The 56,390-nt window shown below is 48.9% G+C and carries 61 protein-coding genes and 1 riboswitch (1 of these 62 running past the window's edge); of the genes, 46 read left to right on the top strand and 15 right to left on the bottom strand.

Annotated elements, in window-relative coordinates; all coding sequences use genetic code 11:
• The 5 genes from sdhB to nagZ all read left to right on the top strand — a co-directional run.
• Nucleotides 1-679, top strand: the 3' portion of a protein-coding gene (gene sdhB, locus BN1360_RS00380) for a succinate dehydrogenase iron-sulfur subunit (protein ID WP_068777987.1). It extends 86 nt beyond the left edge of the window; 679 of the gene's 765 nt are visible here — the last part of the coding sequence; its start codon lies beyond the left edge, outside the window; the stop codon is at nucleotides 677-679.
• A gap of 243 nt (nucleotides 680-922) precedes the next feature.
• Entirely contained in the window at nucleotides 923-1,321 is a 399-nt protein-coding gene (locus tag BN1360_RS00375) for a YbaN family protein (RefSeq protein WP_229520732.1), read from the top strand.
• Between the two features lie 88 nt (nucleotides 1,322-1,409).
• The gene (selD, locus tag BN1360_RS00370) at nucleotides 1,410-2,459 is read left to right on the top strand and encodes a selenide, water dikinase SelD (RefSeq protein WP_068777935.1); all 1,050 of its coding nucleotides are present in this window, start codon (nucleotides 1,410-1,412) and stop codon (nucleotides 2,457-2,459) included.
• Between the two features lie 616 nt (nucleotides 2,460-3,075).
• Entirely contained in the window at nucleotides 3,076-4,110 is a 1,035-nt protein-coding gene (mnmH, locus tag BN1360_RS00365; RefSeq protein WP_068777934.1) for a tRNA 2-selenouridine(34) synthase MnmH, read from the top strand.
• 156 nt (nucleotides 4,111-4,266) lie between these two features.
• Nucleotides 4,267-5,571, top strand: a complete 1,305-nt coding sequence (gene nagZ, locus BN1360_RS00360) for a beta-N-acetylhexosaminidase (protein ID WP_068777933.1) — start codon at nucleotides 4,267-4,269, stop codon at nucleotides 5,569-5,571.
• Here the strand turns inward: nagZ and BN1360_RS00355 are convergent.
• Complete coding sequence (locus BN1360_RS00355; protein ID WP_068777932.1) at nucleotides 5,566-5,916, bottom strand: MGMT family protein; 351 nt, start codon at nucleotides 5,914-5,916, stop codon at nucleotides 5,566-5,568. The two genes, nagZ and BN1360_RS00355, sit on opposite strands and share 6 nt — an antisense overlap.
• 69 nt (nucleotides 5,917-5,985) lie before the next feature.
• On the opposite strand from BN1360_RS00355, the gene BN1360_RS00350 reads away from it, so the two are divergent.
• From BN1360_RS00350 to BN1360_RS00340, 3 genes are all read left to right on the top strand, one after another.
• Nucleotides 5,986-6,543: a GNAT family N-acetyltransferase gene (locus tag BN1360_RS00350; RefSeq protein ID WP_068777931.1), complete on the top strand. Its 558-nt coding sequence runs from the start codon at nucleotides 5,986-5,988 to the stop codon at nucleotides 6,541-6,543.
• A 134-nt stretch (nucleotides 6,544-6,677) separates the two neighbouring features.
• Complete coding sequence (locus tag BN1360_RS00345; protein ID WP_069188256.1) at nucleotides 6,678-7,517, top strand: DUF1361 domain-containing protein; 840 nt, start codon at nucleotides 6,678-6,680, stop codon at nucleotides 7,515-7,517.
• Entirely contained in the window at nucleotides 7,420-7,989 is a 570-nt protein-coding gene (locus BN1360_RS00340) for a GNAT family N-acetyltransferase (protein WP_082789879.1), read from the top strand. Before BN1360_RS00345 ends, BN1360_RS00340 begins: the two co-directional genes overlap by 98 nt.
• A 269-nt stretch (nucleotides 7,990-8,258) precedes the next feature.
• On the opposite strand, the gene BN1360_RS00335 is transcribed toward BN1360_RS00340, so the two are convergent.
• Nucleotides 8,259-9,068 (bottom strand): histidinol-phosphatase, encoded by an 810-nt coding sequence (locus tag BN1360_RS00335; protein WP_068777929.1) that lies wholly within the window; start codon nucleotides 9,066-9,068, stop codon nucleotides 8,259-8,261.
• 38 nt (nucleotides 9,069-9,106) lie between these two features.
• On the bottom strand, nucleotides 9,107-10,009 hold the full coding sequence (locus BN1360_RS00330) for a LysR family transcriptional regulator (RefSeq protein ID WP_068777928.1): 903 nt from the start codon (nucleotides 10,007-10,009) through the stop codon (nucleotides 9,107-9,109).
• Nucleotides 10,010-10,274: 265 nt separating this feature from the next.
• Here BN1360_RS00330 and BN1360_RS00325 point away from each other — a divergent pair, with 265 nt between their 5' ends.
• The 5 genes from BN1360_RS00325 to BN1360_RS00305 all read left to right on the top strand — a co-directional run bounded on the left by BN1360_RS00325 (nucleotide 10,275) and on the right by BN1360_RS00305 (nucleotide 15,107).
• Complete coding sequence (locus BN1360_RS00325) at nucleotides 10,275-10,730, top strand: chemotaxis protein CheX (RefSeq protein ID WP_068777927.1); 456 nt, start codon at nucleotides 10,275-10,277, stop codon at nucleotides 10,728-10,730.
• A gap of 44 nt (nucleotides 10,731-10,774) precedes the next feature.
• Entirely contained in the window at nucleotides 10,775-11,551 is a 777-nt protein-coding gene (locus BN1360_RS00320; protein ID WP_068777926.1) for an SDR family NAD(P)-dependent oxidoreductase, read from the top strand.
• A gap of 176 nt (nucleotides 11,552-11,727) precedes the next feature.
• Nucleotides 11,728-13,113 carry a DEAD/DEAH box helicase gene (locus tag BN1360_RS00315; RefSeq protein WP_068777925.1) on the top strand — a complete coding sequence of 462 codons (1,386 nt, stop codon included), beginning with the start codon at nucleotides 11,728-11,730 and terminating at the stop codon, nucleotides 13,111-13,113.
• A gap of 29 nt (nucleotides 13,114-13,142) precedes the next feature.
• The gene (locus tag BN1360_RS00310; RefSeq protein WP_068777924.1) at nucleotides 13,143-13,889 is read left to right on the top strand and encodes an ABC transporter ATP-binding protein; all 747 of its coding nucleotides are present in this window, start codon (nucleotides 13,143-13,145) and stop codon (nucleotides 13,887-13,889) included.
• A 3-nt stretch (nucleotides 13,890-13,892) separates the two neighbouring features.
• Nucleotides 13,893-15,107, top strand: coding sequence for an ABC transporter permease (locus tag BN1360_RS00305; protein ID WP_068777923.1), 1,215 nt, complete (start codon nucleotides 13,893-13,895; stop codon nucleotides 15,105-15,107).
• Nucleotides 15,108-15,197: 90 nt separating this feature from the next.
• On the opposite strand, the gene BN1360_RS25795 is transcribed toward BN1360_RS00305, so the two are convergent.
• Together BN1360_RS25795 and BN1360_RS00300 are read right to left on the bottom strand one after the other, a co-directional pair.
• The gene (locus BN1360_RS25795) at nucleotides 15,198-15,311 is read right to left on the bottom strand and encodes a sporulation protein YjcZ (protein WP_218652976.1); all 114 of its coding nucleotides are present in this window, start codon (nucleotides 15,309-15,311) and stop codon (nucleotides 15,198-15,200) included.
• Nucleotides 15,312-15,417: 106 nt separating this feature from the next.
• Entirely contained in the window at nucleotides 15,418-16,707 is a 1,290-nt protein-coding gene (locus BN1360_RS00300) for an aminotransferase class I/II-fold pyridoxal phosphate-dependent enzyme (protein WP_068777986.1), read from the bottom strand.
• A 404-nt stretch (nucleotides 16,708-17,111) separates the two neighbouring features.
• Between BN1360_RS00300 and BN1360_RS00295 the strand changes: the two genes are divergently transcribed.
• Nucleotides 17,112-17,897: a helix-turn-helix domain-containing protein gene (locus tag BN1360_RS00295; protein ID WP_068777922.1), complete on the top strand. Its 786-nt coding sequence runs from the start codon at nucleotides 17,112-17,114 to the stop codon at nucleotides 17,895-17,897.
• A gap of 75 nt (nucleotides 17,898-17,972) precedes the next feature.
• On the opposite strand, the gene asd is transcribed toward BN1360_RS00295, so the two are convergent.
• On the bottom strand, nucleotides 17,973-18,770 hold the full coding sequence (gene asd, locus BN1360_RS00290; RefSeq protein ID WP_148466486.1) for an archaetidylserine decarboxylase: 798 nt from the start codon (nucleotides 18,768-18,770) through the stop codon (nucleotides 17,973-17,975).
• 153 nt (nucleotides 18,771-18,923) lie between these two features.
• Nucleotides 18,924-19,035, top strand: a riboswitch (TPP riboswitch).
• Between the two features lie 129 nt (nucleotides 19,036-19,164).
• Here asd and BN1360_RS00285 point away from each other — a divergent pair.
• From BN1360_RS00285 to BN1360_RS00275, 3 genes are read left to right on the top strand one after another with little or no spacing between them, the layout of a single operon-like run.
• Nucleotides 19,165-19,770: an ECF transporter S component gene (locus tag BN1360_RS00285; protein ID WP_229520730.1), complete on the top strand. Its 606-nt coding sequence runs from the start codon at nucleotides 19,165-19,167 to the stop codon at nucleotides 19,768-19,770.
• The gene (locus tag BN1360_RS00280; RefSeq protein WP_068777921.1) at nucleotides 19,770-21,365 is read left to right on the top strand and encodes an ABC transporter ATP-binding protein; all 1,596 of its coding nucleotides are present in this window, start codon (nucleotides 19,770-19,772) and stop codon (nucleotides 21,363-21,365) included. Before BN1360_RS00285 ends, BN1360_RS00280 begins: the two co-directional genes overlap by 1 nt.
• A complete protein-coding gene (locus tag BN1360_RS00275; RefSeq protein WP_068777920.1) occupies nucleotides 21,358-22,161 on the top strand; it encodes an energy-coupling factor transporter transmembrane component T family protein in 804 nt (267 codons plus the stop codon). The genes BN1360_RS00280 and BN1360_RS00275 overlap by 8 nt, the downstream gene beginning before the upstream one ends.
• A gap of 105 nt (nucleotides 22,162-22,266) precedes the next feature.
• Here BN1360_RS00275 and BN1360_RS00270 read toward each other — a convergent pair whose 3' ends face one another.
• Nucleotides 22,267-23,394: a YheC/YheD family endospore coat-associated protein gene (locus BN1360_RS00270; protein ID WP_068777919.1), complete on the bottom strand. Its 1,128-nt coding sequence runs from the start codon at nucleotides 23,392-23,394 to the stop codon at nucleotides 22,267-22,269.
• Between the two features lie 178 nt (nucleotides 23,395-23,572).
• Here BN1360_RS00270 and BN1360_RS00265 point away from each other — a divergent pair, with 178 nt between their 5' ends.
• The 23 genes from BN1360_RS00265 (at nucleotide 23,573) to BN1360_RS00155 (ending at nucleotide 43,260) form a co-directional block, all read left to right on the top strand.
• Entirely contained in the window at nucleotides 23,573-24,763 is a 1,191-nt protein-coding gene (locus BN1360_RS00265; protein ID WP_229520721.1) for a glycosyltransferase family 4 protein, read from the top strand.
• 140 nt (nucleotides 24,764-24,903) lie between these two features.
• Nucleotides 24,904-25,719: a glycosyltransferase family 2 protein gene (locus tag BN1360_RS00260; protein ID WP_068777918.1), complete on the top strand. Its 816-nt coding sequence runs from the start codon at nucleotides 24,904-24,906 to the stop codon at nucleotides 25,717-25,719.
• Nucleotides 25,720-25,723: 4 nt separating this feature from the next.
• A complete protein-coding gene (locus tag BN1360_RS00255) occupies nucleotides 25,724-26,848 on the top strand; it encodes a glycosyltransferase family 2 protein (protein WP_229520719.1) in 1,125 nt (374 codons plus the stop codon).
• The gene (locus BN1360_RS00250) at nucleotides 26,845-27,591 is read left to right on the top strand and encodes a glycosyltransferase family 2 protein (RefSeq protein WP_068777917.1); all 747 of its coding nucleotides are present in this window, start codon (nucleotides 26,845-26,847) and stop codon (nucleotides 27,589-27,591) included. The genes BN1360_RS00255 and BN1360_RS00250 overlap by 4 nt, the downstream gene beginning before the upstream one ends.
• 26 nt (nucleotides 27,592-27,617) lie before the next feature.
• Complete coding sequence (locus BN1360_RS00245) at nucleotides 27,618-28,346, top strand: sugar phosphate nucleotidyltransferase (RefSeq protein WP_068777916.1); 729 nt, start codon at nucleotides 27,618-27,620, stop codon at nucleotides 28,344-28,346.
• A gap of 167 nt (nucleotides 28,347-28,513) precedes the next feature.
• Nucleotides 28,514-28,672 carry a hypothetical protein gene (locus BN1360_RS00240; protein ID WP_157259329.1) on the top strand — a complete coding sequence of 53 codons (159 nt, stop codon included), beginning with the start codon at nucleotides 28,514-28,516 and terminating at the stop codon, nucleotides 28,670-28,672.
• The gene (locus BN1360_RS00235; RefSeq protein WP_229520717.1) at nucleotides 28,669-29,664 is read left to right on the top strand and encodes a GT-D fold domain-containing protein; all 996 of its coding nucleotides are present in this window, start codon (nucleotides 28,669-28,671) and stop codon (nucleotides 29,662-29,664) included. Before BN1360_RS00240 ends, BN1360_RS00235 begins: the two co-directional genes overlap by 4 nt.
• Before the next feature lie 16 nt (nucleotides 29,665-29,680).
• A complete protein-coding gene (locus BN1360_RS00230; protein WP_068777915.1) occupies nucleotides 29,681-30,979 on the top strand; it encodes a glycosyltransferase family 2 protein in 1,299 nt (432 codons plus the stop codon).
• Nucleotides 30,980-31,096: 117 nt separating this feature from the next.
• Complete coding sequence (locus tag BN1360_RS00225; protein ID WP_068777914.1) at nucleotides 31,097-31,384, top strand: nucleoside-diphosphate sugar epimerase; 288 nt, start codon at nucleotides 31,097-31,099, stop codon at nucleotides 31,382-31,384.
• A 22-nt stretch (nucleotides 31,385-31,406) separates the two neighbouring features.
• Complete coding sequence (locus BN1360_RS00220; RefSeq protein ID WP_068777980.1) at nucleotides 31,407-31,754, top strand: alpha-helical endospore appendage domain-containing protein; 348 nt, start codon at nucleotides 31,407-31,409, stop codon at nucleotides 31,752-31,754.
• Nucleotides 31,751-32,062: a hypothetical protein gene (locus BN1360_RS00215; protein ID WP_068777913.1), complete on the top strand. Its 312-nt coding sequence runs from the start codon at nucleotides 31,751-31,753 to the stop codon at nucleotides 32,060-32,062. Before BN1360_RS00220 ends, BN1360_RS00215 begins: the two co-directional genes overlap by 4 nt.
• Nucleotides 32,056-32,406, top strand: coding sequence for a hypothetical protein (locus tag BN1360_RS00210; RefSeq protein WP_068777912.1), 351 nt, complete (start codon nucleotides 32,056-32,058; stop codon nucleotides 32,404-32,406). The genes BN1360_RS00215 and BN1360_RS00210 overlap by 7 nt, the downstream gene beginning before the upstream one ends.
• Nucleotides 32,407-32,601: 195 nt before the next feature.
• A complete protein-coding gene (locus tag BN1360_RS00205) occupies nucleotides 32,602-33,690 on the top strand; it encodes a CgeB family protein (protein WP_068777911.1) in 1,089 nt (362 codons plus the stop codon).
• Nucleotides 33,691-33,733: 43 nt separating this feature from the next.
• Complete coding sequence (locus BN1360_RS00200) at nucleotides 33,734-34,852, top strand: CgeB family protein (RefSeq protein ID WP_068777979.1); 1,119 nt, start codon at nucleotides 33,734-33,736, stop codon at nucleotides 34,850-34,852.
• Nucleotides 34,853-34,938: 86 nt separating this feature from the next.
• Nucleotides 34,939-36,390 carry a glycosyltransferase family 4 protein gene (locus tag BN1360_RS00195; RefSeq protein WP_068777910.1) on the top strand — a complete coding sequence of 484 codons (1,452 nt, stop codon included), beginning with the start codon at nucleotides 34,939-34,941 and terminating at the stop codon, nucleotides 36,388-36,390.
• Nucleotides 36,391-36,450: 60 nt separating this feature from the next.
• Nucleotides 36,451-37,542 carry a non-hydrolyzing UDP-N-acetylglucosamine 2-epimerase gene (gene wecB, locus BN1360_RS00190; protein ID WP_068777909.1) on the top strand — a complete coding sequence of 364 codons (1,092 nt, stop codon included), beginning with the start codon at nucleotides 36,451-36,453 and terminating at the stop codon, nucleotides 37,540-37,542.
• Nucleotides 37,535-38,521: a polysaccharide biosynthesis protein gene (locus BN1360_RS00185; RefSeq protein WP_068777908.1), complete on the top strand. Its 987-nt coding sequence runs from the start codon at nucleotides 37,535-37,537 to the stop codon at nucleotides 38,519-38,521. Before wecB ends, BN1360_RS00185 begins: the two co-directional genes overlap by 8 nt.
• Nucleotides 38,518-39,360, top strand: coding sequence for a dTDP-4-dehydrorhamnose reductase family protein (locus BN1360_RS00180; RefSeq protein ID WP_068777907.1), 843 nt, complete (start codon nucleotides 38,518-38,520; stop codon nucleotides 39,358-39,360). The genes BN1360_RS00185 and BN1360_RS00180 overlap by 4 nt, the downstream gene beginning before the upstream one ends.
• Nucleotides 39,327-40,259 (top strand): NAD-dependent epimerase/dehydratase family protein, encoded by a 933-nt coding sequence (locus tag BN1360_RS00175; RefSeq protein WP_068777906.1) that lies wholly within the window; start codon nucleotides 39,327-39,329, stop codon nucleotides 40,257-40,259. The genes BN1360_RS00180 and BN1360_RS00175 overlap by 34 nt, the downstream gene beginning before the upstream one ends.
• On the top strand, nucleotides 40,256-40,984 hold the full coding sequence (locus BN1360_RS00170) for a glycosyltransferase family 2 protein (protein ID WP_068777905.1): 729 nt from the start codon (nucleotides 40,256-40,258) through the stop codon (nucleotides 40,982-40,984). The genes BN1360_RS00175 and BN1360_RS00170 overlap by 4 nt, the downstream gene beginning before the upstream one ends.
• A gap of 157 nt (nucleotides 40,985-41,141) precedes the next feature.
• Nucleotides 41,142-41,558: a hypothetical protein gene (locus BN1360_RS00165; RefSeq protein WP_195714209.1), complete on the top strand. Its 417-nt coding sequence runs from the start codon at nucleotides 41,142-41,144 to the stop codon at nucleotides 41,556-41,558.
• A gap of 195 nt (nucleotides 41,559-41,753) precedes the next feature.
• Entirely contained in the window at nucleotides 41,754-43,058 is a 1,305-nt protein-coding gene (locus tag BN1360_RS00160) for a glycosyltransferase family 4 protein (RefSeq protein ID WP_229520696.1), read from the top strand.
• Nucleotides 43,059-43,071: 13 nt separating this feature from the next.
• Complete coding sequence (locus tag BN1360_RS00155) at nucleotides 43,072-43,260, top strand: hypothetical protein (protein WP_069188254.1); 189 nt, start codon at nucleotides 43,072-43,074, stop codon at nucleotides 43,258-43,260.
• 56 nt (nucleotides 43,261-43,316) lie between these two features.
• On the opposite strand, the gene BN1360_RS00150 is transcribed toward BN1360_RS00155, so the two are convergent.
• Complete coding sequence (locus BN1360_RS00150) at nucleotides 43,317-43,943, bottom strand: DUF1796 family putative cysteine peptidase (RefSeq protein WP_068777902.1); 627 nt, start codon at nucleotides 43,941-43,943, stop codon at nucleotides 43,317-43,319.
• Between the two features lie 176 nt (nucleotides 43,944-44,119).
• On the opposite strand from BN1360_RS00150, the gene BN1360_RS00145 reads away from it, so the two are divergent.
• From BN1360_RS00145 to BN1360_RS00135, 3 genes are read left to right on the top strand one after another with little or no spacing between them, the layout of a single operon-like run.
• A complete protein-coding gene (locus BN1360_RS00145) occupies nucleotides 44,120-44,455 on the top strand; it encodes a hypothetical protein (RefSeq protein ID WP_069188257.1) in 336 nt (111 codons plus the stop codon).
• A 58-nt stretch (nucleotides 44,456-44,513) separates the two neighbouring features.
• On the top strand, nucleotides 44,514-45,536 hold the full coding sequence (locus BN1360_RS00140; RefSeq protein ID WP_324254215.1) for a glycosyltransferase family 4 protein: 1,023 nt from the start codon (nucleotides 44,514-44,516) through the stop codon (nucleotides 45,534-45,536).
• 18 nt (nucleotides 45,537-45,554) lie between these two features.
• Nucleotides 45,555-45,917 (top strand): hypothetical protein, encoded by a 363-nt coding sequence (locus BN1360_RS00135; RefSeq protein WP_068777900.1) that lies wholly within the window; start codon nucleotides 45,555-45,557, stop codon nucleotides 45,915-45,917.
• Nucleotides 45,918-45,974: 57 nt separating this feature from the next.
• On the opposite strand, the gene BN1360_RS00130 is transcribed toward BN1360_RS00135, so the two are convergent.
• On the bottom strand, nucleotides 45,975-46,922 hold the full coding sequence (locus tag BN1360_RS00130) for an NAD-dependent epimerase/dehydratase family protein (RefSeq protein ID WP_229520695.1): 948 nt from the start codon (nucleotides 46,920-46,922) through the stop codon (nucleotides 45,975-45,977).
• Between the two features lie 164 nt (nucleotides 46,923-47,086).
• Here BN1360_RS00130 and BN1360_RS00125 point away from each other — a divergent pair, with 164 nt between their 5' ends.
• Entirely contained in the window at nucleotides 47,087-48,133 is a 1,047-nt protein-coding gene (locus BN1360_RS00125; protein ID WP_068777898.1) for a YhcN/YlaJ family sporulation lipoprotein, read from the top strand.
• Between the two features lie 64 nt (nucleotides 48,134-48,197).
• Here BN1360_RS00125 and nagA read toward each other — a convergent pair whose 3' ends face one another.
• From nagA to BN1360_RS00110, 3 genes are read right to left on the bottom strand one after another with little or no spacing between them, the layout of a single operon-like run.
• Entirely contained in the window at nucleotides 48,198-49,373 is a 1,176-nt protein-coding gene (gene nagA, locus BN1360_RS00120; RefSeq protein WP_068777897.1) for an N-acetylglucosamine-6-phosphate deacetylase, read from the bottom strand.
• Nucleotides 49,373-50,101 (bottom strand): glucosamine-6-phosphate deaminase, encoded by a 729-nt coding sequence (nagB, locus tag BN1360_RS00115; RefSeq protein ID WP_148466485.1) that lies wholly within the window; start codon nucleotides 50,099-50,101, stop codon nucleotides 49,373-49,375. Before nagB ends, nagA begins: the two co-directional genes overlap by 1 nt.
• A 2-nt stretch (nucleotides 50,102-50,103) precedes the next feature.
• A complete protein-coding gene (locus tag BN1360_RS00110; protein ID WP_068777896.1) occupies nucleotides 50,104-50,967 on the bottom strand; it encodes a MurR/RpiR family transcriptional regulator in 864 nt (287 codons plus the stop codon).
• Between the two features lie 218 nt (nucleotides 50,968-51,185).
• Between BN1360_RS00110 and BN1360_RS00105 the strand changes: the two genes are divergently transcribed.
• A complete protein-coding gene (locus tag BN1360_RS00105; protein WP_229520685.1) occupies nucleotides 51,186-51,644 on the top strand; it encodes a MarR family winged helix-turn-helix transcriptional regulator in 459 nt (152 codons plus the stop codon).
• A 64-nt stretch (nucleotides 51,645-51,708) separates the two neighbouring features.
• On the opposite strand, the gene BN1360_RS00100 is transcribed toward BN1360_RS00105, so the two are convergent.
• Genes BN1360_RS00100 through efeO form a run of 3 tightly spaced genes read right to left on the bottom strand, consistent with a single transcriptional unit; the run spans nucleotide 51,709 to nucleotide 55,831 of the window.
• A complete protein-coding gene (locus BN1360_RS00100) occupies nucleotides 51,709-53,544 on the bottom strand; it encodes an FTR1 family iron permease (RefSeq protein WP_068777895.1) in 1,836 nt (611 codons plus the stop codon).
• Nucleotides 53,545-53,595: 51 nt separating this feature from the next.
• Nucleotides 53,596-54,939, bottom strand: coding sequence for an iron uptake transporter deferrochelatase/peroxidase subunit (gene efeB / locus BN1360_RS00095; RefSeq protein ID WP_082789875.1), 1,344 nt, complete (start codon nucleotides 54,937-54,939; stop codon nucleotides 53,596-53,598).
• A 4-nt stretch (nucleotides 54,940-54,943) separates the two neighbouring features.
• A complete protein-coding gene (efeO, locus tag BN1360_RS00090; protein WP_068777973.1) occupies nucleotides 54,944-55,831 on the bottom strand; it encodes an iron uptake system protein EfeO in 888 nt (295 codons plus the stop codon).
• Between the two features lie 283 nt (nucleotides 55,832-56,114).
• On the opposite strand from efeO, the gene BN1360_RS00085 reads away from it, so the two are divergent.
• Nucleotides 56,115-56,291 (top strand): helix-turn-helix domain-containing protein, encoded by a 177-nt coding sequence (locus BN1360_RS00085; RefSeq protein WP_082789874.1) that lies wholly within the window; start codon nucleotides 56,115-56,117, stop codon nucleotides 56,289-56,291.
• Nucleotides 56,292-56,390 lie beyond the last annotated feature (99 nt).

Here is a 56,390-nt window from a genome sequence, read left to right as displayed (position 1 = left end):
ATTTGAACTTGATTATCGTCCTGGTATGAATGTAATCAGTTCCCTGATGGAAATTCAGCGCAACCCGGTGAATATGAAGGGTGAGCATATTGCTCCAGTATGCTGGGAATCGAACTGCCTGGAGGAAGTATGCGGAGCCTGCTCCATGGTGATTAACGGTAAACCACGTCAGGCTTGCGCTGCTCTGATTGATAATTTGGAACAGCCGATTCGTATCGAGCCGATGCGCACCTTCCCTGTAGTACGGGACCTGATTATCGACCGCAGCCGGATGTTTAATGCTCTGAAGAAGGTCAAAGCCTGGATTCCGATCGATGGTACGTATGATCTCGGTCCTGGACCGCGGATGCCGGAGAAGAAGCGGCAATGGGCATACGAGCTTTCGAAATGTATGACTTGCGGCGTCTGTCTGGAGGCTTGTCCGAATGTGAATGAGAAGACAGACTTTATGGGCCCGGCTCCGATCTCACAGGTGCGTCTGTTTAATGCTCATCCGACCGGTGAAATGAACGCCGAGGAGAGACTTGAGGCATTGATGGAAGCTGGAGGCATCGAAGGCTGCGGCAATTCGCAGAACTGCGTACGGGCATGTCCAAAAGGCATTCCGTTAACGACCTCGATTGCCGAGATGAATAAAGCGACAACCAAGCATATGTTCAAGCGCTGGTTGGGCGTGTAATACCTAGCGTAGAATGGATTCCTATATCCCATGAATAGAATGGGGTATAGGAATTTTTTTGTCTCCCAAACAAAAGTAATAGGCTGGAGAATAGTCCATTGATCGTTCTGATTGACGATCTCTGCCGCCACATGCTAAGGTTAGCGAAGCTGGGATGGTATTGGCTCGTTGTTATTCACGTGAACCATTTCACTTTTAATTGGAATAGTTAAATTGACCTTTTACTTTCATTTAAGGAGGCCAATGATGAAATATCTTTATTTAACATTAGGTTTTTTATTTCTGGGTTTGGGGGCGATTGGCGTATTTCTTCCCGTGCTGCCTACGACCCCGTTCCTGCTGCTCGCCTCGTTCTTCTTTTCCAAAGGTTCTGACCGGTTTCACCGTTGGTTCCGCGGTACGAAGCTGTACAGGGAACATTTGGAGGAGTTCATTCATTCGCGATCTATGACGCTTCGCGGCAAGCTCGGGATACTTGCACTAGCTACTTCTATGTTGGCCATAGCCTTTATTGTAATGAATAGTTGGATCGGCAGAGGTTGTATCCTGCTTCTTATCTCGTTTATGTACTACTATTTTATTTTTCGTATCAAAACGGTGAGAGGATCGGAGACGACTGCCTCTGTTGAAGAGATTAAATGATAGTTGCCATACATTACGGCATAGGAGTACGATTAATATATAAAATTTATGGCAAGCAATAAATGATAGGAAGGAAAGTGAATTTGCTATGGAAGCTTCCAATACAGTGAAATTAACCACTTTAACAACCAAGGGAGGATGTGGCTGCAAGATCGGTCCGGCCGATCTTATGCAGGTCATCCGTAGTCTGCCGCCAACAGAGCCTAATCCTGATTTATTGGTGGGTTTGGATACAAGCGATGATGCAGGGGTATATAAAATCAGCGAGGATCTGGCTCTGGTGCAGACGCTGGATTTCTTTACGCCAATTGTTGATGATCCGTATTCCTTCGGACAGATCGCAGCGGCTAACGCGATTAGCGATATATATGCGATGGGCGGTAAGCCTTTGACAGTGATGAACATCGTAGCTTTTCCAATTTCGACGTTGGACAAGAGCATTCTGGCTGACATTTTGCGCGGAGCTGCGGACAAGGTGCGGGAAGCCGGAGCTACCTTGGTCGGCGGTCATTCGATCGATGATAAGGAGCCGAAGTTCGGTCTCGCAGTTACCGGCTTGGTGCATCCGGACAAGGTAAGGACCAATGCCGGCGCGAAGGCTGGCGATAAGCTGATCCTGACGAAGCCAATCGGTGTGGGCATTATGACGACTTCGATCAAGAAGGGACAGCTAACTGCTGAAGAGACAGAGCGGGTTACCCGTGTCATGGCGACACTGAACAGAAAAGCGGCAGAAATGATGGAGCCGTATGATGTTCATGCGTGTACGGATGTGACTGGATTTGGGTTGATGGGACATGCTCTGGAAATGGCAAAAGGCAGCGGAACGGGAATCCTTATTAAACAGGATCAGGTTCCTGTATTGCCGCGCGTGCGCGAGCTGGCAGAGAGCGGGTTCATCCCCGGCGGAACGAAGAATAACTTCGCTCATGTGGAGGGGGATATTTCGTTCCCGGAAATGATGGATCAAACCGACCGCTGGATTTTGTGCGATGCAGTGACCTCCGGTGGTTTGTTGATCGCCGTTGCAGCTGATGAGGCGAATTCCTTGCTGGACGAGCTGGTTAAAGCAGGGGTTGAAGCGAGCCTGATCGGTGAAGTGACAGACCAGCATCCAAGCCGCATCGTTGTTAAATAATAAGCGCGTGATCCGAGCTTTTAGAACAACCTCCGTAAAAGCAAGTTCAAAAAGAACGGTTTTCAGCACCGAGAAGGTTGAATGAAGCTAGGGCGTGAGGAGCGGAGCGTACGTAGTGGGTACGTGAGCACCGGAAGGCCCGGCTGAATTCAGGATTCGATGTCGAATCTGCCTTCAGTGATGGCTTCGTGATCAAAAGTGAGCTTTTTGAACAACCTCCATAAAAGCAAGTTCAAAAAGTACGGTTTTCAGCACCGAGAAGGTTGAATGAAGCTAGGGCGTGAGGAGCGGAGCGTACGTAGTGGGTACGTGAGCACCGGAAGGCCCGGCTGAATTCAGGATTCGATGTCGAATCTGCTTTCAGTGGTGGCTTCGTGATCAAAAGTGAGCTTTTAGAACAACCTCCGTAAAAGCAAGTTCAAAAAGAACGGTTTTCAGCACCGAGAAGGTTGAATGAAGCTAGGGCGTGAGGAGCGGAGCGTACGTAGTGGGTACGTGAGCACCGGAAGGCCCGGCTGAATTCAGGATTCGATGTCGAATCTGCTTTCAGTGATGGCTTCGTGATCAAAAGTGAGCTTTTTGAACAACCTCTATAAGCAGGAAGGGAAAGAGATTAATGTTTCAGGATCTAAGCATCAACGACTGGCTAGAAAAAAAAGACAAGGGCATGACGATGATCGATGTACGTTCCCCTTCAGAATATGCCGATTCATCGATTCCAGGCAGTATCAATATACCTCTGTTCGATGATCAGGAACGGGCCGAGGTAGGTACGTTATATACACGAGTAAACGTTGAAGCCGCCAAAGAGCGGGGGCTGGAGCTTGTATCTGCCAAGCTGCCCCGGTTTATCCGCCAATTTGCCGATATAGAAGGCCCTAAGACGGTGTTCTGCTGGCGTGGGGGGATGCGAAGTAAGACGACGGCCACCTTATTGTCTTTGATGGATATCCACGTCTATCGACTGGCCGGAGGGTACCGTGACTATAGAAAATGGGTCGTATCGACTTTAGAGAGTATGGATTTCACACCGAGTGCGCTCGTTATCCATGGAAATACAGGGAATGGAAAGACTGCGATTTTACGTAATTTGCATGCGAAGGGTTATCCGGTTGTTGATTTGGAAGGAATGGCCGGACATCGCGGTTCGGCCTTCGGACATATTGGATTGAAATCCAACAACCAGAGGATGTTTGATTCTCTGCTATTGGAAGATCTGCTGCGTTTGCAGCAGAGCGAATACATTATGCTAGAGGCAGAGAGCAAAAGAATCGGTAAAATTTGCGTGCCTGATTTCATCCTGTCCAAGAAGGATCAGGGAAGGCATATTAAGCTGGAGCTGCCGCTGGAAGTACGCGTGCAGAATATTTTGGATGACTATGAGCCTTGGAAATATCCGCAGGATTGCATGCTTGATTTTCAGAAGATACGTTCCAAGATTCATGTGCCGATCGCTGCCGAGATCGCAGAATGTCTGGAGCAGGGAAGATATGCACCGGCCGTGGAATTGCTGTTGCTTCATTATTACGACAAGCGGTATGCTTATTCGGAGAAAAATTATGCGGAGAGTGATTTCATCACGATTACCGCCAATACCATGGAAGAAGCGGAGCAACGATTAGAGCAGCTTCTACAAGAGAGTTATCATTAAGAGGATTATATGGCGCATAAAGGGGGACGTCGTTCAGGAACGATGTCCCTCTTCTATTTGAGTCAAACTGGAAAAATAAAGGAAATAAAGCTACAATAAAAAAGATTAGCTGTTTGGAAGGGTCAAACAAGACATCACTTACTGGAGGCATCAGGTATGAAGAAAAGAATGATTTTTCGATATGTATGTGTTCCCTTGTTTGCAGTTGTCCTATTCGTTGCCGGCTGCGGTGGTGGGGGCGGCGGGACGGACTCCAGCCGTAACCATCAAGGTGGAAATACATCGTCCGGAACCGAAGGAAATCTGAATGGAAATCAGACTGGCGAAGATAATCAACCGCCTTCCTCGATGCCCGAACCAACGGATCCGGTGCAAGTGAAGTTGGATTCGCTAAGCACGGCCGAGAAGATTGGTCAATTGTTCATCGTTGGCATGGATGGAACTGCGAGCAATGACAACATCCGGGAGCTGCTGCAGCAGCAGCATGTTGGAGGAGTTATTTTCTATAAGAATAATATAGAGAACACGAAACAAGCTTTATCCCTGTTCAATCAGCTTAAGGAGGAGAATAGGGATAATCCTGTACCGTTAATCCTTAGTGTTGATGAAGAGGGAGGACGGGTCTCGCGAATGCCGGCTGATTATACAAAACTGCCGGCAGCGGCGAAAGTCGGCGCGGTAGGGGATGCCAAGGCAGCGGAGGAGTTAGGAGACATTATTGGCACGGAGTTGGCGGGCTTTGGCCTAAATATGGACTTCGCCCCTGTGCTTGATGTCAATAGCAACCCTGATAATCCGGTGATTGGCGATCGCTCGTACAGCTCCTCGGCCTCGACTGTTAGTGAGATGGGGCTTGCTGAAATCAAGGGGCTAAGCGGGCAGGGGGTTATTCCGGTTGTCAAGCATTTCCCTGGACATGGCGATACGTCGGTTGACTCTCACTTGGGGCTTCCGGTCGTTAAGCACGATCTGGAGCGGCTGCGCAAGCTTGAGCTTGTTCCCTTTCAGGCCGCAATTGAGGCTGACGCTGATGCCGTTATGGTTGCTCACCTGCTAATGCCCAAGCTGGACCCGGATCATCCTGCTTCCTTCTCCAAGGCGGTTATTCAAGATCTGTTGCGCGGTGAGCTTGGCTTCGGCGGGGTCGTTATCTCGGACGATATGACAATGGGAGCTATTTCCGAACACTATAAAATAGAGGATGCTGCGGTCCAGTTCATTCTGGCGGGCGGCAATATCGTATTGATCGGACATGAACTCGAAAAAGAGCAGGCGGCCATTCAAGCGATTACCGATGCTGTAGAACAGGGAACAATCCCGATGAATGTACTTGATGATCGCGTGTATAAGGTGCTTGATTTGAAGGAGAAATATAAGTTGAACGATGACCCGGCGAAAGGGCCGGATACCAAGCAGGTCAACAAACGAATCCAACAATTTTTGAGTGAGTTTAAATTATAATAGATCTTGTTCAGGACTGTCTTGCTCGGATGAGGGGGCGGGTTGATGCAGGTACTGCTGCAGGTCGATCCCTCCTCCAAGCCCGATGTATACGCCCTCTGCCTCCAGCAGCATTCTCTGGAGCGAAGCGCCCTCGTCATCCTGATGAAGGGCAATTTCTCCTCGCGAGTTCACCACTCTATGCCAGGGAAGCTGATATTTGCGGCTCATGGAATGGAGGATACGTACGACCTGTCTGGCCGCGCGAGGGCTTCCGGCCTCTTTGGCGATCTGACCGTAGGTCATCACCTTTCCTTCCGGAATGGATGATATAATGTGGATTACCTGGGTAGTAAACGGCTGCATAGGTGAGCACTCCTTTATCGTTACAAAATTCATTAATGGATAAGCTGATATGAAAATGTGAGGAGAACTATGAAATCAATACTTTATACGGATCGTCTAACCTTGAGAATGCTGGATGACCAGGACAGTGGTGCTGTAGTCCGGTATCTGCAGGATAACCGCAGTTCCCTGGCTGAATGGGAGCCGCTTCGATCGGAAGATTACTATTCAGAATTGTATCAAAAAGAGCAGCTTAGACAAAGCATAATGATGAGCTATCGAGGAGAAATGTGCAAGTGGTGGATAGCCCGCACTGATGAGCCGGAACGGATTATCGGGTCGATCTCGCTTAGTAACATCACAAGAGGAGCGTTTCAGTCCTGTCATTTAGGGTATGGTCTGGCCGGGCGGGAGCGGAATCAGGGCTTCATGACAGAGGCGCTGCAGGCCGTTATTGAATACGCCTTTGCAGAAATGGGTTTGCACAGAATTGAAGCTAATATTATGCCAAGGAATGGGGCGTCCTTGAAGGTTGTGGAGAAGCTTGGCTTCTATCATGAAGGGTTGGCTTATAAGTATTTGAAGATCAATGGCGTCTGGGAGGATCATATCCACATGGTATTAAGGAATGAAGCGATGGAGAAATAAAGGGTTCGGCCTTGTAATCTCTGCTCGTATATATATCCCCGAATCTTAAGCCGTAACTATCCGTTGCCCCGATACGTATATGAGGTACGGAATCTGAACATGCTTCGTAAGTAGGCAGAGAGGAGGAGAATGCCTTGCAACAGCGACTCAAGGAATTAGGATATCCGATGAAATTCGTTATCTATATAATGCTATTCATCGCAACGATAATTGGAATGAAATATGTAGCGGAGACGAGATTGCCGAGCGGGGGCAGACCCCCTTATTTATTTTTGATCTGGAACACTTTTCTTGCCTGGATTCCACTCGGATTTGCCGTAATGCTAGACCTGGTCAGCCTGCTCCATTCCCGTACCGCAAGAAGAGGATTGTATTTGATATTCGGTCTGTTATGGCTGTTTTTTTATCCGAATGCGGCTTATTTGATTACAGATCTATTGCATCCCTTTGTGCGCTATCCCACCCAATCTCCACGCTTCTGGGAGGATATATCCTTCTGGAATCATTTAAATACGGTATTCTTTACAGCTATTATCGGTCTGGCTCTAGGTTCGCTGGCGCTTGCTTCGGTACATCAACTGGTGCGCAGAGCCTACGGCAGCTTCGTCGGCTGGTCTTTTGCTATCGCCGTCCTGCTGCTCAGCAGCTTCGGGGTTTATCTGGGCCGCTTTAACCGCTGGAACAGTTGGGATATTCTGCAAACCCCGATCATTGTACTACGGGAGACGGCGAAGTATTTTTTACAAATAGATAATTTACGACATGCGTGGGGCTTCTGCAAATGGGTTTTTCTGGTGACTGCCTTTTGTTATTTGTTGCTCTATTTATTCGGGAAACTCGGGAGCAGTATGGCTTCTATTGAAAGGGAGCGAGAACATGGACACGAAGCAGCAGTTAAGCATGCAGCAGCAGCTGAAAATGAAATTTCCCGTATTGGAGAGCGAACGGCTACGGCTGCGAAAAATAGAGTCTGAGGATAGCAAGCTATTATTTCAATATGTAACGGATCCCCGTACCCAGCGGCATATGTCTTTTCAACCGGACACCTTGCTTTTTCCAAAGCGGCTGTTTCGCTACTTTGAGGAGAGTTACCGGAATCTGCATGATTTGCACTTCGCGGTGATCTGGAAAGAGACAGATGAGGTGATTGGCATTTGTTCTCTGCAACAGTGGTCAGAGCTGAACGGTAAGGCGCGGCTGGGGTACCTGATATCGCCGCCCTTCTGGAACCTGGGGATTGCGACTGAGGCCGCAGGATTATTGCTTCACTTTGGTGCTGAAGTGCTTGGATTGAATGAAGTCGAGGCGCGATGCGGGGTAGACAATCCTGCCTCTGAACGGGTGCTGCAGAAGCTGGGGTTGTCCTTCCAGGCTTATGCGGATAATAGCGTAGGTCATTGCAGCGATGAATATTGCCGATTGAAGGTGTATTCAATACGACTTTAATAGATAATTATTATAGCAGGCGACTCCAAAAGTACGCTTTTGGATTACGAGGTGATTTGTTACACAAATGAAATATTACTGTGATCGAACCCTAATAGTCAGGGGGTACACTTAATACATGACCCCCTTTTGAATATATTTGTATCTGGAATCCGGCGAGATTGCTCGGGTTCCCTTTTTTTGTCTATATGTGCATATACGTGATCGCAGTTAATACGTGAGCATCGGAAGGCCCGGTTGAAGTCAAGATTCGAAGCCGAATCTGCCTCTTAGAGAGGTACGCTTATTTTTTGCTTGTTCTTGAAATAAACCCAATGATCAAACCCAATCTCGCGCAGCCGGTCGGCTACATCTTCCCCTTCATCCCCGACCCGGGATGGGATATGAGCATCAGATCCAAAGGTGACCTCTACTCCATAATGAAGCGCTCGCTCCAGGATTGAATCAGCCGGGTACCATCCTCCGGACAGCTTGGTCTTGCCAGAGGTGTTGATCTCGATCGCGACCTTGTGGTCGGCGATGACCTGCAATGTTTCGTCGATCGCTGCAGCAGCCGGGATATCCGAGAAGGCGGGATAGTTGCCCTTCATGGCATCGATATGGCCAAGAATCTGGAACATTCCGGAGCGTGCCGAATCACGAATCAATTCATAATAGGCTTCTTTATCGGCAATTTGTTGTTGAGGGCTGAGTCCCTTCCAGCGGTTCTTATTGAAGATACTCACATCCTTGACGCTATGCACGGAGCCGATCACATAATCAAACGGGTACTGACTTAGAATATCTCTATAAATCTCGACATGCTCCGGAAAATAATCGGATTCAATACCGAGAAGAACATCGATCTTTCCTGCGTACTTCTGCTTGAGGGATAGCACTTCCTCAACATAGCCTGCAAATGCCGATTTGGCCATGGCAATGCGCGGATGAGCTTGATCCTCCTTGCTCCCGAAATAAGGGGTATGATCACTGATGCCAATAACAGACAATCCGGCAGCGATTCCCGCTTCAATGTAATCGGAGATATCGCCATCGGCATGACCGCACCGGAAATGATGGGTATGAAGATCAAATTTCATAATTAAGGACTCCTTTCTTAGCTGTCTCAAGATTGGGATTATTCTGAGCTAATAAAGTGGGTCTCAGGCATCCCTTTCAGGTCACCGAGAAATTGCTGCATGGCGGAGTTAATGTATCTGCTGGACTTATAAATGACGCCAACGGGGTGAGTGGCCTCCAGTTCAGGAATCGCGATTGTCTTTAAGCTTCCCTGGCGAAGCTCGCGCAGAATAGATTGCTTGGAGATGATGGCAGCTCCAAGATTAATCTCGATCATACGCTTTACTTCCTCACTGCTGGACAATTCCATGACGATATGAGGTTCAATGCCATTCCGCTTAAAAAGGTTGTCAACGAACATCCGTCCAACAGTATCCGGGGAGAGCATAATCAGTGGAACATCCTTCAGTGAATCCAGTGTAGGCGAGGTCGTACTGGCTAATGGGTGAAGCGGAGATACCGCCAATTCAAACGTATCGTAGTATAGCACTGAGGATAATACATGGGGATTATTCTCAATCAGATAGCCTATACCGATATCCACCAGTCCTTGCTCCACGTTCTGATAAATAAGAGATGAAGGCATGGATTGGATCGTCGTCTTGATCATTGGAAATTGATCTTGGAAATAGGATAATATCCGAGGCAATATTTGAATGGCGATAGAGGTCGTTGTGCCAAGCACAATATGCCCTTGAGGCGTATGCTCCATGTCGGATAGCTTCTGCTTCAGTTCTTCAACGATATCCAGAATTTGTTCCGCTTTCTCCAGGAATACCTGACCGCGGTCCGTAAGTGTCACCGGCTGATTGCGGTCGACCAGGACGCTTTTGAATTCATCTTCCAAGCTTTTGATTTGCGCAGAGACGGCTGGCTGAGTCAGATTCAGCAATTCACCTGCTTTGCGGAAGCTTTTCGTTTTGGAAATGGTGATTAGTGTCTCCAGTTGACTGATGTTCATCCCACATCCTCCTTTCTTCCACCGTACTCCACTAGTCCGCTGAGTGCGGTCATAAACCTTATAATATTTATTTTAATAATTATAGGTGATTTTTATAGCCTAAGGCAATGATAGGGTACGAACCCGCCTTTCTCGTGACAAAGATCTAGTTCATTCAGCATAATTCAATTTATAATGACTTATATCTGGTAATAAAGTATAATAAATTTAATCAAATTACGGGACTTTAGTATCGATTAACTTTCTGTGAAAAGGGGACCAAATAGTGAAAGCGGAAATGATAAATCCTTTTCTTGAGTCAGCTCGGTCTGTGATTGAACAAGTAGTACAGATTAGCCCTTCTACTGGAAATTTGGGGATTAAGGACGTTGTGCCGGCCCGGGATCATATTTGGATTCAGATTGATATGAGCGGTCATTTTAGCGGTATGGTTGTATTTGGACTGCAGGAGAGCGTAGCTCTGCGGATCGTATCGGCCATGATGGGCGGGTTTGTGTTGACGGAAATGGATGAAATGGGACAGAGCGCGATCTCTGAGCTTGGAAATATGATTAGCGGCAATGCGAGTACGATTTTGTCCAACCAGGGAATTATTGTAGACATCACTCCGCCTCGCGTTATTAAGACCGGGCAAAATGACCTGCCGGCACGCAAGGCTTTATGTATCCCGTTATTGATGGAAGGGATCGGCGAACTAGATATTCAAGTCATGGTTTCATAAGAGGTAGAGCCTGGCATATAATAGGAGCTGGGAGTTGAATAACCATGACGCTGAATAATAAAGTGATCGTTGTGACAGGGGCTTCTAGCGGGATCGGGGCATTGACGGCGCAGATGCTGTCGGAGCGGGGAGCAACGGTTGTGATCGCTGCGAGATCATTACATAAATTGCAGAACGTAAGCACTGGAATGATGGGACCTTGCAGAATGCTTGAGCTTGATGTAAGTCAGGATGAATCGGTTCAGGCTGCTTTTGAACAGGTGATTAAGGAATTTGGACATATTGATTGTCTAGTGAATAATGCCGGCTTCGGAAAGTTCGAATATTGCGAGGCCATGCCTGTCACGGAGTTTGCAGAAATGATGAATGTGAACTATATGGGAGTCGTACGCTGTACCAAGGCTGTGCTTCCCCATATGAAGAAAGCGGGAAGCGGGATCATCGTGAATGTAGCCTCCATGGCCGGGAAGCTGGGAACGTCTAAATCGACGGCCTATTCTGCGACAAAGCATGCGGTGCTGGGTTTCAGCAATTCATTGCGTCAAGAACTCCGCGAGCATGGAATTCAGGTGACGACGATTAACCCGGGACCGATTGACACTCCATTCTTCAGCATTGCCGATCCGGAAGGTCATTATGTGAACAATGTGAAGTGGTTCATGATGAAGCCGGAACGGGTCGCCAAGGCAATGGTATCAGCGATTGAGAAGCGGAAGGCAGAAGTGAATCTGCCAAGGCTGGCGGCGGCAGGAATCAAACTGTATCAGCTGTTTCCAAGACTTGCGGACCGCTTAAGCTATAGTATGCTGAACAAGAAATAAGTGAGCTATTGAGCCGGCTGGCAGCAGCCGGCTTTTGTATCGTACAGCGATCATTTGTTGTGTTCTACTGTTATCGCATATAATGGAAATAATAAAATGATTAGGAAGAGGTTGTTTGATAAATCGGCTATCTCTAACGAAATTTGAACAAGTATTTTATGATAAGGATGAAAAAAATGTCTAATACAACTTTTACAAGCCTCGGAATAGGCGAGAAGCTTGCGGGGAAGCTCGCTGATTATGGAATTCAGCAGCCGACTCCCGTACAGGAGGAATGCATTCCGGCAGCTCTGGATGGCCGGGATGTGCTTGCCCAATCCCAGACGGGAACCGGCAAGACATTGGCTTATTTGCTGCCAATGCTGGAGAAGATGACCCCTGACAAGATGCTGCAGGGCCTTATTCTTGCGCCTACGCAGGAATTGGCTATGCAGATTCAGCGCGAGGCTGAGAAATATGGGGAAGCTCTGGGAATTACAGTCCAAGCTCTAATTGGCGGTGCAGCGATCAAGAGACAGCTGGAACGGCTGCGTCAGCATCCTCAGCTTGTGGTGGGCACTCCAGGACGAATTCGCGAGATCGTTGAAATGAAGAAGCTCAAGCTGCATACTTTACGGACGGTCGTAGTGGATGAGGTCGACCAAATGTTCAAGCTGGGCGGGACGGCGGATGTAGAACGAATTTTGCGCGGTACGCTTCGTGACCGTCAGCTGCTGTTCCTGTCGGCAACGATTGACGAGCATATTCGCGCTCTGGCAGGGCGGGAAATGAAGGAGCCTGTTGAGGTAGGCATCGAGCCGGAGCAGCGGACTTCGCGGAGCCTGGAGCATCTTTACTTCAAGTGTGAAGACCGGGATAAGATCGATATGGTGCGGCGGATCGTACGTCACTTTAATCCCGAGAGGGCAATCGTATTTATTAACAATACAACCGATATCGCCGAGGTTGAGGCGAAGATGAACTATGTTGGCTTAAGCGCAGGAGCGCTCTATGGCGATGCGGACAAGACGGTGCGCAGCGTAACGCTGCGCCGGTTCAGGGAAGGCAAGATCCGCTTGCTCATCGCCAGTGATGTCGCCGCTCGCGGCCTTGATGTCGAGAATCTGACATTGGTAATCAACCTTGATCCGCCGATTGATGCAGATCATTACGTTCACCGCGTGGGCCGTACTGGGCGCATGGGCCGCTCTGGTCTGGCAGTCTCGCTCGTCTCGTCCAAGGAAGAATTCATTATGCGCAAGTTCTCGCGAGAATTAGGCATCGAGATAACACCGCGCCAGTTATATAAGGGACAGATTGTTGAAGGTGATGCACTTCCTGGAACGAGAAGCAATACGCCTGCTGGAAGGCAAGCCTCCAAAGGAAAAGAGCGGAGTAATGACGCCGCTCGCATCTCGGAGTCCGGGCAGCCCAGACGTCCTGCCAAAGCCAAGGAGAACAATAAGGCGGGGAATCAGCCGAGCAAGTCGGCTCCAGCTCCTGCCCGCAAGAAAGCCCGCGATCAGGATCGGAAAAATAAAGGGGCGCCGAAATGGCTTAAGGATAAGCAAAATAATCAGTAATCCATGAATGTTAAAGGGGGGATTCAACGATGAGTGAGACACCCGTATTGCAAGTGGAGGAACTAAGCGGCGGTTACAGTATAGGACGTCCTGTATTACACGATGTTCAGTTCAACGTGAACAAGGGGGAAATGGTCGGCTTAATCGGCCTGAACGGTGCAGGCAAGAGCACGACGATGAAGCATATACTGGGCCTGATGTCGCCTCACCGTGGTGGAATCACCGTCCAGGGCAAGACCAGGGGAGAGAATCCGGAGGCCTACCAATCTTCACTCGCATTTGTACCGGAATCTCCGCTGCTGTATGAGGAATTGACGGTGCGTGAGCATCTGGAATTCGCGGCCAGAGCGTATAATGTAGCGAAAGAAGACTATGAAGAGAGGGCTGCAAGATTGCTGAAGCTCTTCAATATGGAGGAGAAAGCGGATAGCCTGTCCATGCATTTATCCAAAGGGATGAAGCAAAAGGTCATGATTATGTGTGCCTTCGTGGCCAGACCGCCGCTTTATATCATTGATGAGCCGTTTCTGGGCCTGGACCCGCTGGGCATTCGCTCTTTGCTGGACTTTATGATGGAGATGCGGGCGCAGGGCTCGTCAATTCTTCTTAGCTCTCACATCCTGTCCACGATCGAGAACTATTGCGATCGCTTCATTGTGTTGCATCGGGGGGAGGTCATCGCCCAGGGGACGCTTGCCGAGATTGCAGAGCAGGCCAAGCTGCCGGGGGCTGCGCTGGAAGACATTTTCTATTCTTTAGTTAAAGGCGGAGATTAGAAGATGGAACTACAAGAGCTGCGCCGAAAGCGCAAATCTTCGTTTTGGAGCAAAGTTCTCCCGTTTATACCCTATGTCATTCAGAGCGGCGTTGCTGTTCTGTTCTTATTGCTGCTGATCGCGTTCGCAGCCTGGTACACTAATTTTCTGCAAAATATCCCGCCAGGGCTGCCGGTTCTGTGGATTATGCTGCTCTTGCTCGGTCCGATGACGGTTTATTCGAGTTTTCGCACCTATATGCAGCCCGCTGATATTATCTTCCTGTTGCCAAGGGAAGCTGACATGAAGCAATATTTGTCGCCGTCCCATCGCAGCGGTGTGATATACAAGCTGATCGGCCTGTTTCTCATCTTAGTGCTTGTCTGGCCGTTGTACATCCGCAGCGGAGTGGATACCAAACCGCTCTGGATGGTCATGCTCGTCCTGCTTCTGCTTAAGATCCTCAGCGCCTATGGCTCTTGGCAGGAGCTTAGAATAACAACTGCCCGGGCCAGAATGGGCTATCGCCTGCTTCGTTGGTGCGTTATTCTGCTTATGCTTGCCGCCTGGTTATGGCAGCCTGCCTGGAAGAGCCTGATCTTTATGCTGTTAGTCGGCGTCAATTATGTATTGGCTCTGCGTTTTCCAATGAAGCATGCGGTGGCATGGGACAATCTGATCGAGGCGGAGAAGATCGGGGCGTCTAAAGTGATGATGTGGCTGGGCTGGTTTGTTGAGGTTCCGGCTGACGGACAAAAGGTTATTCGCAGACGCTGGTTGTCTGGTGTGGGCAACAGAACGCCTTGGCAGCGTTCTACCGCGTACCGTTTCTTGATTACCAAGACGTTTCTACGTAGCGAACTGTTAGGGATTGTAGCGAGATTGACATTGCTGGGGATGGTGCTTACCGGTTGGAACGGTGCAAGCTGGCTCGGGATCGGGCTGTATCTGTTCTTTACTTTTCTGATCGCTACCCAGCTTACTTCATTGCACCAAATTCATGCGGATTCGCCGGCTACGGCCTTTTATCCGCTTCCAGCTGGAGCCCATAAAATAGAGGCAATCCGCCTTGCATCGCGCTTGCTCTTGGCACTGACGGTTCTGATGTGGATTCCTCTAGCGGCAGCATCATGGATGGACAATTTAATGTGGGTCCTGCTGAGTCTCGCCATCTCCGTGCTTATGGTATTTGGATTAAGATCTACCTGGATTAAGAAATGGAAAGACGAAGACGAATAATTAGGGGCAGTTTAAAACAACTCTATCATAACAACAGGCCAGCGGCGATATGCCGACTGGCCTGTTGAACGACTATAAGGTATGGTCGAGTTAGATAAATGTACGGCTAACAATAACAAGCAGGATAAAGAGCACGAGAATAACTCCAGTACTGGTCCACAGACCACCATATCCGCCTCTTCCTTCTTCGACAACTCCGCTCATGTACAATTCCCCTTTCTGATTAAGAAGTAATTTATACAATGTATGGTATGACTATAGCCGGGAATGTGCTTGGGCGAATGTATTGGTGGTCTCCGTAAAAATGTATCTAAGCCTGTAGGTCCATAACCCCTTGGTAGATCAGATTAAACAAATCCTCAAGATTCTCTTCGCCGATGCAGGAGAAAGCGATACGCAGGTCAGTATCGCCAAGCGCGATCGTGCCGACGCCGTATTCGCGAATCAGATGCTGACGCAACGCTTCAGCATTTACTGTCTTCAGCTTGAGACACATAAAGTATCCGGAATTGAAGGGATAGTAATCCCATACGTCTCCGTAGTTACCGCTATCGAGCAGCGTCTTCACCTTATTGGCGCGTCTCTTCATAATTTGGAACTTCTCTTCCTTCTGCGCATGGAAATCAGGCGACTTGAGCGCTTGAAGGATGAAGGTCTGCGAAGGGTGCGAGCCGCTGGAGATCGTGGCGCGAATAATACCTGTTGTCTTCTGGTCCAACGCGGCAAGGACATCAGCATTATCGTTCGCAAAGGTAATAAAGCCCACTCTAAAGCCCCATACATACTCTTCCTTCGTGGCTCCGTCCACCTTGATCGGAAGGATTCGCGGATGGAGGCCAGCCAGCTTGCCGAACAGGGATTCCGTCATCGATTCCTCGAAGAACAGGCCGAAATAGGCGTCATCCGTAACGACAACGACATTGATGCCGGCTTCAGCAGCTTCGTGAATCGCCGACACGATCTCTTGACCTTCCTTGGCTCCCGGCGTATAGCCTGTCGGGTTGTTCGGAAAATTAAGAATGACGATCGCTTTGCCTTTGTCTTGCTGCGCCAGCAGAGCCTCGCGAAGGCCAGCACTGTTAAACTTCATATCTTCAGTAAAGAGGGGATAGTTGACAATATGGGCATGGCGGCGAATGCCGAAGGTCAGCTCATAATTCTCCCAATTTTTATCCGGATAGACGACGACATCGCCTTCATCCACAAACAGATCGGCAACTACGCTCAGACCATGCGTCAACGCATTAGTAACCACCGGGTTCCCGAAGCTCTTACCGTCAAGTGCAGGATTCTCCTCGATCATCTTCTCACGCCATAATTTACGCAATTCCGGTTTGCCAGCCGGTGGTGCATAAGGGTACAAATCCTGCGGTTTATAGGCGGACAGGGTGTCTTGAATGGCGGAAAGATGCATAGGGATGCCATTTTCGGTTGCGATACCAATCGTCGCATTATACTTCTTAGCCCCTGCGGATGCTTCAGCGGACTGGCTCAGGATTCCTTCCTTCGGGAAGTAAATCTCCTTACCCAGCTGAGATAACATGTCATAAACATAGCCTTGCTGCAAGGTCTGGTTCAACTGCTCTGCAAGTGGATTCAGGCTCATTCTCGTTCCATCCTTCCGATCGTTTATTTTTATGGTTTCCAGTAGCAGGCTGAATTCAAGATTTGATGCCGAGTATACCGCTTTTGAACAGCCGCTTTAGGACAAATCCGTTTTAGACTGCCTTACATTATATCATTTACAACATAAGCCGTCACGATGATTTCCTTCTATTCCTCTAGGTGAATGGAACCCCAAGAAGATGTTCAACTGGTATTAAAATGAGTATAATACTTACAAGCCTCTAGAAGGTATCCGTAGAAAACATAACCTTGTAAGCATCGTGCGTAGCCCAGCTAATTTCAAATTTGATGTGGGCATAAGCTTTCTGTTTTTCTGATCAAAAGCGAACTTTTTGAACAACCTCTTACAAGGGAAAAAATTTTGGGGGAGGGAAGGACATGCTTCACGTTTCACCATCATCTTTTATTCTGAAGCCGGCATTTGCCAAAATTGTATGCGAACCTAACTGGAAGTGGCGCAAGCGAGATAAAGCGCTGGAGAACTATGATTTATTCTATGTGTGGAGCGGGGAAGGGAACGTCGTCCTGAACAACCAGACTTTTCAAGTGAGTAAAGGAAGCTGCTTCTTGTTTCGTAAAGGCGATCATCCGACTGCGACGCATAATCCGCAACGGCCGCTAGTACTTACATATATTCATTTTGATATAGATGAGCCTGTCATGGAAGTTCCCGGATCTTATCGGGTATTGGACAATACCCTTGATTTTGAATATATGCTGTCTCGCTATGTACGCTTGTTCCTGGTGAATGCCTATGGAGCGGAGGAGGAGGCTCGTCTGATCCTGAAGCAACTTCTCATCTATTTGCTGCGCGAGGAGCGTGAGGTTCCCCGGGAGAAGAAAGTAAGCAATCAGCTGGTCGAGGTCATCCATGAGGTGGCTAATTATGTTCTGCAGCATCCCGGATTGCCGCATAAAGTTGAAGATTTATCCGCCCGAGCCGGTTTGTCAGCGCGTTACTTCTCAATTAAATTCAAAGAGATCATCGGCATGTCCGTGCAGACTTATATTATTAAATGCAGGATTGATCGCGCTCAGCATCTGCTCTTGCATGCAGGCATGAATGTAACCGAAGTGGCCGATGCTTTGGGGTATAGGGACATATTTTTCTTCAGCCGTCAATTCAAGCAGTATACGGGGAAAAGTCCTTCTGAAATAAGATGAGCGCGCGGGATTGAAAATAAAGTTAGACAAAGAAAAAAACCTGAGTCGCACGCACTCAGGTTTTTTTGTATACGATTAGTGACTCAGCTTAGAATTGTGAAGATGCCCGAGCAGGGTTCCGACCTTGACTTTACTTCCTACATCCAGGCTGGACGACGGCTCGAAGTTATCCTGCATCAGGAGAACTACAGTGGAGCCAAATTCAAAATAGGCCAGCTCATCGCCGCGCTCCCACTCTTTGGCTTCATCGTCGACATATTTGATACTGCTGACATTCATGGCTCCGACTTTTACGACGGCGCTCTCCCCGTATTCGTGGGAAATATATGTGATGAGCCGCTCGTTGCGGGCAAGTACAGAACGCATATGGGTCATTCCAAAATGGTTCACCGGGTACACCTTCCCCGATATATGCTCGCTCTCCAGCTTGCGTCCGCTCACTGGGGCATGAATCCGATGATAGTCGGTTGGGCTAAGATAGAGCACAAAAGCATAACCATTGCGGTAAGCCTCGCTCCTCGGGGAATGGTTAAGCAGTTCATCAATGGAATAGTCCTGTCCTTTTACATTCAGGATCGTACTGGATTGGATCTTTCCCATAGCAGTAATTAGCGCATCAACGGGGCTTGCGACACCGCCTGGTTCCTGGCAAATCGGGCGCATTCCTGGCTTGAGCCTGCGCGTAAAAAATTCATTCAAAGTATGGTATTCTTTGATTTCCTTCTCCGCTTCATCCAGAGTAATTCCATAAGCTTTAGCAAAGCGCGGAATGACGAACCTGCTCCATTTGGAATGGGAAAAGCGGCCAGTCAGCCGGCAAACCGATTTTCGTGAAGACAGCTCTGTCATCCATATCATCCATTTGGTAGCCAATTGTTATTTCCTCCCATAGGTGAAGGGCAGTTGGAACTGCCGCAATCTACTTCCGCTATCTTGACATAGAATAAGAGCGAAAGCAATAAATATAAAAATATTGTAATTGATGCTTGCTAACTTGGAAACATGTGGTGTATTGTAATGTTAATTGCATAGGGATACGGGGGCTTGAGTGAATCAGGCTGAGATGGCAGCATACTCCGCTGCAGACCGTTAATCTGATCTGGATAATGCCAGCGTAGAGAATCTATCGTCCTGTTCGTGCTTATTTTGTGGACTTATTATGTCTGCATACTGGGACTTTACAACCGACTGAGCTTATTCAGCCGGTTTTTTTATTGTTCTCTAGACGGAATATCCCCGCAATAAATTAATTAAGGAGTGATAGGTTATGGTAGAGGTCAACATGCAAAAGGAAAAACGGGGACTGAAGCTTAGCGATCTTCTGGTGACGGTGCTAATCTCGGTCGTGCTCGGAGTAGTGTATCATTTGTGGAGCTCGGTGTATGGACTTTTATCTCCGCTGTTCTTTCAGGCGGATGAACTGGTGTACGGCATGTGGTTCATCGCCTCGACACTTGTCTTTCTATTGATTCGCAAGCCGGGTGTGGCGCTGATTGCCGAAGTTGCAGCTGCGCATGTGGAGGTACTATTCGGCAGCGCATGGGGAATTCAACTGCTTGTCTATAGCCTGCTTCAGGGACTCGCCGCAGAACTTATATTTGCCGCTTTCCGCTATCGTAACTTCTCTGCACCGGTCGCGGGTCTGGCAGGTCTTGCCGCGTCGATCGGCTCACTGATACCGGACATTTTCTACGGATATGTCGGAGATTATGCGCCATGGATGTTCATTGCCAAATATTCGATGCGTGCTGTCAGTTCGGTCGTCATCGCGGGATTCCTGGCCTATAGCTTGGCCAAAGCGGTCGAGCGCACAGGGGTAACCCATCTGCTTCGCCCTGTTGAATCCAAGGATCTGGTGGCGTTGGATGATTAATGATGAACACAGCTTATGCAAATGGAATGGCAGAGTCTGATATTGAGGTCGCCGGACAAGCGGCTGCGGTACCCGATATTATTTTGGGGGTGGAGGATCTTCGGCTGAAGTTCCCAGGGGAAGCTGCATTTGTATTTAAGGACTTGTCCGTCTCCGTGCGGCGCGGTGAGAAGGTGCTATTGCTCGGGCCCAGCGGTTGCGGCAAGTCCACCTTGCTTCAGGTGCTGAGCGGGATCATGCCTGAGATGGTCGAGGTACCGATGCGGTTCAAGGAGAGAATTGTTCCTGAATCGAGAGGGGTGTTGTTCCAGGATCCGGATACGCAGTTCTGTATGCCTTACATAGATGAAGAGCTGGCCTTTGTGCTGGAGAATCTATGTATTCCCAGAGAAGAGATGGAGACACGGATGAGGCAGGCTCTGGATCAGGTCGGCCTGTTCTTTGAGAATTTGCATGTTCCGATAAATTCATTGTCGCAGGGAATGAAGCAGCGGCTGGCGCTTGCTTCGGTGCTTCTGGCCGATCCTGAAGTCCTGTTCCTGGATGAGCCCTCTGCATTGCTTGATCCCGAAGGACGTAAGCAGATCTGGGAGGCCATTCATTCTATCGCCGAAGGACGAACGCTGGTCATTGTTGAGCATCGAATTGAAGAGATGATCGGGCTTGTGGATAATGTAGTCCTGTTTGGCCCGGACGGACAAATTCTCGGGCAGGCTCCTCCAACGAAGCTGTTCGCCTCCTTCCATAAACAATTGGAGCAGTTCGGGATCTGGTACCCAGGGGTATGGGAAGCCTTCTTCTTGTCCCGGGAAGGGGAGAGGCTTCTGAGTCTCCCTAGGGAGGCCCCATATTCTACCCTGGCAGAGCCGCTGATAGAGTTGAAGCAATTTCAGGGCTACAGACAGCGGAGAACTGTGATTGAAGTGGAGCAAGCCGAGATTTATCCCGGAGACTTCATCGTGATTACAGGACCAAACGGTGCGGGGAAGAGCTCATTATTGCTCAGTCTAATGGGGCTTCTGCCAACAGATGGAACCTACAAGCTGCAGAGAATTGATATGGGTGGAGACAAGGCGAAGAAAAGCAGAACCGTGAAGGCGGCTCGGAAAATAGGCTTTGTGTTTCAGAATCCAGAGATGCAGTTTGTAGCTGATCAAGTGAGTGAGGAGATTGCCTTTTCCTTATATGAAGAAGGGTATGACAAAGACCGTATATCATCTCTGGTCAGGCAGGCGATAGGGCAGTTCGGATTAGAAGGAATGGAGCAGCGCCATCCCTATCAGCTCTCGCTGGGTCAGAAGCGGCGTCTAAGCGTGGCTGGAGCGACGGTGCTGAATAAGCCGGTGCTGCTGCTGGATGAGCCGACTTTTGGTCAGGATGCGGTGAGCACCTTTGCAATTCTAAGTCTGTGTGAGGGACTTCGCAGACAGGGAGTCGCAATTGTGATGATCACGCATGAGGAGAAGCTGGCCGACACGATAGCGACCTCGGAATGGCGAGTAGAGAATGGACGTCTTGTCGAGAGAAGGCTGACCATCCGGGGAGAGACAATGGCTAAGCATCATGGAGCAACAGGGGCGTGGGGACATGAATGACTTTTTGATTCCGTATCGCAGTAACTCGTTTCATCGCGCGAATCCGGTTGCTAAGCTGATTTGTATGATTGCGCTATTTATGCTGACGCTCTTCACTCATCGGCTTGATTTCATCTTTTACCAGATGACTTGCTTTCTGTTATTGCTGGTGTTCTTCAGCGGACATAAACTCTGGAAAATATCACTTATTATGACGCCGTTCCTCATCGTCTTCCTGGCCTCCTCTTCGACAATGATTCTGTTTGGCAAAGGGGATACGATCTGGTGGACCTGGGGGCTGATCCGAATTTCTCAGGAGAGCTTCTATCGCGGCATACACGTTGGGTTTAAGGCTGTAACGTTTGCTTCGGAAGGCTTATTGTTTGTGCTGACAACTCCATCGGTCGCTCTGTTTTATGCCTTAATGCAGAAGGCGAAGCTGCCGCCCAAATTCGCTTATAGCTTTATGGCTTCGATCCGGCTGCTGCCCATGGTATGGGAGGAGCTGCAGATTCGCCGCAATGCTTTGAAAATCCGCGGAGCCCGCTCCTTACGCGGTGGGATGAAATGGATCGGTGGCCTTAAGCTGTATATCGTTCCGCTGCTTGTTCAAGGAATCAGGAGGGCCCACCGGGTCGCGGTGGCGATGGAGACGAAAGCATTTGACGGGAATGGAAAAAGAAGCTACTATTACCCCTCAGAGTACTCGAGGAATGATGGTTGGGTTGTTCTCTTGCTAGGCGCTACCGTTGGAGCCGCACTGCTAATGTCGGTTCTACTGCCGCCTTTCGGGATAGCTGATGTAAGATATCAGTAATAATAGATGGCGTTACTGCAGAAAAGGAGCTGTCCCTGGTAGTACATACTACTTGTGGGACAGCTCCTTATTGCCGCTCAAATTAGCAGATGGTAAGCGCTGTGTCTAATCAAATTTAGATGTTATTTTATGAATGGGGCTTTCTGTCCGTTTCGGATGATTCAGTAAATACCTTGCATAGGCGATTGGAGTCCGATAAGTGTCCTTCCAAATATTTGTCATTCCCGCTTTGCGAAATCCGTAGCGTTGGTCCCGTCCGTTGCATTCTATAAAGTAAGGGCGTCCGTTATCCGTCAGTCCGATGTCCAGCCCTAGGTCGGCTAACTGCGGCAGATTTGCGGATAACTCTGAAGCGATAGATAAGGACAACGATTTAACATGAGCCAAGACGCCAGCGACAATGGGGGCAGGCAGCAGGTTGCCCAACAGCACAGGAGCCGGGTAGGCCGTCCCTCCCTTGGCAATATTGGAGATGAAGCTATTGGAGGGGGCAACCTTGGCGAATAGACCGGTAACATTCCAGGTACCGTTCATCCCTTTTTGCACAGTGACACGAAGATCAAGCGGCCTGTTATTGTATTCCAGCAAGGGGATACGCTCCTGTATGAAATAAGGTGTGCGGACAAGTAATCTTCCGAGCCACTGCGGCAGATCTCCCGGAGATAGCCGCGCTTTGCTCCAGCTTTTTTGGCGTGAGGAATAATGGATGCTCTCCCAGCCTTTGGTTCCTTTCCGCAATCGTATAATTCCGTGACCCACCGATCCGCGTACTGGCTTGAGAATGAGGTCGGAGTATAGCTCCATCATTTGCTGCAGTCCGGAAGATGTCGCTGGGACAGAGACCGGTAAGTAACTGCGAAGATACTTATTGTTCCACAGCAATTTGTGGATGAGATCCTTGCGATATCGATTATTGGCGTTAAACACGGTTGTTCCCTGTGATATAAGCTGGACGACATTCCTGTGGGCGGCCGGATCTGAGTAGAGAGCCCGGTTATGAATCACCTTGGGGATCGGAATGATAGCTTTGGTATATTCCCGGCCATTGTAGATATAGGCGATGCACTTCCCCTGTTTCAGATCGATATCGCCCAAGCGGAGGAAACAGGGAATGAGATCGAATTCCTTAGCGACTTCCTCGTAATTATTTATCGATTCCTGACCGGTCCGTCTTGTGGGAATACCACGAAACATGCTGGAATTAAGCAGAATTCCGACGTGGTCTGGCCCCATAGTGTTCCTCCTTCCTACTTGAGGCTTCTTTAACACTCTATGTTGGCCTGACCCGAAAGCGTGGACGACTGTTCTGCGGCAACAGCCTGTTTTATGGCCGTTACCCGGATGCACCTTTTACAGAGTCAAATCGTATATTTATCTATGAGATCGAAGAGATTTATGCGGAGGGCTAAGAATGAACAGTATTGTTACGGCAAAGCGGGAACCTGGATCCATGCTGGAGCGCCATAAGGTAGCGGTAATTACTCCCGGCTCCTTCGTTATTCCATCAGGCAGGAGCAGCTCGGTTGAGAGAGTGATTGAGAAGGTAGTACCGCTTGCGTCCGATCAATTGAATATTCGCATATTCGGGCTATCTGACAGACAGCTTCCGAACTTTGGCATGGTAGGCCATGTTCCGTGCTTTCGTCTGCCGGGCGGGCACCGTTACTTACAGTCGATCCTCCAGCATCTCCGCAAATGGCATCCGGATACTATTGATGTGCATAACCGACCTAGATTGGCTTACCAAATCAAGAGCAAGCTCCCGTTCACCCGCGTTTTGTTGACGCTCCATTCTACAACATTTATCAGTACGACCTATAGTCCTCTGTCTGAGACTTCCCGCTGGCTGAATCGGGTAGATGGTATTGTCGTAAATAGCGAGTATTTACGCTCCGAGCTGTTGCTGCGATTTCCGGGTCTGCAGGTCCCGATCCAGGTAAATCTGCTAGGGGTCAGCCTTGAGGATTTTACACCTCGCTGGACTCCGCTTGGAGAATCGCTCCGTCAGGCCAGACTGGCTGATTTCGGTTGGGAGAACCGCAAGGTCGTTCTCTATATAGGCAGGCTGTTGCCTGCCAAAGGTGTACATCATATTTTGAATGCCTGGCCCACGATTCAGAAGCGCGTACCGGATGCAATGTTGGTAATTGTAGGAAGTGCATTTTACGGAACCGAACGAGAGACCGCCTATGTCCGGAAGCTTAAGAAGTTGGCTGAACCGTATCAGAATCATATCGCCTTCCTTCCATATATTGAATATCCCAGAGTTGCTGATTTCTATAATCTGGCCGATGTTGTTGTCGTTCCTTCCGGTGAGGAAGAGGCCTTTGGACTGGTGAATGTCGAAGCGATGGCGGCAGCAATCCCCGTTGTTGCCACTAATACGGGGGGGATTCCGGAGATTATAGCCGACGGACAGTCCGGATATTTGCTGCCGCCGGGCTCTCTTCAGCAAAGCCTCGCTGAATACGTAGCTTATTTGCTTAATCATGAAGAGGTTCGTCGGAGAATGGGCTGTGCGGGCCGTGAACTCGCTCGCAGCAGGTTTCGCTGGAAGCATACCGCAGAGCGTTGGGGACAATTAATGAGAGGAATCGAATAGCATAGTATGAATGGTGCGTAAGGAGCTTACGCGCTATTTTTTTGCATATTCATATGGATGTACATATGCCGTTGCGACAAATTTACTCTCACATACACTGTTTTATATAGACTGGTACAACAAAACGGGGAGGTGCAGGCTTGATCAGAAGAAGGAAGAGAGGTTTGGTCCCAGGTACCAGAAAACAGGCTGCAAGGCCAAAGCTGCCGAAGATCGTGAATCATCGCGATCCTATGGTCTCTATAATTATTCCGGCTATGAATGAGAGAGCGCGGCTGCCCTCCGTCCTGCGTGAAGCTAGTAAAGTACATCCGCACAGTGAGACGATTGTTGTTGCAAACGGATCGACAGACGGAACGGCTGAGATTGCCGCCGCCGCCGGAGCGAGGGTTATTCGCTTCGCCGAACCGCTCGGGCATGATGTGGGACGACGCGTTGGTGCTGAAGCAGCCAGGGGGCAGGTTCTGTTGTTCATTGATGCGGATATGGTTATTTCAGCTGCAGAGCTAAGGCCCTTCGTCAGAGCTGTGTTATCCGGTGCGGATGTAGCCTTGAACGGATATTCCGGTTCAGCTGGCAGACAAATGGTCCATCCCGTTGTGTTGGCAAAGCACTCGCTAAATGCCTGGTTGTCACGCCCCGATCTCCATGGCGCCTCAATGACAGCTGTACCCCATGCCCTGAGCCGTCAGGCTCTTGCTGTAATAGGCCCTAAGCTACTGGAGATTCCTCCACTCGCCCATACAGTGGCAGCGGTTAGGGGATTGAACATTCAAATAGCGAATACAGTCGCAGTAGGGAATATGAATCCTATGCGCCGGAGAGTGGGAAGGTCGGACCCGCTGGCCTCGCTTGTCGTAGGCGATCATCTGGATGCGGTCCATTGGCTGATTCAGGAACAGGGGCTGCGTGGAGGCTACAGCGACTTGAACCGATTAAGGGGCAAGGTGAGGTGATGACATGCGAAGGAGAATACGCACAACTGGGGTAAACAGAACCCGTCGAGATCATGCAACCAGGCGCAGCAGAAGCAAGAGGTATCCTGCCAGACGGAGGAAGGTGTCTTATGAAGCCAATGCTGCTCGAGCCAAAGCACGGCCATACGGTTCAGACGGGCTGGAACGGCTGGCTTTGCAAGCTGGAAGAGAGGCTGCTGCCGGCAGGAGTGAGAAGGAACGTTCTGAAAAACATATGCAGCAGAGCTATAATTTATGGTATTTGAAGCATGGGGCTGGCAAACAGAGGGGGTATTCTACAACACTCCGCATTTCCAAAGCTTTTGCGCATGGTTATGCAGCGGGAGACAGCCTGCTGTGTCATTATATCCCACTTCCGCTTAGCAGAACGACAGCAGCAGTCGTTGTTGCCAGTAATGAGAGAGGGACTTTAAATGCAGTACTGGAAGAGCTTAAACGCCTGCCCTTCGGGGAGATTGTAGTGGTATTGAATGGCTGTACTGACGGGAGCTTTACAGCTTTGGAGCATGATCCTCGCCTGATTAAGCTGAGCTATCCGCAACGGCTTGGCCATGATGTAGGGAGAGCTCTTGGTGCTGCGATGACTGCGATGGAGACGATTTTGTTCGTCGATGGGGATATGAGGCTGCCCGCTGAGGATCTCGGGGCTTTTCTAGTAGCCATTGAGCAGGGAAGCGATGTGGCGCTTAATGATATTACACCGCTTCTGCCTTCATTTATGAAGCGGGATAGTGTGACGTATAGCAAGATGTTTCTAAATATGTCGCTTGGACGCTCGGATTTATCAGCTAACTCGCTCACTGCTGTTCCCCACGCTCTATCTCGCAGAGCTATCGATACATTAGGCCACGATAGCTTGATCGTTCCTCCCAAGGCGCATGCACTCGCCATAGCTCACGGATTAGTTGTTACGGCGCCATATTCGGTCAATGTGGTGAAGAACAACCGTATTCGCAGTACAAATACAGGTCCGGCCAATGCGGTGTCCGGACTAATCCTTGGCGATCATATAGAGGCGTTGGCGGAGGTAATGAAAATGTATGGTCCGCGATTGAAATTTACAAGGATGACTCGCAGTGAGCTTGCGAAAGTGAGGAATGGACGTTGAGCAAGTTCGGTTTAACCAGCATCATCATTCCAACCTATAATGGTCTGCACTTATTAATTCCATGTGTGGAAGCGATTCGTCGCTTTACGGAGGTGCCTTATGAGATCATTATCGTAGATAACGGATCGAGCGACGGGACCGCGGAATACGGATTGCATGAGGGACTCATTGTCGTAGCCATGCCGGATAACACAGGTTTTCCGGCAGCCTGCAACCGGGGGTTAAGCATTGCCTCAGGTGACCAGCTTCTATTACTTAATAATGACGTGATTGTCTCGCCACGGTGGCTCAGCAATATGTTAACGACACTGTACAGTTCGCAAGACGTCGGAATGGTCGGACCTGTAACCAATTATTGCAGTGGAAGACAGCAGGTGGATATTCAATGGGAGGGACTGGCGGAGTATTACGCGCTGGCGGAGCAATATAATCAATCCAGCTCTGAGCGATGGCAGGAGGTGCCGAGGCTCGTCGGAATGTGTCTTCTGTTCAAGCGGAAGCTGTTCAGAGAGCTCGGTTTGCTTGATGAGCGATTCTCGCCAGGACACTATGAAGATGACGATTATTGCTATAGAGCCAGGAGGCGTGGATACCGCCTTATGATATGCGGCGATACACTAGTCTACCATGCCGGAAGCGCCAGCTTTAGGGAGCAGCATCCCGAGGGATGGAACTCTCTGATTGAGAGGAACCGAGGATTGTTTATCGAGAAATGGGGTATAGACCCTTGGCAGTTTATATAGATGAGTTGAATTAAGGAGGGGATCCCATGAAAGGTGTGATTTTGGCGGGGGGAACCGGAACACGGCTGTACCCGCTGACTCGATTAGTGAATAAGCACTTGCTTCCGGTCGGGCGATATCCTATGGTCTGTTACGGCATAGAACGGCTGCGTCAGGCCGGAGTCACTGATATTCTTATGGTTATCGGCAAGCAGTCAGCAGGCCTTTATGCCGATTTTTTCGGAAGCGGGGAGAACTACGGTGTGAAGCTGAATTTTCGAATTCAGGAATCCGCCGGAGGAATCGCCGAAGCGCTGGAATTGGCAGAAGGCTTTATAACTCCCGGGGAGAAGTTCGTCGTATTGCTTGGCGACAATTTATTCCTCGACGATCTTACCCCTTATGTAGAGAAGTTCAAGCAGCAGCAAGGTGGTGCCAGAGTTCTGCTTAAACCGGTGGATGACCCGAGACGCTACGGAGTTCCCGTCTTCGATCCGAAGCAGCCTGCGCTGATTTCGTATATTGAAGAGAAGCCCAAGCATCCGAAGTCGAGATACTCTGTAACAGGAATATATATGTATGACTACACGGTATTCAGCCTGATTCAGGGCATCACCCGTTCGGCCCGGGGTGAACTGGAGATTACGGATGTGAACAACCGATATGCGGAGCAAGGCAAGCTGGAATACGACATATTGAAGTTATGGTGGGGGGACGCAGGCACACCGGAATCTCTGCGTGAAGCTGAAATATATATGAGAGGCGTACTGCCTTGATTCAAGGGGCAGAAGCGATTTGTATTCCAGCTGTGAAAGAGGTTGCTGTAAAATAGTCCAACCTGCTTGGAGAGGAGAGAACAGGATGTCGGTCAGAGGGGATCGATTCCGAACAGCCGGCAGAAGTCGGAAAATCAGGAGAAAACCTCGTCAAGCCGGGCTCATGTATGACGGACCGCCGGCAAGAAGAGGAAGGATGTCACGGCGTGGGCACTGGCGAAGACGGGCCGGCTTGTATTCAGGGAGCGGTATGGACAGGACCAGGCGGGGGAGGGGGAAGCGCCAGCGTCAAGCTGGAGGCTCCTCTCCCGGATTTCACAGGATGAACAAAATGCCCGGAAAACATGGAGACAAAGTGCTGGGAGGAACTTTGCCCGCGCCGATTGCTGAAACGGATGTAGCTGTAGAGGAGCAAGGAATCTCTAAGCCGGCGGAGACGCCAATGCAAGTCTCTGTTCCTCCGAATCAGAGCAGAACGCGGCAGAAGATCGAGACTTTACCTTATGAAGAAGGTTATCGGCAAGGGTTATATGATGGCGGAGAGGCCAAGGTAGAGAAATGGATACCACACCAGATGGTACTGCCAGAGTTGACTGTGGATGATGTTATACAGGTGGGGGTGCAGAGTCTGACGGCATCGTTAATACCGATCCTCACTACCTCCGACGTCTCTCATGAGCTGGAAGAAGCACTTAAGAGCGGCAGGCCCTTCTCATTAGTACGCCTTGGTGATGGAGAACTGTTAACCTTAGCCTATGATACGGTGATGTCCGGCGAAGAGGTTCGACGCTGGGGAAGCTTTTTATCATATGCAGGAGTAAATCTTCCTGATTCCCATGTACGGTTGGCGTTAGCTGAAGCCATTTCCAGCGCAAGCATCGTCGGGATCCCCAAGTCACGCCATCCTTCCTATCAAGGACTCTTATTTCCGGTGTTGCGGCACTTTGGAATCGATTATGGCAGCCTGAAGCTGACCTCGTCCACTATAAATTATGCTCTCAATGAAGAGGGAGAGCTGAGACAGCTGCTGACCGGGCGTAAAGTTCTGCTGATTGGTAACGAGACTCCCGGCCTGGCTAAGCATTTGCAATCTCTGGGGATACAGGTCCGGGGAATTATCGCCCCGGTGCTTGGAGTCTCTGATGTTCAGCGGGTGATGAACCAGATTGCCCATATCGATTTCGATATTGCATTTGTGGCTGCCGGGGTTGCCGCCGTTATTCTATGTGCAAGAATCGCAAATGAGCTGGGCAAGGCAGCTCTGGACATGGGGCATCTGGCGAATAAAATCACTTCAGGGGAAATGTCGATCACATGAGAAGGGAGGCAGCTTCTTGCATAATACCAGGCACACAGCCCATGAGTCTGATTTCCAGCAGGGGTATCACAGGGGTTATGACCAGGGTTTTAAAGTCGGCAAAGAGACATTTGGCACCTGGTTCGAGGGAACCAGCATCATTATCCCGACTTATAACCAGAAGCAATTGCTGCTTCAATGCGTGGATTATATAGAAGCCCACACGGTATCACCCTACGAAGTAATTATCGTTGATAATGGGTCACAGGATGGAACAGTGGAGGCATTACGTCATCGTAGAGGATCACTTCGCATCGCTGCCCATTCGACCAATCTGGGCTTCGCACAAGCGATTAATACCGGACTTATGATGGCCAGGGGGCAGACGATCGTACTTCTTAACAATGATGTATTTGTTACGGAGGGCTGGCTGACCCAGATGCTGGCCTGTTTGTTGGAAAGTCCGGATACAGCGGCGGTTGGTCCGGTAACGAATTACATTAGCGGGGAGCAGAAAATAGAGGTTCCTTATCATGATTTAACGGAGATGCCTGGATTTGCAGCTGCCTATAATCGCCGTGACACTGGAAAATGGCGGGACACGAGTCGTCTCGTAGGTTTTTGCATTCTAATGAAGCGCAGTACCTTTGAACAGGTGGGGTATTTGGATGAAGGGTATGAAGTCGGAAACTTTGAGGATGATGACTGGAACTTGCGCTTACGCTTGCAAGGCAAAAGAATGCGTATTGCCGGGGATACCTTTGTTCATCATGTCGGAAGCGTGACGATGAAGGGGCTTGGCGCGCAGTTTTTTACCGTGAATGACAGTAACGAGCGATTCTACATTGAGAAATGGGGGAATCGCTACGATCAAATAAGGGGCAGGGCTGAGGAATTGATCACTACCCCGCACAAGGCTGCCGATTTCTTTCCGACCCATATCTGGATCAGAAGCGCCAGCGGGCAGCTATACTGGATGCAGCACGGCGTAAAATATCCTGCAGCTACCCGGGCGAAGGACGACGTCATGATGGCATCAGCAGTGCGATTGTCCGTCATGGAATTGCTGCAGATTCCAACGGGACCGGAGTATGGAGAAACGGAGCTGGCAGCGATCAAGGCAGACTCCTCCAGAGATGGAGTCGTTGTAATGGCGGGGGACGGAACGATTTATCAGCTTGATCGGGGGGCCAGGAGAGAATTTGTGTCGTATTATGCTTGCACTGCTTGGGGATTTATCATTCCGCAGCAGGCCGCCGCGCACGAAGCATGGAATCATTGGCCGGAGGGCCTTCCGATTGCACCGCCTACCCGGGTGAAAGCGGAGGATTTGTAGGTTGTCATCCAGGAACGACAGGCTATGGCCGTGCATATGCTGGAACAAAGATGAATGCCGGGCATAGCCTTGTTGCCATCTCATGCAATGATTATATTTTTGCTTGGAGGAATCAGGATGGAGGAGAAAATTACAGAGATCATTGTTCACTTGTCTCATTCACATCAGCAGATGGCAAGAGTGATGGATGCTGAGCGGCAGGTTGTTGTTCGTATGGCACAAATCGTCCATGCCATTCCTGACGCCGAACCCGGATTTGAAGGAGTGCCCGGTTTGATCGAGAATACGGGCCGGATCAACAAAAGCGTAATTTCTTATTTAAATGCTATTGCTGATCTTCAGGAGGCTATGGCTGAGAATTTGGGCTTCGTCTTAAAAGAGCTGAGAAGCCAGGATGAAGAGTAAGCTTGAAAGCGGGGAGGATGCTATGAGCAGAGAACAGGCTTATTTGCATATTTTAGATGCAGCCTCCAAAGTCCAGTGGAATGTCGCTATGATCCTGGAGGCTAAGGCGCTTGAAGCTGAGAAGGTGCGCAACTGGGTTTTGCATCATGTCCATCATGCCAGCTTCGAAGAGGATGAGAAGCGGCTATCCGAGCCGCTTGACATTCATGAACAGGTTGTAGAGATGGTGGAGGGACTTACTAAGCTGCAGAACGGGTTATGCAGTAATTTAAAGACAGTACTTACCTCAGCAGAAGAGGAAGGGGATAAGGAAGGAAGCCTTGACGGTTTGTTTGGCGGTGGCTTCGATTTGGAGGATACGGACAAATGATGATCGATCTTCATGCTAGAGAGAAGGCCAAAATAAGCGTTATCGAATCCATTGCCAGGAGCCAAATGGCATTGGCGCGCATTCTGGATAGCATGGCAGATGTGACTCATTCCGAAGGAACGGCCCGCCATCTGGTGGAAAATGTGAAGATATTGATGGAATATCAGCAGGCCATAGCTCGTACGATATGCGGAGTAACACTGCATCACGTCAATTATGGAACTCCTTCATCGCCCTGGATCACGAACGCTTGTTATGCAGCAAAGGACGCCACCCGAGGAGAACAGGAGGAAGATAAAATATGTTAAAAGCGAAGGTACGCGCAAGACGCCGATCTAAATCGAAAAAGCCTAGACGGGCTAATACTGCCAGGCGCAAATTGGCGCTCAAACGCGGACGCAAACTGAACGGCCGAGGTCTGCGCAGGCGTCGATCAAAACGTAGAGGAAGATCCCGTCGCACGCGTTATTTGAATCGCCGTCGATCAAGCAACTTAGCGCCCGATCCTGTAGTTGTTACGGTCCCGGAGGAAGTGCCGGATGAATCGAGTTATCAGAATTCTTATGACGAGGCCTATCAGGAGGGCTTCGATTCCGGGTTCTCCCAAGGGTTTGAGGATGGGCATAAGGTAGGTTATAAGGAACAGGTATAGGACACTGATCTATTAATCTATAAATTTCATAGAGTGCAGCTGTAAGCCCTTATTCGGCCACAAGGCCGGGTAGGGGCTTTGTCTATTACCTAGAAGGCATTCGCCAATTTATGCCGACGCGGGGTAGTCGTCCATGATGCACGTGTACCCCTAGCATATATTTATACAGACCTAGGAAATCCATTCACAGATAGGATGAATACCTTGAAGAATGCGAACAAGAGTACTCCCAGCATGGTCTACCAAGCCGGATACCTAGAGGGATACCGTTATGGTGGGTGCCAGGCAATTCTGGAGAGAATCCCGCCGCAAATATTTGGTAAAAAAAACATCAGGGTTCTGTACATCCCTCAAGGATTCGATGCTATTGATCAAGGGGTAAGCGAGGCGCTTCAGCAGTTGGCGTCAGAGTGTATTATTGCCACTCCGGATAAGATGCTTGAAACGGCGATACGCAGCCGACCGGATCTGGTGCTTGTTATGAACGGGCTGCATGTTTTTCCTGCCGATCATCCGGATCATATCAGCAAGATTCGTCAGCTGGGAATCAAGACCGCGGTGTGGTTCGCGGATGATCCTTACTTTACCGATGATACGGTGGAGTTATCCGCGGCCTATGATGTAGTGTTCACTCATGAGCAGGACTGTATTTCCTTCTACAAGGAGGTCGGATGCTCACAGGTTTATTATTTACCTCTGGCAATATCTCCGGCGATGTTCGCACCGATCAGGACGACGAGAGAGCAGCAATTCGATATTTGCTTTATAGGCAGCGCCTTCTGGAATCGAGTCGAATTGTTCGATCAACTGGCACCGTTCTTGCTGGATAAGAGGGTGATCATCGCGGGGGGACATTGGGATCGGCTGAAGCATTACGATCAATTGTCACGCTTTATCCGCAGCGGCTGGGTTCCTGTTCCGGAGACGGTTGCTTATTACAATGGTTCCAGAATCGTGATTAACCTTCATCGTCCGACGACAGCGGGTTCGGATAACCGCAACGGCAAAGGGATATCCGGGAGCTCAATCAATCCGCGAACTTATGAGATTTCAGCCTGTGGAACATTGCAGATTACCGATGTGCGCAGCGACCTGCTTCGGCATTACCGTCCGGGGTACGATATTGAGACCTTTCATGGCGCCTCTGATCTGCGATCCAAAATTGACTATTATCTTCAACATGAGGAAGAACGTCGAGCCATTGCCTGGCGTTCCCTATGGACGACCCGGCAATACCATACATTTGCCCATCGGGTCAATGAATTGTTAGAGATCGTTAGCTAAATTTCCATTGAAGAAGGAGTGACAGTTTGTGCTACAACCAGAGATGCATTTCACTCGTCCGTTTCCAGGGAAGCCTTCGGACAACAACGGACGCAAAGGATGGGAAGATGGGCTCAGAGATGGATATGCTGAAGGATACTTGCGAGGGCATGCGAAGGTCATTGTGGAGAGAAACAGACCCTCCTTTCCGATTCGGCAGATCAAGGTTCTGTATGTAACCTCCGGCAAAGGCTTCCCGTATATGCCGATGGATGAAGCGGTCGTTGAGACCTTGAAGACGCTAACCGAAAATGTAATCACAGTCGAAAACAAACAGCCGATCCAGGAGCTGGCGGCAATGCATCGCCCTGATCTGGTGCTAGTGCTTGACGGTATGGATCTGCCGGTGGAGCAGATCGACGGGGTTCGGGCGTTAGGAATTAGAACAGCGATCTGGTTGACGGATGATCCTTATTATACCGATATGTCGACGAAGATCGCACCCCATTATGATTATGTCTTTACATTGGAGCGGAACTGCGTTGATATTTACCGTGCCCTTGGATGTCCCAATGTCTATTATTTACCGTTCGCCGCGTATGTAGGCCATTATCGCCCGACATTAACCCGCTCTGCAATTCGCCGACAGATCAGCTTCATCGGCTCTGCCTACTGGAATCGCATAGAGTTTCTGCGCCCGATCATCGGTGGGCTGATGGAGCAGGGATTAATGATTAACGGGATCTGGTGGGATCGACTACCGGAATACAGTCAATATCCTGATCGGATTGAGATTGGCAAATGGATGGGGCCCGTGGAGACATCGGAGGTTTATAGCGGTACTAAAATCGTAATTAATATGCATCGTTCAGCGTTTGATGAGACGGTAAACAACAATACAGCCAGGGTCGAAGCACTTTCACTTAACCCTCGCACCTTTGAGATCTCTGCATGCGGAACGCTGCAGCTTGTAGACATTCGTGAGGACCTTGCCTCCTTCTACAAGCCAGGTGTGGAAATTGAGACATTCTCAAGCTCCGATGAGCTGATGGATAAAGTGAATTATTACCTGTCCCATGAGAAGGAACGACAGCAGATTGCATTGAGGGCTCTGGAAAGAACATTTAGTAATCATACGTACAGCCACCGGTTGAATGAACTGCTTGGCTATATTTTCGGATAAAATGATGCAATCTTGCCATATGGCAGTGTATATCGGCTATCACCTTCCAGCGCAGGAAGGATAGAGGGATTTGGGGGAAGTTGATGATGTCAGATAAAAAAAAGCTGATGCTCTTCTCACATGTGTGTAACTCACGGAACATTACAGGGGCAGAAAAGCTGCTGCTCTTTCTGGCTCGAAATTTCTCTCCTTATTTCGACTGCACGATTGTTATGCCGCGGGAGGGGAGACTGACCCAACTGGCTGCAGAAGCGGGAGTTCGCACAGTAATCCGCGAGCTTCCGCTGATGTATGGGATATTTACTCCCTATGAAGGGCTGATCCAGGATATTAAGACTTATATCCAGACTCCTGGCTGCAGGGAGGCGATTGCCCTGCTCCAGGATGAACGGCCTGATTATGTCTTCGTGAATACATGCGTAAATGTAATGCCGGCTATTGCAGCCAAGTCGTTAGGTATTCCTGTAATTTGGCATATTACCGAGGTCATCACGGACACCGCTTATATCCACCATGCTATCCATACCATTGATCGGTATAGCGATTTGATTATTTGTATCTCCAATTCGGCCATGGCTCCCTTTCTTGGTTATCAAATTGAGCATAAGCTGGCGCTGCTCTACCCCTCGTGGAATGATGACGAGCTGAACTCGTCTGAATGGCAGAACTGGAGACGTAAGAAGCGCATGAAATGGGGGATATCAGCCAATGAGACAATGATCGGTTATATCTCTTCATTCTTGACTCCGGAGAAGGGAGCTGACCATTTCATCCGCGCAGCAACGCTGATCGGAGCAGCGCATCCTGAGACGAGATTCGTCATCATCGGCGGAGAGTTCGACAAAGAGTTTACCCGTAAGCTTAGACGCCTGGTCACTCACTCTGGAATAAAACACCGGTTTCTCTTTGTAGATCATGAGCAGAACATTGAGGCAGCCTATTGTGCTATGGATATCGTCGTTATTCCCGGATTAGTGAGAGAGGGATTCGGGTTGACGGCGCTGGAAGCGATGGCCTTCAGCAAGCCGGTTGTGGCTTATGCCTCGGGCGGGCTGGAAGAGATTCTGACATCTGTTGGAAGTGGCTACTATCTGGCTCCTCCCGGGGATGTGGAGGAATTAGCCTACAAGGCAAGGGAGCTGCTCAAGACGCCGGATCTGGCGGAGCAAGTCGGCAGAGCCAATCAGCATGGGGCGATTACCCACTTTGGAAAGGGGGCCTACGGCGAGCGAGTGCAGGAGATGATCCGCCGGATACAAGGGCTGAGTGGAAGCCAGGTTCCTCTTCCGCCTTCCTCTGAGCCTCCCCAGGCAGCGCCTCAAAGTTTCGTTGAACCAGGGGTGCTGCCAGTTAAATCTAAGGCGAGACGGACGCAGGGGAAGAGCGGTTATCGGCGCCGTTTGGCATCCGCCAGACGAAGAAAGAGGAAAGCCGGGGTGAAATCACGATCCAGACGTAGAACAACCAAAAGATTATCACAACGGTTAACTCGGCGAAGGTCTTCCCGTCGGCATAGGGGCGTCAGAAAGTCCAGATAATCAAGGTGTTTGTACCCTAATAAAAGTTGCCCCTAAGCTATTTACGAAGGAGTTGAGAATGTGAGGATCATGACGATTTTAGGTACGCGTCCGGAAATTATCAGATTAAGTCTAATTATTCCGTTACTGGATCGATATGCAGATAAGCACATTCTAGTGCATACGGGACAGAACTTTACCAAGAGCCTAAGCGGAATCTTCTTCCAACAATTGCGATTAAGACAACCGGATTATGTCCTTCAGGATCGGCAAGCAACGCTCGGTGAGCAATTGGCCGCCATGTTCTCACAGATCGAAGAAATTCTGGATACGGAGAAGCCGGACCGGGTGCTGGTGCTGGGAGATACGAACAGTGCACTGTGCGCGATATTAGCCGAACGAATGGGTTACCCGGTCATTCATATGGAGGCGGGGAACAGATGCTTTGATCTGGAGGTGCCGGAAGAGAAAAACCGAAAAGTGATTGATGCTATTTCCTCGATTAATATGCCGTATACGGAACAGAGCAAGCAGCACTTGATCGCCGAGGGAATTCCCGGATACCGGATTGTCACGACCGGAAATCCGATTTGTGAAGTCATAGAGCATTACAAAGAGGACATTTCCGCGAGCCATATTCTGGAGCGGCTGTCGCTGAAGTCACGGGAATATTTTCTGGTTACAACCCACCGTGCCGAGAATGTGGATCATCCCGAGAATCTTCAGGAAATTATGAATGGGCTCAATCTGGTAGCCGAGAAGTTCGGGCATCGTTTGATTTGCAGTCTTCATCCGAGGACCAAATCGCGAATGACGAATGAGCTTAAGCTCAAGCTGAACCCGCTAATCGAGTTCCATGAGCCATTTGGCTTCTTCGACTTTGTCATGCTGGAACGTCACGCATTATGCGCCCTCACTGACAGTGGCACAGTGCAGGAAGAGTGCTGCATCATGCATGTGCCAACCGTGACATTGCGAAGATCTACAGAGCGCCCGGAGACTGTGGATTGCGGCAGCAACATCGTGTCGGGTCTCCATGCCGAGAGGATATCTGCAGCTGTTCAGTTGATGACGGAGATGGATCGGAATTGGGAGTGTCCTAAGGAATATATGGCGGAACAGGTTGCAGAGAGAGTAGTCAAATTTATGTTTGGAGGGAAATGGCATGTTTGAGAATAAGCGTATATTGGTGACTGGGGGCACCGGTTCATGGGGATATGAATTGATCACCCAATTACTGCCTCAGCAGCCTAAAGAGGTCATTATATATTCGCGGAACGAATCAACCCAGGTAGCGATGAACCGTAAATTTGAGGATCCGAGGCTGAGCTTCTGCATCGGGGATGTCCGCGATAAAGAGGCACTTAAGGCAGCATGCCAAGGTGTGGACTATGTGTTCCATCTGGCCGCGCTCAAGCATGTTCCCGTGTGTGAAGACCAGCCTTATGAAGCGCTCAAGACAAATGTGATCGGTACGCAAAATGTGATCGAAGCTGCAATAGATAACGGGGTCAGCAAGGTCATTTATATATCCACCGATAAAGCAGCGAATCCATCCAATTTCTATGGAATGACCAAGGCGATTGGAGAAAAGCTGATTGTTTACGCTAATTTGCTGCATAGCAAGACCCGTTTTGTAACTGTAAGAGGCGGCAATGTATTGGGAACAAACGGAAGTGTGGTCCATCTGTTCAAAGATCAAATCCAGAAGAAGAAACAAGTCTTTATTACGGACTTTAATATGACCCGCTTCTTTCTGACGCTTCGCGATGCGATAACTCTCTTGTTCAAGGCTTCTGTGGAGAGCATAGGCGGAGAGATCTTTGTTATGACGATGCCGACCTGCCGGATCGTAGATCTAGCCGAGGTGCTCATTGAAGATTCAGGAATTTCTGGAGTAGGACTCGTGGAGAGTGGAATACGCCCCGGTGAGAAAATCCATGAGATATTGATGAGCGATTTCGAGAGCATAAATACCGTTGTGTATGATGATCAATACCTGGTTATTCTGCCGACCATCAATATGCCGGAATTAAAGGAGCATTATAAGGACTGCAAGTCAGTATCCTTCAACAGCTTCAGTTCGGATCAGAACTTGATGAACAAGGATGAGATCAAGGATATATTGAAGCGTGGAGGTTTTCTCTCATGAAGCTGCTCGTTCTGGGCGGCCAGGGCATGGCCGGACATCTCATTATTGAATATTTCCGGCGACAAGGGAGACATACCGTATTTTATACGACTCGGGATAAATCGGATGAAGGCGGTCTGCTGCTTGATGTAACAGACTGCCTTAAGGTGGAGAAACTGCTGGAGGCTGTCCGTCCCCAAGTTATTATTAACGCGGTAGGGGTTCTGAATCAGTTCGCAGAAAATAACAAAATAAATGCTTATCATATCAATGGTTTTCTCCCGCATCGCTTGCAGCGGATGGCTGACAGCCTGGGCGCAAGATTGATTCATATTAGTTCGGACTGCGTATTCCTCGGTTCACGAGGGGGATACCGGGAAGATGATGAGCCGGACGGAACCAGTGTCTATGCTTTAACGAAGGCTCTGGGTGAAGTGCGTTCGCCAGGTCATGTCACTATCCGTACTTCTATTATCGGTCCCGAAATTCGAAGCTCTGGAATTGGCTTGATGCATTGGTTCATGCAGAGGAAGGGAACCGTTCAGGGATATGTTAATGTGCTATGGAATGGTGTAACAACTCTGGAGTTGGCCAAAGCGATCGATTCTTTATTGGACTCTTCCGTATCAGGTCTGGTGCATCTGGCTTACCCGGAGAAGATTAGTAAATACGAGCTGCTCCTCCTCATGCAGGAAATCTGGAATATAACTGAAGTAAAGATTATACCAAGCGATACTCCGGTATTGGATCGAAGCATCATTTCTACCCGCATAGATTGGAAATATGAGGTTCCCCATTATCGCGAGATGCTGAAGGAGATGGAAATATGGATGAGACAGAAGTCCTCCGAGGCCGAGTAATCCTCATTACCGGCGCTTCTGGCTTTACCGGCAGACATGCTTGCGAATATTTCTCTGAGCTTGGGATGCAAGTTGCAGCAATTGTACGCGATATGGATCAAGTTGCCAAGGTGGATGCTATTCAGTATTATTCCTGTGATTTATTGGATCAGCCTCGTATAAGCGGCCTTATAAATAGAATTGCTCCCGACTATATTCTCCATCTTGGAGGGAAGAATTCGGTCTTCGAGTCATGGCATAAGCCCATAGTCTATATCCAGTCGAATTTAATGCCTACGCTATACCTGCTTGATGCGATGCGTGCTAAACCGGACTGCATCATGCTGGTCGTTGGCTCAAGAGTATCCGCAGATTTAACCATTCTTGACAAAGCGACCCATCCTTATGGCCTAAGCAAGAGTTTGCAAAAAGCGGTAGCCTTGTCCTGGAGAAAGTTATTTGATCAAAAAGTGATTTTGGCAGAGCCGTCAAATTTAATCGGTCCTGGAGTCTCCACAGGCTTCTGTACATTATTAGGCAGATATATAGTAGAGAGCGAATTGGGCAGACATCCGAGCCCTTTTCGCATCTCTTCTCGGGCTGACCGCCGCGATTTCCTGGATGTACGTGATGCCGTTCGCGCTTATGGGTATTTACTGGTGTCTGGGTCATTTGGCGAAGTCTATCCGGTGTGTTCCGGAACAGAACGGAGCTTGGAAGAGATTACAGATAAAATGCTGGAGGTTGCGGATCGAAATGTCCCGCTGATATGGGGAGATGATCGGTCCTCGGAAGGACCCAGCTTCCACGAGCAAGCAACATTAGTAGAAAGTCTCGGCTGGTATCCTAAGATCCCGCTTGCAAAGTCGCTTGGAGATGTTATTGAATATTTGCGCACTATGGAAGGGGAGATTCGATGAACCCTCTAGTTACGATTGTGATACCTTTCTATAATTGTTCCTATGTTAATCAGGCAATTGAGAGTGCTTTGCATCAAACTTACTCCAATATTGAAATTATTGTAGTAGACGACGGGTCAACCAGTCATCAGGAGCTGGTGGCCCCTTATATGCATCGGGTGCATTATTTGGGCAAAGCCAACGGGGGAACAGCAACCGCGCTTAACCATGGAATCCGGTATGCATCGGGCGATTATATTGCCTGGCTCAGCTCTGATGATCTGTTCACTCCTGATAAGATCAAAAAGCAGGTTCAGTTCATGATCAAGCATAAAGCCCTCATCTCACACACAAATTTCCATTATATCGACGATCTGGGGAGAATTACGCATGCTAATGTTGTTCCTAATAATATGTTCAACGATTTACAGGTGTTCTATCGTACCTTCCTGACTTCTAATCCAGTAAACGGCTGTACGGTCATGATACGCAGAGATGTATTTAGGCAGATTGGACTGTTTAATGAGTCACTTCGCTACACGCATGATTTGGACTTCTGGCAGCGTGTTGTTCTATCGGGAATTCGTTTCCCCTTCCTGAATGAGTCATTGACGATGTACCGCTGGCATGATGGGATGGGTACTCTTCGTTATACAGATGCTGTGCACATGGAATACAATCAAGTCCAAGGTCGGGCGAAAGCGGCTATCCAAAAGTTGATTCGCAGAAAAAAGGGTGCTAGATAGCACCCTTTGTGCTTTTATAAGTAAAAACCCTCCTAGCAAATGCCTTTTTATTATATATGGAGAGTGTGTCCATACCAAATCGATCGCTCAGCATAGAATAGCATCAGAAAGGAGGGAAATCCCAATGTCAAATATTTTGCTAGATAGTCAGGTTTCTATGAACTCATCGGCAACAGGCTCGATTGCTGTACCGCTAACTACAACACCAACAGTTTTTGCAACCCTGGGTCTTGATGCTACCACCGCGGGACCTAACCTGGAGGTACAATTCACATTTACGGCAACGGTTTCCATGCTGATATCGCTTTTAATCACTCCGGTGGTGATTACGGTTGAACGTGTGGTCGGCGGTGTTCCTACTCCTATTTTCAGTGTCACACAGGATATTCCGATCGTTACGGCTCTATCGAACTTTGTCATTACTGCTAACGGAGTAGATTACCTGCCACCTGCCGATTTTCTTGTCTATCAGGCCTCTATCAGTGTTCCAGCTGACCTGGGCATCACTGTCTTCCCGACACGTGTTGGTCCAGAGAGCATGATTGCTGCAGCATATTCCGATCTTCCAGTTTAAGAAGCAGAGAATAATAGAATATAAGACAAGGTTAGGTTTACAACAGTCAGGCGGTTCGCATTCACGGAATGCGGACCGCCTGATTTTATTTATATATAGGGATCTGCCTATAACTTGATAGATTTTCGGGGCAGGGGTGCAAATGTCGTGACTTGCTGTCCCGCATTTCAATATATTGTACTATCCAGATTTTTTTTGGCAATCAATCAGCTCAGAACATACGATCTACAGGAGAGATTCGGCTGGGAACGGATCCTCGTCTGGGAAGGAGAGAATATGAAGATATTGCTGGCTACTTACTGGCTGATTCCTCATGTGGGCGGGGTATGGAAATATATGACCCAGCTCAAGGAATGGCTTGAAGCTAGAGGACATGAAGTGGATCTGTTAGGGAACAGTCCGGATTACTCCAAGTACCACGTGCTCAATCGCGGTTGGGAATTGCCAAAGGACCTCCTGCAGCCGTTGCTGGATGCCAAACTGACTCCAGGGAGCGCACCGGCATTATTCGCGTCGCCCTTAATCGCGCATTATGAGATGGATCGTTATTATCTGGAATTGGCCGCCGCTTATTTCGATCTTAATCAATATGACATTATTGATACGCAGGATATATTTGCAGCACGGGCGCTAAGCCGGGTGAAACCGCGCCATATTCCACTAGTTGCACATGTACATGGATCGGTTTCCGCTGAATTAAAACGATTTTTCCAGCTGAATCCCCAGGTCGGCGTTACGGAGAAGGACCCTGCCTGGAAGTATTTCGAATCGATTGAATTTTATGGGGCGCTGTCAGGGACACCTACTATTACAGCGAATCAATGGATGAAGAACTTGCTGGTGCATGAACTTGGTGTATCCAATCCGAATATTGAGGTCATCCAGTATGGAGTTGATGCCGGGGCCTTTTGGAATAAGATGAGCCAAGGTACAACCATCACGAAGCCCGCTGGTAAGAAGGTCATTATCTGCCCGGCCCGGCTATCCTTTGTCAAAGGAGTTGATGTTCTAATATCAGCGCTTGGTATATTGAGAAGCTTACGTAACGATTGGGTATGCTGGATTGTTGGAGCCGGTGATAAAAGGGAGGAGCTTGAGCAGCAGGTGCGAGGTTTAACCCTTCAGAATGATTGCTTCTTCTTCGGAGAACGGGAGGATGTGCCAGGGCTTTTAGCCCTTTCAGACATCTTTGTTCATTCCTGCATTCAGGACAATCAGCCTTTCTCTGTCATGGAGGCTCAGCTGGCAGGGGTTCCGGTATGCCTCTCCAACGCTTGCGGACTGCCTGAGATGGCTAAGCATGGCAGGACAGGACTCATTCATCCGGTCAAGGATCCGGTGGTTCTGTCAGAGCATCTGCAATTGTTGCTGCAGAATGAACCACTCCGTTTGAAGATAGCAAGGGAAGCGAAAAATTGGGCCAATTCACATTGGTCCATGGAAGTGATGATAAGCCGCTTACTCGGGGTTTACCACAAGGCTTTGAATCTGAATTACTAAGGGGAGGTTCATGATGAGCGATCGCTTTTTGGTCACCTCAGATTTATACAATCGAATATTCACCGTACAGGTTTCTCATCCGGAAGTAGAGGTGGATTATGTAACCTGGAACAGATTATTCACACTTCTTCCGCGCGAATATAAGCTTCCAGACCATATGGTTCTATCTCTTCGCTCTGAAGAGCAGCAGCTAAAAATATAAGGATAAGGCCGATGGGCTGACTATTTCAAGTGCACCCATTGGCCTTATTTCGCGAATTATGATTCTATGGTAATTCCGCTCAGGATTTGCGCCCATAACGAATTGTTGCCATTCCAGATTTCGCGGTCTGGAAGAGATAGAGAGCAAACCTTGCTCTGAGGGCAATGATTATCGATAATCCTCTGAACGGGTGAATGGTTGACATGAAGCAAACGGAAATCACCAGCAACGATTTGAGAGAGTACGGCAGTCAGCGCTGGAAGCTGCTGCAATGTACCACCGCTATGAACAAATAATATGCGCTGGCATGTCGCTATTTTCTCGAGGAAGCGGTTTACTCTGCGATCATATTTTGCTTTTACTTCAGGGTAAGCAATTAGCTGGGTCTCCGTATTGTTATGAGTGAAGAAATCATGATTTAAATACAGTTGATAGAAGCTTTCCTCTACTAAAAAAAGGCGATCGCTCACTTTTGAGAGGACCTTCAAATGACTGAGGTCCATGAATCCGGCGAATCGGTTCAATAGCAAACGATTCAGATCGGATAATTGCGGAATGGCTAACCAATCCAGCGGTCCCGAATAGGGACGAAGTCCGTTTCTCTCCAGTTGAATGGCGGGAAGACAGTTATCGCCCAAGCTGAACACAGCTTGGTATTGTCCTTTTAGTTCATGCAGCAGCATGTCAATGCCTCCTCTTATATTTTCTATATTCTATTAAATGCTCCGCAAACTTCATTGCTTGGACCTATGTATAACGACTTTAGAAATAGGTGGGGCAACATAGATGGATGACCTGTGCATTTTGATTCAGGAAGCATAGGATGATAGAAATCATAAAGATTGCTGGAGGGCACGATATGTCCATTTTACGATTGAATTCGGTTGAACATGGCACAATAGATTCTCGATTCATTCAAGGCTTTGACTTGGAGCTATCCAATCTCGGTAGCGAAGGATTTGAGATGCTAATTACGGTCTATACGCCGCAGGGCTTATTATATCGCGGGTTGTACCATTTAGCTCAGGGTGTTCATGTAATCATTCCACGTATTACAACTCAATTCTCACCGTTTCAGTTGATCATGGTGACGAACATCAATAAGTATGACACCACAGCAGTGACCGTCAGGGCTTGGAATGGCGTGCACCCCGTAGCTATCTTTACTCAAGAGGAAGCTGTCAGAATTAATTAGGCGTCTGGAGGTGGATGCACTGAATATCCTGTTTGTATTTTACGTCCCGAGCGGGGGGATGGATTCGATTAATCGGCAGCGCTGTCGGGCATTGAGGCGATACGGAATCCAAGCGGATTGTCTGTATTACAATTGGGGGGCAGGGATGCAGAATCCCACTGATTTTCCTATTTATATTACAAGTGATGATTATGAGACGAAGCAAATATTGGACCGCGGCAACTATCAGACGATTATTGTAACCACGGATCATCAGTGCTTTGAACGCTTTCGCAGGTTGGGTTATACCGGGAAATTCATTCTCGAAATTCAAGGCTACGGGCCGAAAGAGACAGCGAGGCAGAAGCTGACCGAAGCTGTCCCCATCGTCAATACACATGCCTCCGCACTGTTGAATCCACGAACACCACATATAGCCGCTTTATTTAAGGAATTGTACCCTTATATTCCGCATTATAATTTCAACAATTGCTTTGATTCCGAATTCTTTACTTATCAGCCGGTATATAGGCCGCTCCATCCGATTATGGCCTGGGTCGGAAGGATGGAGGATAATAAAAATTGGCGGGAATTTCTCGTGATCGGCCATCAGTTGTCTTATTATTATCCCGATTTAGAGCTGCTCATGTTCGAGGATATGAACCTTTCGGTTCCATCGGAACGCGAGCAATTTATCCAAATGCTCGCTCAGCTGAATTTGCATGGCCGGGTTCGCTTGCTCTCCAATGTACCGAATTCCGAAATGCGATATTATTTCTCTACAATCGGCGAGTCTGGCGGATTCCTGATCTCCACTTCTAAGGTGGAGGGGGCGCCCCAGTCCGTCCTGGAAGCGATGAGCTGCAGATGCCCTGTATTGGCTACGAACTCGGATGGTGTTGCCACATCGATTATTCATAATGTAACCGGCAAGAGCTATGCTCTTGGCTCCATTGGCCAGGCTGTTAAAGAAGCCAGAGATTTGATAGATAATCATACCGGAAGAGAAGCTATCCGGGAAAATGGCTACCGCCATATTTGTTCAGAATTCGGGATCGATCAGTACTGCAAAAATTTCATTCATATGCTGTACAGCATTTAATATAGGGAGGGAGCTTTGATGAAGAGAGGAGCCGCAAGGGGGGGGTTCCAGCCTTTCATTATTGGACCCCAGGAAGTTACATTGACTTCGATAGATGTCAGGGGAATCGTAATAGGTCAGCGGATACAGATCAAAATTGAAGTAGGCTGGGAGAAGCCCATTCATTGGGATACCGGAGAGATGGAAATTATCATTCGCAGGGATGCTCTGGATGGACCTGTGGTGTATTGGTCACAGGAGGCATGCTTTGAGAAATGCCTGCTGATCGAGACCTATTCGGAAGCGGCGACGCAAGCGAATCATAGCTACTATTTAGGCGTACGTTCCGAGGAATCCCGGGCGATTATGACTGGACCGTATTATCTATCAGCCCTAATATAGAAAGTGAAAGGCCGAACCCCTGAAGCGATATCAGGGATCGGCTTTTTTCATATGAAATTAAGAGGCTCCAGTTCCCGGAGGATTCGGATGGGGGGCCATGGCGCTGAGATAGGTTTTCTCCAGTCCTTGCCATAAGCTATGCGATGGCTGCCATTGCAGAAGCCGGGCGGACTTGGAGTTGGATAAGCAGCTATGCTTGATGTCTCCAGGTTTATCGGGGCGATGGGTCACTTGTATGGGCTGAGAATGTAGTATACCCAAAAGGCCGATCATTTCATTTAGAGAAGTACGTCTCGCTGTACTGGCATGAGCAATACCCCGATATTCACAATCGGCAGCTGCAATAATTGCACTTACGATGTCCTCAACGTAGATAAAATCACGTGTTTGCTCACCATCTCCATTGACAGTGAGCGGAAGCCCTTTTTTTAACTTATCCATAAAAATAGCGATTACACCGCCCTCTCCTTTGGGAGTTTGACCGGGCCCGTAGACATTAGCAAGACGAAGTATCGTGTAAGGAAGATCAAATAAGCGATCGAACAAGGCAATATATTGCTCCGCAGCCCATTTAGACAAGCCATAGAAAGAAATTGGCTTAGCTGGATCAGATTCAACGAGAAGCTCCCGGCTGTTCTCGCCGTAAACCCCTGATGTTGATGTAAATACCAGCTTGCCAACCTTGGCTTCCCGGCAAGCCTTCAAGATATTTAAGGTCCCATTCACATTGATATCCAGATCCGCTGCCGGATCGAGAACGGAGCGTTGAACATCGGCCTGAGCGGCCAAGTGCACCACAATTGAGGGGCGGATTGTCGCGATCAGATCTGCGGCATCCAACGAACGGATATCCAGCACATGCAGCTTGGCTTCCGAATGAACATGCTCAATATGACCTGTGCTAAGGTCGTCAATGACATGAACCTGATTCCCTAGGCCGATTAAGTGTCGTACCAGATGGGAGCCAATAAATCCAGCTCCGCCTGTCACTACTACTTTCTTCAAGTTATTAGCCTCCCTTAAAATCCGCATAATATGTATCGTATGTGGGGGAGGAATTATTGGCGCCAGGCATGGGCAGTCGGTTAAGTTTACCTGAATTTCGTATGCGCGATAAGAGCATCCTAAGTTCTGTTCATCATAAAATTATATCGTTGGAGGATGACTATATGCGCAAAATCATTAGCTTATCGCTCTCCGCTGCTTTAATCGCCGGAATGGTGAGTATTACTGGTTGCGGTACGACAACGAAAAATAACAATGTTCGCACGCAGAGCTTACGCCAGACCGAGCATCGTTATGACGTGAATTCCATTAAGCCGGGAAATCGCATGTTCACACGCAGTGCCGGAAACGGAACGACGCACCGCGTTCATTCTCTGAAATCCAGCCCCATATTAAGCAATAAAATATCCGGATTATCCGATGTACAGACCGCACATGTATTAGTATCGGATCGTGATGCTTATGTCGCGGTAACGATGCATAATCACAACGGGGTCAACCGTAGCTCCGGCATCTCCGCCAAAGGTTTAGGCGCACCATTAAGTCCTTCAGGAATGATGGGGGGGACTAATATGAATGGTACTACAGGCAATTATGGTGCTTACGGTATGAATGGCACTACAGGCAATTATGGTGCTTACGGTATGAATGGCACTACAGGCAATTATGGTGCTTACGGTATGAATGGCACTTATGGAACCAATGGGCTGCATGGAGTTAATACGAACGGGCTTAATGGAACTCTTGGAAATCGAACCAATGGATTTGATGGAACCTATGGGAATCATGGAAACACCGGTATGGGGGGGACCCACGGAACATATAATTTCATGTCCAGCGGCACCCATCACGGGATAAGAAACAATACAATGAGTCCGTTCAGCACGAATGCTACGGGGGGCACGGGGAATGTAAGGGATTATATTCCACAGCAAGTTAAAGATGAAATTACGAACAAAATCAAGAAAACAGCCCCTCATATTCAGAATGTCTATATCTCTTCGGACCCTGACTTTGTAACAGGTGTGGGTGGATATACGACTAAATCACGTGACGGAGCAACCCTGAACGGTTATGTACGTGATTTTGAACGGATGGTGGAGCGAATCTTCCCGGGGCGTGCAGGAACGATGACGGGTCCTAACGGGTATACGCCAAGCGGTGTTAACGGATTATCCACCGATGGCTATCGCACGAATATGAACCGCTAAATTATAGATCCACGTAAAAAAGAGGCTCCCTATGGTATATAAGGAGCCTCTAACTTATTTTCTCTTATTCCTGAAATTGACGGCCTTTGATCCAGATTTGCTGCAGTTCCAGATCATGATCTACCAGCAACAGGTCGGCTTGTTTGCCGGTTTCAATGGTGCCGGTGATGTGGTCCATACGAAGCAATCTGGCCGGGTTCCCGCTGGCTGCCTCGGAAGCTCTCTCGATGGACAAACCGACTTCCAGTACAAGATAGCGGAAGCCGCGAATCATCGTAAGCGTACTGCCGGCGAGTGTTCCTTCGCTTTCCTTTAAAGTACATACATTGTCCTTAACAACCACGGGCAGGTCGCCCAGCATATAATCGCCATTCCCTAGTCCAGCTGCAGACATAGCATCGGTAATTAACAGCAAGTTATGATCTGTCTTCACGCTGGCCAGCAATTTAATGGCGGCTTTGTGCACATGAATACCGTCGGCGATAATCTCTGCGCTAATGGCTGGTGTGCTGAGAATCGCACCCGCTGTGCCCGGCTTGCGATGATGCAGCGGAGTCATGGCATTGAACATATGAACGGAGTGGTTCAGGCCTACAGCTTGAGCAGACATAATGTCTTCATAGGTTGCGTCCGTATGACCTGCGGCAGCGGCAATTCCCTTCTTGCGCAAGAAACGGATAAGCTCATGTGAACCCTCGCGCTCCGGTGCGAACGTAACTTGCTTGATCAATCCGGGATATTGTTCTTCCCATTGCTCGATCCAATCTTTGTTTGGCGGAACGATATGGGCCGGATTCTGGGCGCCAGGCCATTTCGGGCTGATAAAGGGTCCTTCCAGATGGACACCGCCGAGCTGAGCATACGGCATATCCTTCTCCATATAGTTCTGCACTTCAGCTAATACCTCATCAAGAACTTCCTTCGGCATGGTCATCGTCGTGGCCAGCATAGTAGTTGTTCCTTGGCTCGCATGCAGCTTGGTGATCGCGTCTATACCCGCTTTACTTGGCTTAGAGAAGTCCTCCAACATGCCGCCATGTACGTGGACATCAATAAATCCGGGCAGAATGTATTTTCCGGCTGCATCGATGGTTTCCAATTGGGCCGCATCCAGTGGGGTGCCCGAGGTTGAGCCTACATAGGTAATAATCCCGTTCTCGACGGTAACAGCGCCGTCCTCGATGATCCCTTTCGGAGTAACGATTTTGCCGTTTACAATTTGAAAATTATAGTTGCTCATTATACAAGACTCCCTGCTTCTTGGTCTAGAATAACTACCACATTAGGATGAGTTTGCAAGAACGAGGCTGGGCATTTCGTCGTAATCGGTCCCTTGAGCGCCTTGGCGACGATCTCCGCCTTATCTTTCCCTTTAGCCATTAACAGAATTTGCTTCGCCTTCAGGATCGAGCCGATGCCCATCGTAATGGCATGGGTAGGTACGTCCTCGATGGAATCGAAGAAACGTGCGTTAGCCTGGCGTGTAAGTTCATCCAAGCTCACGACATGCGTCTGGCCTTGCAGATCTTCATCAGGCTCATTGAATCCGATATGACCGTTATGACCAAGGCCAAGCAATTGCAGATCAACCTGGCCTGCTTCGTCCAGCAGACGGTTGTACTCGTCGGCAGCTTGCTGCGCATTGCTGGAATTGCCAGAAGGAACGTGCGTGTTCTTCAGCGGAATATCAATATGGTTAAACAGCTTTTCGTTCATGAAACGTCTGTAGCTCTCCGGATGATCCTCAGGGAGCCCGATATATTCGTCCAGATTGTAGCTGCTGGCCAGCTTGAAGCTTACAACGCCTTCCTTGTAAAGCTCGATCAGTCTCTGGTACAGGCCTACCGGCGTGCTGCCTGTAGCCAAACCAAGCTTGGCCCTCGGGTTGGTCTGTACCAGGCTGGCGATGATGCCTGCACCTGTCTCATTAAACTGCTGCTCATTGTTAACTTTAATAATATTTATCATTATTAATAACCTCCTTGTCGTTTCCTATAGGTTTGAACATTTTGATAAGAATTTTCCAGCTTGGGAATGAAATCTTCGAATTCCGTACTTACCATGCCAGTGAACAGAATATCGATGACGTGCAGTTGGGCGATGCGGGATGCCATATCACCGCGCCGCATACCTTTCTCTAATGAAGAAGAGAATAAGGATACGTCGGCAAAGGAAGCGAGTTGATTGTTTCCGTATTGGGTCAGTGAGACTGTGGTGGCGCCGCTATCCTTAGCGCATCTGAGCGCATCGATGGTCTCCGGGGTCTCTCCGGAATAGGAGATAGCCAGGGCGACATCCTCTTCCCCTAGTGTGGAAGCAGAAGTGATCTGCATATGCGAATCCGAGAAAGCGGTACAGTTCTTGCCAATCCGAATTAACTTCTGGTAGAAATCCTGGGCGATGATGGACGATGTTGCAACCCCATACAGATCGATTCTCTTCGCTCTGCACAGTATTTGCACAGCCCGCTCAAGTTCATTCATATCAAGCAGCCTAGTCGTATCTGTAATGGAGGCTAGATGATTGGCTTCGATCGCCCTGACGATTTCCTGCAAGTCATTGCCAGCCTTCAAATCCTGATACTGATTGACATCTGTCTTCTGACCGAGTTCGCCAGCGAGCTTCATTTTAAAATCGGGAAATCCCTTGAAATGGAAAGTTTTACAAAAACGCGTTACGGTTGACGGGCTAATGCTGCAAGCGTAAGCGAGTTCGGTAATACCGAGATGAATGACGGAGGAAGGGGCCTGCAAAATATATTCTCCAAGCCTGCGCTCTTGGGGAGGTAAATTGTCCAGATTGCTGGAGAGCGCATGCAAGATTGGAGTGAGCATTGGAATCACCCTCTTTAATGTGAAATAATGATGAAAATTATTTTTGTTATTATTACTAAATGCGTGAAAATTATTTCGACCTCATCATAGTTCATTTTGCCGATAAAATCAAGTGATTACAGCACACCAGGCCGGAAATTATGACACATTCCTTGTATTTTCGACGCTCCCATAATACACTTGAAGCAGGCATTACGATTCGAAGAGGGGGATTAACATTGGATTCGAATCTTGATGAATATGTAGAGCGGCTAATGACTGGCTGGTCCAGAACTTTCAAGAGGATGCAGACTGAAATTATGCAGCACCGGGAGCTTGGATTAACAGGACCTCAGTTCCATATGCTTGCTTTGATTGCTCGAACTGATCCATGCAATGTCAGTTACTTGGCTGATGCACTGGAAGTTAAGCCTAGCGCGATTACTGTTATGGTTGACCGCCTCGTTCAGAGCGGATATGTGCAGCGCCGTCACGATGAGCAGGACCGCAGGTCAGTGCTTTTGTCGGTAACCGACAAGGGGGCCGAGGTATTTGCAGAGGCCGGGAGGAAGTCGAGGGAAGTGGTTCGACGTTATCTTCAGGACCTGGAGCCCCATGAGCTGGAGGTTTTGATTCAGGTAGTTGAGAAGCTAGGATCGGCTGGGCATTCTGATGTGTCTGTATGTAAAATGAAGTAATTTTCATGCAAATAGAAAACCGCCTTTGACGGAACCGTCAAAGAGCGGTTTTTTATTTGAGCAATTATGAAACAGAGGCGGTTTTAGGTGTGTCTGTACGCTTGCTTCTTGTGAGCTGCCAGATAATGAAGAGCAGTGCCACCAGCTGTGGAATCAGGGTCTCCCAAGTAGGATAGGCTCCAATCCAACCTGCTGAAGGAAGCCATGCCTGGCTGTGGGCCGGGAGTAATCCGGCAATTTGCAGAGAGTGGATGCTCTCTCCAAGGAAGCGGATAACCAGATAGTAGATTAGCAGAGTAGCGCAAAGCATAAATGGCCGGATCGGTAGCTTAATGCCGAAATAGATCAGGCAGAAGCCCAGAACGATCAGAACGATCAGTGCTCCCAGAATTCCAATAATCAGCTGATGCGGTTCAATAGAAGGGACCATGCCGATATAAAAAATCGCCGTCTCGGCTCCTTCCCGCAATATAGCCAAGGCGGATAGAAGGAATAGGGACCAGCGGCTACCGCGCTGAACCGCACCGCGGGTCCGCTCAGATAAATACTGATTCCAGGCCTTGACGTTGGATTTGCTGTGCAGCCACCAGCCAACCGTAAGCATCATAGCGACTGCGAATAGTCCTATGAAGCCTTCAATCATTTCTCTTGCGCCACCTGCGATGGCTTGCGAGATGGTATAGGTCAGAATGATAGCCAGAATCACCGAAATCAATAGTCCGGTTCCCGCTCCAGCCCAAACGGAGGTACGCAGTGCAGCATCCTTGGAGCGGTTCACAAAGGCCAGCAGGGCGGTTAACACCAGCAGAGCCTCAAAGCCTTCCCGAAGAAGAATTAACGCCGCATCCCAGGCGGTATAGGTTGAGCGTTCGGCCAGCGGCTGAAGATCCCGGATCATCGTCTCGATAATCTGCTCCGCTTTGTTGAGATTCGGCGGATTCGAGATCAGATAGCTCTGCGCCTCTGCCATACGGTTCTCAGTTGACGTGTACAGCTTGGCAGAAGAGACAGAGACCTCGCCTTCTACAGAAGGCCACTGCCGAATGAACTGGCTCATTTGCTCCGCTGCTTGTTCCGCATGATTGGCTGCAACAGCCTGTTTGGCTTTGTCGAGCAGCGGAAGAGTATCGGCCAAAGTGGTCTTATTTTGTGACGCAGCTGAATCCGTCAAGCTATCCAATTTGCCTTGGGTGTAATCCTGAAGCAGGCTATTCAGCGCAGTCAATTCTTTTGCGGCCTGCTCTGTTTTAACGGGAGTCGCTTGCAGCGCGATTCTGATTAAGCTCATTTGAGTCTCAATATCGCTGTATACGCTAAAGTTTCCTCCGCGGATCGGCCCTTCGAGCTTTTTCCATGTGTTCAGAATTTGCTTGTATTCAGCTTGTGCCTGCTCGACGGAACCTTGTTCCAGAGCAGATAATGTCTTTGCGCTCATCTCCAGCAGCTGGCCTGCGGATTCTTTGCCGTCCGGCTTCTCTGTCTCAGCAGAATAAGCCGAGGTATATTCGTTCACCTTCTTAGCCAATGAAGAGAGAGCCTGCTTGGCTTCGTCCTGATCCTGCGCTGCAATGGCCTGCTTCGCCGTTATTAATCCGTCTTCAATCTGCTTAGCAAGTTCGGGGGAAGCAGAGTGATCCAGAGCGTTCCAAATGCTGCTGAACTCGCTCAGCTCTGCAGCAGCCGTGTCCCAATTTGGGGTTCCTGCTTCGACAAGTGCGCCGCCAACTAGCGGGAGCAGCTTATTATAGGACGGGTTGGAAGCGTTCTCTGCGGCAGCCTCAGCCGCTGCTGAAGGAACAGACCCTAAGGCTGTCAGGATCAAGATAAACGCTATAAGAATTGCAGCCGGCTTAAGTTTTATAATAATTGAGCTTTCCTGTTTGATGTGTGGGAGTTCCATTGGACTCTCTACACCTCCTTATTAAATTAGAAGAGGTAGGTGAAACTCTCACTAGAAGAGTGTATCCCCGATATATCCGCTCTGGCGGACGCCGGGGAAACAAGCGAATAGGGCACTGCCAACATGGACGATATATTCGTTCAGCTTATCGCTGGCGGCCAGCTTTTGCTGCATCGCTATAAATTGTTTCTGGATATCCTTCTGATAACAGATGAAAAACAGGCCGGCGTCCAGCTGCCCTGTCTTCGCATCGATACCGCCGGTATAGGAATAGGCCCGGCGCAGCATTTGGATCTTGCCATCCATATGGGCAAGGCGGGAATGGGAATTAAGCGGAATAAGCGGCTTGCCTGAAGAATCCTTCGCTTCCAGATCAAGCGGATCGAATTCATCCCTGGACCCGATCGGAGCTCCGGAGTCGCGATAACGGCCGAAGGTCTGCTCTTGATCGCTTAAGGGGGAACGATCCCATATTTCGATCCGCATCCGGATACGACGTGCTACCATGTAGCTGCCGCCTTGCATCCAGTTCGCTACGTTGTCAGCGCCGGCCCATACGATCTCATTCATGGCTTGCCCATCCTGAGTATCCGGATTTCCGGTTCCATCCTTGAAGCCCAGCAAATTGCGCGGCGTACCTCCGCTTGGGTCAGCCGCAGAGCTGCGCTGGAAACCTTCCTGCATCCAGCGCATTACGGCGGTTCCACGCGCGATTCTGGCCAGATTGCGTACAGCATGGAAGGCCACTTGCATATCATCCGCACATACCTGAACACCGATATCGCCGCCGCACCACTCCGGCAGCAGAGCATCTCCGCGGAAGGAAGGGAGCTCATCGAATGAAGCAGGTTTCTTTGACGATAAGCCATAACGGCTATCAAAGAAGGAAGGGCCAACTCCAAAGGTGATTGTCAGCTTGGAAGTTGTTAGTCCCGCGGCTTCACCGGTATCCGAAGGGGGGAGATTCTGGTTATTATTAGCGTTGCCTAGCATCTGACCAGAGGTCATTAGGGAGGCGGATTCTGTCCACAACTGGAATAACTTTCGCACCTCAGACAGCGAATTCGTGGTCAAATCAAAGGATGCAAAGCATAGAAAGTTCTGCGCTGGGGTAATAATTCCGGCTTGATGTTGATCATAGAAGGGGATCTGTTCCATTGAAGCAATGCGATTGTGGTTTTGCCTGGAAGAGGGTGACAGCTTTTCTTTAGCCGCGAGCAGCCCGTAGCCGCCACCGCCTCCCAGAAGCAGACCGATCCCTCCGATACCTGCATATTTCAGCACCTCACGTCGGCTTATTTTCTTGGAGAAAAGGCCCTGTGTTTGGTCTTTTACGTCTTGATTAGCGCGAATGTTTGATGCATGTGAATCCACTTCTGGTTCATGGTTAGTCATACTTTTACACTCCCAGCAGAGTACCCATTTGGGACAGCGGCTCGGCTAAGGCATCGAGATTCTGGCTTAGCTTGCGCACATCCTGATCCTGCAGCTGCTCATAACTAACGTAGCCATCGCCTTGTTTAAAGGGTGCTAATTCCTGCTCAAGGGCTGAGAAGCGTTCACTGATATTTTTGCTCAGTTCGGCATCCTTGGCTTTGAGCTGGGGTTCCAGAAGCTCATATATTTTCTTGGCGCCCTCCACATTGGCGGCGAAATCGTAAAGGTCTGTATGAGAGTAACGCTCCTCTTCACCTGTAACCTTGGAAGTAGACACTTCGTTAAGCAGTTCTACGGCGCCGGTAACAAGCAGGGAGGCATCGATATCCACCGTTTCCACCTTGGCACGAAGCAGCTTGGCATCGCTTAACAATTGATCAGCGATATCCTCTTGTCCGGCTGTTGTGTTATTCTCCCACAAAGCTTGTTCCAGCTTGTGGAAGCCGCGCCACTCTGAGCTATCTACGTCGCCGTCTCTGGCATCGATATTAGGATCAAGATCGCCCAGCGCTTCAGCAATCGGTTCGATTCGTTCATAATACATGCGTGCCGGGGCATAGAGAGACTTGGCAGTCTCGAGATCACCGTCTTTCATCGCAGCCGTAAATTTGGCTGTCTCAGTAACGAAGGCATCGCATTGCTGGATCACATATTCGCGGTATTGATCGATGGCTTGCTTGAAATCATCTTCATTCGAATTCGAAGCAGCCGCGGAATTAGCCGTGTTGTTTACGGTCGCCGCGTTATTGACCGAAGCTCCCTGGTTTGCATTCTTATCTCCGGCGTTGCATCCGGATAGCAGGAGAATTGCCGATATGGCTGCTGCTGGAAGCGCGTAATATATTTTCATGATCATAGACACCCCTTGGTATAAGTATCGAAAGTTAAATGAGTCTTATTGATAATGATTATCACTTTCGATTACATATATTAATAGGAAGGATTCCACCCGTCAATAGAAATTTTCGCGGCGGTTAAGGTCAGCGTTAATCTGCAGAATAGAGATGGTCTGGAAATAAAGCGCCTATTTTACTTCCTTACGGCACCAATAAACCGATCTCTTCATAAAATGTGTTGACTGTATCCCTTAACCTTGTAAACCACAAAACCCGAGCAAGGAGGGGTGACGCATATTGAAAAGTAGCGATCGTAACAGCAAATTTCTGTTAACTCATCGTGAACGGGAAGTTTTCGAACTCCTCGTGCAGGATAAAACGACACGCGACATTGCCGGCCAATTATTCATCAGTGAAAAGACCGTCCGAAACCATATCTCTAAGGAGATGTGGTTTGAAACACACTTAGGTTAAAGTGGCGGGAAGCGTTGAGTTTGTTAGGTTTTCGGAGTAAACTTTAATGCGGCAGCCTCAACTAAGTACATCGAAGAGATGTTAGTTACACTGGTGGGG

It is taken from the genome of Paenibacillus sp. GM2 (genome assembly GCF_900069005.2).
In the GTDB taxonomy this organism is placed as follows: domain Bacteria; phylum Bacillota; class Bacilli; order Paenibacillales; family Paenibacillaceae; genus Fontibacillus.
Note: the sequence above shows the minus strand (reverse complement) of the source record. Positions and strands in the feature narration are given on the sequence as shown.

Excerpts from the sequence above, each read along its gene's own strand:
- BN1360_RS00285 (WP_229520730.1), top strand. The coding sequence starts at position 19,165 with ATGGTAGAGGTCAACATGCAAAAGGAAAAACGGGGACTGAAGCTTAGC.
- BN1360_RS00295 (WP_068777922.1), top strand. The coding sequence starts at position 17,112 with ATGCTTCACGTTTCACCATCATCTTTTATTCTGAAGCCGGCATTTGCC.
- BN1360_RS00255 (WP_229520719.1), top strand. The coding sequence starts at position 25,724 with ATGCGAAGGAGAATACGCACAACTGGGGTAAACAGAACCCGTCGAGAT.
- BN1360_RS00155 (WP_069188254.1), top strand. The coding sequence starts at position 43,072 with ATGAGCGATCGCTTTTTGGTCACCTCAGATTTATACAATCGAATATTC.
- BN1360_RS00180 (WP_068777907.1), top strand. The coding sequence starts at position 38,518 with ATGAAGCTGCTCGTTCTGGGCGGCCAGGGCATGGCCGGACATCTCATT.
- BN1360_RS00340 (WP_082789879.1), top strand. The coding sequence starts at position 7,420 with ATGGACACGAAGCAGCAGTTAAGCATGCAGCAGCAGCTGAAAATGAAA.
- BN1360_RS00205 (WP_068777911.1), top strand. The coding sequence starts at position 32,602 with ATGAATACCTTGAAGAATGCGAACAAGAGTACTCCCAGCATGGTCTAC.
- BN1360_RS00195 (WP_068777910.1), top strand. The coding sequence starts at position 34,939 with ATGTCAGATAAAAAAAAGCTGATGCTCTTCTCACATGTGTGTAACTCA.
- BN1360_RS00185 (WP_068777908.1), top strand. The coding sequence starts at position 37,535 with ATGTTTGAGAATAAGCGTATATTGGTGACTGGGGGCACCGGTTCATGG.
- BN1360_RS00140 (WP_324254215.1), top strand. The coding sequence starts at position 44,514 with ATGGATTCGATTAATCGGCAGCGCTGTCGGGCATTGAGGCGATACGGA.
- BN1360_RS25795 (WP_218652976.1), bottom strand. The coding sequence starts at position 15,311 with ATGAGCGGAGTTGTCGAAGAAGGAAGAGGCGGATATGGTGGTCTGTGG.
- nagZ (WP_068777933.1), top strand. The coding sequence starts at position 4,267 with ATGAAGAAAAGAATGATTTTTCGATATGTATGTGTTCCCTTGTTTGCA.
- BN1360_RS00240 (WP_157259329.1), top strand. The coding sequence starts at position 28,514 with ATGACGGACCGCCGGCAAGAAGAGGAAGGATGTCACGGCGTGGGCACT.
- BN1360_RS00335 (WP_068777929.1), bottom strand. The coding sequence starts at position 9,068 with ATGAAATTTGATCTTCATACCCATCATTTCCGGTGCGGTCATGCCGAT.
- BN1360_RS00135 (WP_068777900.1), top strand. The coding sequence starts at position 45,555 with ATGAAGAGAGGAGCCGCAAGGGGGGGGTTCCAGCCTTTCATTATTGGA.
- BN1360_RS00100 (WP_068777895.1), bottom strand. The coding sequence starts at position 53,544 with ATGGAACTCCCACACATCAAACAGGAAAGCTCAATTATTATAAAACTT.
- mnmH (WP_068777934.1), top strand. The coding sequence starts at position 3,076 with ATGTTTCAGGATCTAAGCATCAACGACTGGCTAGAAAAAAAAGACAAG.
- BN1360_RS00315 (WP_068777925.1), top strand. The coding sequence starts at position 11,728 with ATGTCTAATACAACTTTTACAAGCCTCGGAATAGGCGAGAAGCTTGCG.
- BN1360_RS00280 (WP_068777921.1), top strand. The coding sequence starts at position 19,770 with ATGATGAACACAGCTTATGCAAATGGAATGGCAGAGTCTGATATTGAG.
- BN1360_RS00375 (WP_229520732.1), top strand. The coding sequence starts at position 923 with ATGATGAAATATCTTTATTTAACATTAGGTTTTTTATTTCTGGGTTTG.
- nagA (WP_068777897.1), bottom strand. The coding sequence starts at position 49,373 with ATGAGCAACTATAATTTTCAAATTGTAAACGGCAAAATCGTTACTCCG.
- BN1360_RS00215 (WP_068777913.1), top strand. The coding sequence starts at position 31,751 with ATGATGATCGATCTTCATGCTAGAGAGAAGGCCAAAATAAGCGTTATC.
- BN1360_RS00200 (WP_068777979.1), top strand. The coding sequence starts at position 33,734 with ATGCATTTCACTCGTCCGTTTCCAGGGAAGCCTTCGGACAACAACGGA.
- BN1360_RS00330 (WP_068777928.1), bottom strand. The coding sequence starts at position 10,009 with ATGAACATCAGTCAACTGGAGACACTAATCACCATTTCCAAAACGAAA.
- BN1360_RS00145 (WP_069188257.1), top strand. The coding sequence starts at position 44,120 with ATGTCCATTTTACGATTGAATTCGGTTGAACATGGCACAATAGATTCT.
- BN1360_RS00275 (WP_068777920.1), top strand. The coding sequence starts at position 21,358 with ATGAATGACTTTTTGATTCCGTATCGCAGTAACTCGTTTCATCGCGCG.
- BN1360_RS00235 (WP_229520717.1), top strand. The coding sequence starts at position 28,669 with ATGAACAAAATGCCCGGAAAACATGGAGACAAAGTGCTGGGAGGAACT.
- efeO (WP_068777973.1), bottom strand. The coding sequence starts at position 55,831 with ATGAAAATATATTACGCGCTTCCAGCAGCAGCCATATCGGCAATTCTC.
- efeB (WP_082789875.1), bottom strand. The coding sequence starts at position 54,939 with ATGACTAACCATGAACCAGAAGTGGATTCACATGCATCAAACATTCGC.
- nagB (WP_148466485.1), bottom strand. The coding sequence starts at position 50,101 with ATGATAAATATTATTAAAGTTAACAATGAGCAGCAGTTTAATGAGACA.
- BN1360_RS00210 (WP_068777912.1), top strand. The coding sequence starts at position 32,056 with ATGTTAAAAGCGAAGGTACGCGCAAGACGCCGATCTAAATCGAAAAAG.
- BN1360_RS00150 (WP_068777902.1), bottom strand. The coding sequence starts at position 43,943 with ATGCTGCTGCATGAACTAAAAGGACAATACCAAGCTGTGTTCAGCTTG.
- BN1360_RS00305 (WP_068777923.1), top strand. The coding sequence starts at position 13,893 with ATGGAACTACAAGAGCTGCGCCGAAAGCGCAAATCTTCGTTTTGGAGC.
- BN1360_RS00220 (WP_068777980.1), top strand. The coding sequence starts at position 31,407 with ATGAGCAGAGAACAGGCTTATTTGCATATTTTAGATGCAGCCTCCAAA.
- selD (WP_068777935.1), top strand. The coding sequence starts at position 1,410 with ATGGAAGCTTCCAATACAGTGAAATTAACCACTTTAACAACCAAGGGA.
- BN1360_RS00270 (WP_068777919.1), bottom strand. The coding sequence starts at position 23,394 with ATGGGGCCAGACCACGTCGGAATTCTGCTTAATTCCAGCATGTTTCGT.
- BN1360_RS00165 (WP_195714209.1), top strand. The coding sequence starts at position 41,142 with ATGAACTCATCGGCAACAGGCTCGATTGCTGTACCGCTAACTACAACA.
- BN1360_RS00125 (WP_068777898.1), top strand. The coding sequence starts at position 47,087 with ATGCGCAAAATCATTAGCTTATCGCTCTCCGCTGCTTTAATCGCCGGA.
- BN1360_RS00245 (WP_068777916.1), top strand. The coding sequence starts at position 27,618 with ATGAAAGGTGTGATTTTGGCGGGGGGAACCGGAACACGGCTGTACCCG.
- BN1360_RS00320 (WP_068777926.1), top strand. The coding sequence starts at position 10,775 with ATGACGCTGAATAATAAAGTGATCGTTGTGACAGGGGCTTCTAGCGGG.
- BN1360_RS00225 (WP_068777914.1), top strand. The coding sequence starts at position 31,097 with ATGGAGGAGAAAATTACAGAGATCATTGTTCACTTGTCTCATTCACAT.
- BN1360_RS00355 (WP_068777932.1), bottom strand. The coding sequence starts at position 5,916 with ATGCAGCCGTTTACTACCCAGGTAATCCACATTATATCATCCATTCCG.
- BN1360_RS00350 (WP_068777931.1), top strand. The coding sequence starts at position 5,986 with ATGAAATCAATACTTTATACGGATCGTCTAACCTTGAGAATGCTGGAT.
- BN1360_RS00265 (WP_229520721.1), top strand. The coding sequence starts at position 23,573 with ATGAACAGTATTGTTACGGCAAAGCGGGAACCTGGATCCATGCTGGAG.
- BN1360_RS00310 (WP_068777924.1), top strand. The coding sequence starts at position 13,143 with ATGAGTGAGACACCCGTATTGCAAGTGGAGGAACTAAGCGGCGGTTAC.
- BN1360_RS00175 (WP_068777906.1), top strand. The coding sequence starts at position 39,327 with ATGGATGAGACAGAAGTCCTCCGAGGCCGAGTAATCCTCATTACCGGC.
- BN1360_RS00110 (WP_068777896.1), bottom strand. The coding sequence starts at position 50,967 with ATGCTCACTCCAATCTTGCATGCGCTCTCCAGCAATCTGGACAATTTA.
- BN1360_RS00170 (WP_068777905.1), top strand. The coding sequence starts at position 40,256 with ATGAACCCTCTAGTTACGATTGTGATACCTTTCTATAATTGTTCCTAT.